This window comes from Streptomyces sp. NPDC015032, from assembly GCF_043080425.1.
Lineage (GTDB): Bacteria > Actinomycetota > Actinomycetes > Streptomycetales > Streptomycetaceae > Streptomyces.
In genome coordinates, this window is the sequence record NZ_JBIBVN010000027.1 from 37,163 (window position 1) to 94,616 (window position 57,454).

Below are 57,454 nucleotides of genomic sequence, written 5' to 3' on the forward strand. Positions count from 1 at the left end.
TGCGCCCGCGCCTGTCCCTTCACCTGCGGGGGCGAGCGGGGGCCCCCCCCCCCCCCGCCCGCCCCCCCCCCCCCCCCCCCCCCCGGCGGGGGGGGCCCCCCCCCCCGGGGGGGCCCCCCCCCCCCGCGGCTCTGTCGTGTCGCCGCCCGGTACCGGGTGCCGGGACGCGCGGTCGCAACCCGGCACCCGGTACGACGTCAGGAGGCCGGCCTCGGGGTCAGGGGGTCAGCGGCGGGCGGGGGCCCTCGTCGGGGCGGGAGCCCGGCTGTGTACCGTCCTGACGGATGACCTCACCCTGCACGACCTTTCCGTCCGGCCGGTGAATACGAGCCTGCTGGAAGGCGTCGGAAAGGCTGCCGGGACCCGCGGTACGCATCCGGCGCTCCAGCGACCGCTCCGCGTACCGGCCCAGCGCCGAACGGACCGGCGGTACGAGCAGCAGAAGCCCCGCCACGTCCGAGACCACCCCCGGGATGATCAGCAGCAGCCCGCCGAGCATCAGGAAGCCGTTGCCCTCGCTTCCCGAGGGTGCGGCCTGCGGGGCCGCCGCCCCGGGCTGCCCCGGCATCCGCTGGAGCGTCTCGGTGAGGTTGCGGAAGGCCCGGCGGCCGGCCCGTTTGATCACCGCGGCCCCGAGCACGATCCCCGCCACCAGGAGCAGCAGCACGGTGAACCCGCCCGCCGCGTTCGCCACGACGGTGAGCAGCCAGATCTCCAGCACCGCCCAGGCGGCGATGGCGAGAGGAACGAAGGTACGGGCGCGTGAACGCCTCGGGGCGGTCGGGGGCGGTGTGCCGGTCGTCATGGTCCCCAGTGTGCCCGTACGGGCGTCCAAGCGGCGTATGGGGGGTGATCACGGGCGACGGGCCGACGCCCGCCGCCCATGGCGGATCAGATCGCCTTGCGGCCGAGAGCCCGGTTCGTACGGGAGGTGACCCCCCAGGAGGTGACCCGCCAGAGCGCCTCGACCAGGATGTCGCGGCTCATCTTCGAGTCACCGATCTCGCGGTCCACGAAGGTGATCGGGACCTCGACGACGTGATATCCGGCGTCGATGGCGCGGCGGGCCAGGTCGACCTGGAAGCAGTAGCCCTGGGAGGCGACCCGGTCGAGACCGATCCCCTCCAGGGTCTCGGCGCGGAAGGCCCGGTAGCCGCCCGTGACGTCCCTGGTCCGCAGCCCGAGGAGGAGCCGGGAGTACGTGCTGCCGCCGCGGGAGATCATTTCCCGCGTCTTGGGCCAGTTGACCACCCGCCCGCCCGGCACCCAGCGGGAGCCGAGCACCAGGTCGGCGCCCTTGAGCGCGGTGAGCAGCCGGGGCAGTTCCTCGGGCTGGTGGGAGCCATCGGCGTCCATCTCCACGAGCACGCCGTAACCGTGTTCGGTCCCCCAGCGGAAGCCCGCGAGATAGGCGGCGCCCAGCCCTTCCTTGCCCTTGCGGTGCAGCACCTGGACCTGGTCGTCGGCGGAGGCGAGCTCGTCCGCGACCTTGCCGGTGCCGTCGGGGCTGTTGTCGTCGGCGACCAGGATGTCGGCTTCCGGCACAGCCGCGCGCACCCGGCTGACGATCGGCTTGATGTTCTCGGCCTCGTTGTAGGTCGGAATGATCACCAAGGTTCTGCCGAGCGGGCCGTACCGCCTCTGACCGCCGTCGTTCACTTACTGCCCCTTAAGTCCGTACGCAGATGCACACCATATCCAGCGGACGGGGGGCCGATGCCGACGCGGTCGGGCGGGAGCGGGCACCGCCACGGACAGAAGGAGGGAAGTACGGACAGACTCCCTGACGGGAATCGACGGGAACTACGAATGGGGGCCCGGCGCCCTTCGGGCCGACCTGGGACCCGCTGGCTGCGGGTCGACCTAGAGCCGTTGTCTACTGAACGTCCGGGCCCCACCCGGGTCGCACCTACCGTCCGGCTGAGACCTTCCCTCGCCCCGAGGCGCGGGCGCTGAACCTGGCTGTCAGTGGTGGTGCGCCGGTGCGGCACACCACCCCATGACCCAGCGGCGTTCGACGACTGCGTGGAGGTTTAACCGGTCGGACGTCCTGTGGTGGACTCGGCCGAACCTACCGGCCGGTGGGCACTTTCTGTCAATAGTCGCCTGACCTGCAATGTTTACGGAACTTGCCTGGTCAGCAGCGAAGATCCGCAGGTCGCGACCGAGCGACGGCCTCTTCGATCGGCGGTGCGAAATGTCCGGACGTCACTCGTTCGGCCGTACGTAGACATTTTGTCCGAAGACCACGGTTCGCAGGCAGACCGGGAGCTCGGTGCCCGGGGTGAGATCCGGCAGGCCGGGCGTTCCCGACCTCGGATCGGTCGACCAGCGGGCGACCCGGTCGTCCGGAGCCTGGACCACCAGGTCGGAGGTGCGCCAGACCGCGTAGTCGGCCGGGGCGCCGGGCACCAGGGTCCCCGCGTCGTCACGGCCGACGGCCCGCCAGCCACCCCTGGTGTGGGCGGTGAAACCGGCCCGCACGGAGATCCGGTGCTCGGGCGTGCGGTGGAAGGCGGCGGCCCGTACGGTCCCCCAGGGGTCCAGCGGGGTCACCGGGCTGTCCGAGCCGAAGGCCAGGGGCACCCCGGCCCGCAGGAGCGCCGCGTACGGGTTGAGGGCCCTGGCCCGCCCGGCACCGAGCCGCCGGGCGTACATGCCCTCCTCACCGCCCCAGGCCGCGTCGAAGGCGGGCTGGACGGAGGCGGTCAGGCCCAGTTCCGCGAAGGCGGCAACGGTCTCGGGGGTGAGCATCTCGGCATGCTCGACCCGATGCCGGGCGGCCCGGATCCGGGCCGGGCCGAGCGTCTCGCAGGCGGCCCGGACGCCCTCCACCACGGCGGAGACCGCCGCGTCGCCGATGGCGTGGAAGCCGGCCTGCAGCCCGGCCTCGGTGCAGGCGGTGACGTGAGCGGCGATCTGCGCCGCGTCCAGATGGGCAATGCCCGTGTGTCCGGGCGGACCGTCGGCGTACGGCTCGTGCAGACAGGCGGTGTGCGAGCCGAGCGAGCCGTCGACGAAGAGATCCCCGGCCGCGCCGACCGCGCCGAGTTCCCGGATGCGGCGGGCATCCTTCTCGTCGGCGACCTGCTCGGCCCAGTAGCCGAAGACCCGCGGTCCGCTCTCCGCCGCGGCCAACTTCAGCAGCGCGACGAAATCCTCCTCGTCGGAGATGTCCGGGCCGCCGCACTCATGGACGGTGCCGATGCCGAGCGACGCGGCGTGACGCAGGGCGGCGCGCTGGGCGTCGGCGCGCTGCCGCGGCGAGACGGCGCCGTGGGCCGCGGCGCGCACCGCATGGTGAGCGGCCCCGGTCAGCGGGGCGTCGGGGTGGTACCCCGTCAGTTCGGTCACGCCCGGGACCAGATCGAGCAGGGCGGTGGTGACGACCGCCGAGTGCACGTCGACACGGGGCAGGTAGGCCGGCCGGCCGGGCGCGGCCGCGTCGAGCTCGCCGCGCGTCGGGGGACGCCCCTCGGGCCAGCGCGTGGCGTCCCAACCGTGCCCGAGGACGATCCGGTCGGCAGGGTGCGCCACCGCGTACGCGCGCAGGAGTCCGAGCGCCTCACCGAGTGTCCGGGCACCGGAGAGGTCGAGGCCGGTGAGGGCCAGGCCGGTCGAGGTGGTGTGGACATGGGCATCGGTGAAGGCGGGGGTGACCAGCGCGCCTTCGAGGTCGATCACCTCGTCGACGCCGCTCGCGAAGGCATCGGCGGCCCCTTCCGAGCCCACCCAGGCGACATGGCCGCGCTCGACGACCATGGCGGTGGCGAAGGGATCGGCGGGGCTGTGGACGTCTCCACCGCGCAGCAGCACGGTGCGGTGTTCGCCCTGGGGGGCAGCGCTCTCGGTCATGGGACCAGTCTCGCGCCTGTCCGGGCCCGCGCGTTCCGCGGCCCCCTTCAGATCTGCGGGGGCCGGGCCTCGTACGGCGTGGAGAGCACCACGGTGGTCCGGGTGGAGACACCGGCCAGCGAACGGATCCGGGTGAGCAGGTGCTCCAGCTCCAGCGGGGTCGCGACCCGCGCCTTGAGGATGTAGTTCTCGTCACCCGCGACGCTGTGACAGGCCTCCAGCTCCGGGACGTCCGCGAGGCGCTCCGCGATGTCGTCCGGTGCGCTCGGGTCGAAGGGTTTCACCGAGATGAAGGCGGTGAGCGGCAGCCCGACGGCCTCGGGGTCGACGACCGCGGCATAGCCCCGGATCACCCCGCGCTGCTCCAGCCTGCGGACACGCTGATGAACGGCCGAGGTGGACAGGCCCGTGGCCTTGCCCAGGTCGGTGTAGCTCATCCGCCCGTCCTTGACGAGCAACTCCACGATCTGTCGGTCCAGCTCCTCCATACGGATCAACCTATTGCCCCTGAAGCCTCCGGGCACAGTGGCGAGGGCCCCGGAAGGGCACCTGCGGCAGACATGTGACGAATACCACAGGTCTACGGGCGGTTAGCCACCCCCCTGGCGGTTACGGCCGATGCGCGACGGGAAGTGCTTGCTGTGGTCGAGGCCGTGGCGCCTTGTCGGCCCACCCGAGGGGGGAATTTCCCATGCAGAGCCTGAAGCTCACCGGACACACCGAACCGGAACCCGCCGATCCGGTTGAGGACACCGTTTCCGACGCGTACGACATGTTCGAGATGTACCGGGTGATCTGCCCGGACTGCGCGCAGCCGATCGCGCTGCTGGCGGACGAGGACGTACTGCCGGAGCACGCGCTGTGCCCGACTCCGTGGAACCCGTTCGTACTGACGGTCTGCGCCGGCACGGGTCGCGCAGCGTCGCAGACGCGGCCCGCCGACGAGTCGCTCGACCTCCAGGAGCAGGAGACTGGCCTGCTGTTGACACTCCCTCAGGGGTTCGACTGGAGAATGCAGCCGTTCTCGCACGCCGGTGGCCCCGGCTCGCGCCCGCTGCGACGCGCCGCCTGAGAGGACCCCCGCACGGCCGGCCCGGAGGCATCCGGGCCCGTCGCACCATCGCGCCGCACCACGACGGCCCGGCCGACGTGGTGCCCGCACCCGAGCGAACTCCGCCGCGCGGAGACCGGGCGAACGGGCTCGCGAAGGCGAACGGGCTCGCGAATCGGCCGGGCAGTGACCCCGGCCCGCCTCGCACCGTTGGCCGGGCATGACCCTGCTGCATTCCACGGCCGGTTCCGGCCGTCGCCGCCTCACCGCTCCGACCGCCGAAGAATCGGTTCCGCAGCCCGGTTCGCATCCGGCGCCGCGGCCGACGTCTCCCCGGTCGGTGCCGCACTCCACCGATCCGCCCATCTACCGGTCCCTGCTGCGTCGTTGGGAGGGCGCCGGACGGACCCTGCCGGGCCGCCATGACCAGGAATGGAACCGGATCATGGCGACGCCCGTGTGGTCGGAACGGCCGCTGCGGATCAGCGCGTCTCAGGACCCGCGAGGTGGCGCGCGATGACCATCCGCTGGATCTGATTGGTGCCTTCGACGATCTGCAGCACCTTGGCCTCGCGCATCAGCCGCTCGACGGGGAAGTCGAGGGTGTAGCCGTATCCGCCGAGGACCTGGACGGCGTCGACGGTGACCCGCATGGCCGCGTCCGTGCAGAACAGCTTGGCCATGGCCGCCTGGCGCGAGAAGGGCTTGCGCTCGTCGCGCAGCCGGGCCGCCTCCAGGTAGAGCGCCCGGCCCGCCTCGATCTGGGTGGCCATGTCGGCGAGCATGAAGCGCAGGCCCTGGAAGTCGGCGATGGGGCGGCCGAACTGCTGCCGCCCGGTGGCATAGGCGACGGCTTCGCCCAGGGCGGCCTGGGCGACACCGATCGCGCAGGCGGCGATGCCCAGACGACCGGAGTCGAGTGCGGACAGGGCGATCGCGAAGCCCTGGCCCTCCTCGCCGATCCGGCGCGCGTCGGCGACCCGTACGCCGTCGAAGTTCAGCTGGGCGGTGGGCGATCCCTTCATGCCCATCTTCTTCTCGGGGGCGGCGGCGTTCAGCCCCTCGGCGCCGCCGGGGACCAGGAAGGCGGTGATGCCGCGGGCTCCCTCGGCCCCGGTGCGGGCCAGGACCGTGTAGAAGTCGGCGATGCCACCGTGGGTGATCCACGCCTTGGTGCCGGTGATGACCCAGTCGTCGCCGTCCCGTACGGCCTTCGTACGGAGCGAGGCGGCATCCGAGCCCGAGGCGGGCTCGGAAAGGCAGTAGGCGCCCAGCAGGCCCCCGCCCAGCATCGCCGGGAGGTGTTCGGCCTGCTGCTCCTTGGTGCCGAATCCGGCGAGCGCATGGCAGGCGAGGGAGTGGACGCTGACACCGAGACCGACGGTGAGCCGGGCGGCCGCCAGTTCTTCGAGGACCTGGAGGTAGACCTCGTACGGCTGGTCGCCGCCGCCGTGGGCGGAGTCGTAGGGCAGTCCGAGCAGTCCGGACTCGGAGAGCAGTGTGAAGACTTCACGCGGGAAACGGCCCGCGTCCTCCTCCTCGGCCGCCCGCGGCTCAATCTCTCGCTGGGCAATGTCGCGAACGAGTGCGACGAGCTGCCTGGACTCCTCGGTGGGCAGACGGCGTTCCACCAATTGCGGGGCACGGTCGGACATGACGGCGCTCTCCTCCCTGTCGGGCGTTGCGACGGTCGCGCGTGCGGGGTGTGGACGGCGCCGCCGGGGGGACTTCCAGGCAGAGCCCGGAAGAGCACTACTGCCCAGCCGGTGCCGGCCCCTCGGATCACGAGAGCCGCTGGCCAGCGGCTGTGGCGGCTTGAGTATGCCCGATCGGACGATATCCGTCACGGGGTGCCGAGGCGACTCGGCGGTGAGCGGACGATCAACCGGCATTGGTCCGAACCATTGACCCAACTGGTCTAGTCCATCTACGGTTTCATCCGAACCGGCCTTTCCGCGTTCATGCCAAGTGCACGGAATGGCCGGCAGCACGCCCCCACTCGCGAGTTCCCTCCCCCCACGAGGAGACAAGATGTTTGGACCGCATCGTCCCCGCACCCGTTTCCGGGCGCTCGCCGCAGCCGCCTGTACCACCGCCCTCGGAGCCGCCCTACTGGGCGTCGCGGGCACCTCATCGGCCGGCGCGGCCCCCACCACCACGCGGGCCGCGGCCCCGGCAGCCGACGGAGCCGCCCCCACAGCGGCCGGCGACAAGGTGGTCGGGTACTTCACCAACTGGGGTGTCTACCAGCGCAATTACCACGTCGGGAACATCGAGACCTCGGGTTCCGCCGACAAGCTCACGCACATCAACTACGCCTTCGGCAACGTCACCGGCGGCAAGTGCGCGATCGGCGACTCGTACGCCGACTACGAGAAGGCCTACACGGCCGACCAGTCGGTCGACGGGGTGGCGGACACCTGGGACCAGGACCTGCGCGGCAACTTCAACCAGTTGCGCAAGCTGAAGAAACTGCACCCGAACCTCAAGGTCATCTGGTCGTTCGGCGGCTGGACCTGGTCCGGCGGCTTCGGCGAGGCGGCGAAGAACCCGGCCGCGTTCGCCGAGTCCTGCTACAGCCTGGTGGAGGACCCCCGCTGGGCCGATGTCTTCGACGGCATCGACATCGACTGGGAGTACCCCAACGCCTGCGGCCTGACCTGCGACACCAGCGGACGTGACGCCTACGGCAACCTGCTGGCGGCGCTGCGCTCCAAGTTCGGCGCGGACAACCTGGTCACCTCGGCGATCTCGGCCGACGGCTCCGACGGCGGCAAGCTCGATGCCGTCGACTACGGCGGCGCGGCGAAGTACGTCGACTGGTACAACCCGATGACGTACGACTTCTTCGGTGCCTGGGACGCGAAGGGCCCGACCGCCCCGCACTCCCCGCTCACCTCCTACGAGGGCATCCCGAAGGAGGGCTTCAACAGCGAGGCCGCCATCGCCAAGCTGAAGGCTCAGGGCGTCCCCGCCTCGAAGCTGCTGCTCGGCATCGGCTTCTACGGCCGCGGCTGGACCGGCGTCACGCAGGACGCGCCCGGCGGCACCGCCACCGGCGCGGCCCCCGGCACCTACGAGGCGGGCATCGAGGACTACAAGGTCCTCAAGAACAGCTGCCCCGCCACCGGCACCGTCGCCGGCACGGCGTACGCGCACTGCGGCACCAACTGGTGGAGCTACGACACCCCGGCCACCATCGCCACCAAGATGGACTACAAGAACCAGCAGGGGCTGGGCGGCACCTTCTTCTGGGAGCTCAGCGGCGACACCACCGACGGCGAACTGATCAAGGCGATCAGCTAGTCGAGGCCGGTCACACCTGTCACGGCAGCAGTCGCGGTCATGGCATCTCGCCCGGTCGGCAGCGGGTGTCCCCCGAGGACCCGACCACCGTGCCCGCACGACGGGCCCCGGGGGCAGTGACGTTCGTCACCGCCCCCGGGGCCCCGCTCCGCGTCAGCGGATGCCGACGGCGGACCCGTTCTTCCGATCGCAGCAGCATGGATTCCGACCGACTACAAAGACAGGAACGGACTGGGTTTTACGTGCCAAGACATACGCAGTGCGTCCCGGGTTCACGTGGTGGCGACGAAGAGCTGGCTGCGGCTCTTCTTGATCTCGCGCTCGTACCGATTGGCGTCGGTGTTCTCGTACTGGTCGACGAGGGCGGTGCGCGAAAAAATCCCGTCGCTCGCGCTGGTGATCGCGAGCTACGAGTATCGATACGCTGCGTGACCTGCAACGACAACTCTACGACCCCACAGGCGGCGACGGCGGGTCAGGCCGGGTGAAGTGCGGTGCGAAGGGTGTCGGTGGCCAGAGTGATGGCGGTCTGGGCACCTTGGGTGGGGCGCAGGGCGTTGAGCATCACGAAGTCGTGGATGACGCCCTGGATGCGGACGGCGGTCACGGCGACGCCTGCGGTGCGGAGGTTGGCGGCGTATGCCTCACCCTCGTCGCGCAGGACGTCGGCCTCTCCGGTGATGACCAGGGCCGGGGGCAGGCCGGTGAGCTGGTCAGTGGTGGCCCGCAGCGGGGAGGCCGTGATCTGCGCGCGGTCCTCCTCGCTGGTGGTGTACTGGTCCCAGAACCACTGCATGCCGTCGCGACGCAGGAAGTAGCCGGTGGCGAAATGGTGGTAGGAGTCGGTATCGAAGCTCGCGTCGGTGACCGGGTAGAACAGGACCTGCTGGAGCAGGGCCACGTCGCCGCGCTCCTTGGCCATCAGAGTCAGCGCCGCGCTCATGTTGCCGCCGACGGAGTCGCCGACCACGGCCAGCCGCGCGCCGTCCAAGTTCTTGTCGGCCCCCTGGGTGACGATCCACTGGGCAACGGCGTAGTTCTGCTCGATGGCCACCGGATAGCGGACCTCGGGCGACAGGTCGTACTCGGGGAAGACCACCGCGGCGTGCGCGCCGACGACCAGCTCGCGGACCAGGCGATCGTGGGTGTGGGAGTTGCCGAAGACCCATCCGGCGCCGTGGATGTAGAGGATCACCGGCAGCGTGCCGGTGGATCCGGCCGGCCGCACGACCCTCGCCCGCACGCTGCCGGTGGGACCACCCGTGACGGTGATCCACTCCTCGTCGATCGCCGGCAGTTCGACCTCACCCGACTGGACCTCGTCCACGGCCTTGCGTCCCTCGACCGGATCCAGGTCGAACAGGTACGGCGGGTTCGCCGTCGCCTCGGCGAACGCCAGGGCCTCGGGTTCGAGGACGGGCTGGACCGGAGTCGTCGCATCAGGCATCTGCAGCTCCTTGTGTGGCGGGAATACTTCCCTGATCACCACGCTATGGACTGCTGCCACTGGTCACTTGCCCGTCGGTGCACCGTCGGTGTTCCCACAGTGTGCTCCGGATCGCCCCTGGAGCTGCCATTCGCGGGGCGTCATACCGTAGGCCGCGCGAAAGACCCGGCTGAAATGACTGGGACTCACAAAACCCCAGCGCTGGGCGACTGCCGCCACCCCCACCTCCCTGGCCATGGGCCGGAGGAGTTCCCGGCGGCACCGTTCAAGTCGCTGCGTCCGGATCCAGCCGCCCACGGTCGTGCCTTCGAGTTGGAACAGCTTGTGCAGGTAGCGGACCGACATGAAGTGCGCTTCGGCGATCCTGGACGGTGACAGGTCGGGATCGTCGAGGTTGCGCATGACGTGGTCCTTCACACGCTCGAGAGAGGCGGCGGCAACATGCGGGCCCTCGGAAGCAGAGCGTCCGCGGCGCTCGTCGATGAGCATCACCATCAGATCGAGCGCGGTTGCAGCGACCCGGCGGCCGACACCGTCGTCCAAACCCTCGGCTTCGCGCGCCATGCGCGCAAGAAAGGTCGCCACGAGTGCGGCGCTGCCCTCCTCGCTGGTGAAGGTGGTGGCAGTCAATGCCTGCAGATCCTCGTCCCGCACGTGAAGATCTTCGCGAGGGAAATGGAAGGAGGTGAAAGCAAAATCTCCTTCGACTTTAATCCTGAACAGGCGGGATGAGTCACTGATGGAGAATTCTCCCGGCCCTATCACGGATTCCCGCCCGTCCTGCTCCTTTGTCGCGGTGCCCTGCTGCTGGAGGCTGACGATCAGTGACTTCCGGTCGTCGCGGGAGATGTGGCGCTTGTTGCGCGTCACTACCTGTGATCCCGCCTGAACGCGGGAGATGTGCAGGGTGCCGAGCTGGCTGCTGACGATCTTTCCGGGCGACGGCTCCTTCTCCAGCAGATTCACATCCATCGGCATAAAGGTGCCGGAAACCGCTTCATGCCAGCGCTCCGCCCGGTCGGCAGCGGACAGCGGCGCGGTGGAGAGAACAATGGGCAAGGACTTCCTCCTTGGACGTCGTGGGCGCTCGGGAGAAGATCCGTACGCGAATCCTCTGCCTGCACTGCCGGAGTGAACCCCGCTGGTCGGGGGCCGGACTGCAGATCGCATCTGCCTGTGCCCCAGCCTGACGGGCGACCGGGGCAGGCGCATCAGTCAGTCGACTGGTCGTAGCCCGCAGGCGTCCTGGCCGAGGCGCGTCGGCTGCCCGGTGCCCGGGAAGCGGCTGCCGGACGGCTGGACGCGGCGGCCGTACTGGCCCGGCGAGACGCCTTCGTCTAAGGACGAGGGCCGGGTGGCTTGGCCGGCCGGCATCGGCGCGGACCTGGTGCGTGGCCACGGCCGTCTGGACGGCCTCCGGCGAGTGCGGGTCTCGCAACCCGACGGCAGGAGCGTCCTGCCGGCCGCACGTCATGCGTCGTCGTCAGCACTGGAAGCAGCGCGGTGCTGCCCGACCTGCCGGGCAGCACCGAGGTGCGGGCCTGAAGCAGCCGCGAGGCGACCTCCTCGCCCGCCGCCCGGGCCATCGGCTACGTCGATCACCGTGCCCTGCTCACCCACCAGGGCAGGTGCCAGGCCCGGATCGCCAGAGCTGCGATCGCGGCCCGCGCCGAGGGACGCCCCACGCACGCCGTAAGGGCCTCGGCGGCGCGGCCGAAGTGTCGATACTCGGCCACCGCTGTGAAGCACCACACCAGCCGCAGGCAGAAGGCTCCGCGGGCGCTGACGAGTCGAGCACTCCTCCGGAGCGGCGCTTGCTCGACCACTCTCGCCGAGTGGTCCAGTTCGGCACGCGGCCGGGTTGATGCCGGCGGCGGCCACGATCTCCCGGAGTGTGGAGGAGCCATCGGGTGGCCCAGCCCGGCGAGTCCGGGCCTTGGCCCGTTACCTCTGTGACGGTCTCGACAGAAAGGTGTGCCATTCGTTGCCTCGAATAGGGCAATAGTATGCTTTATCTTCTGGCCAGCAGGGGCAGGGAGCACATCACATAGACGCTGACGGGACGAGGGATCCACACCATGAACGAGCTGACCGGTCGCTTCTGCGTGCGCTCTCCCCGACTGCTTTCGGCTGGGGCACACCATGGGCACTAGGCACAGCGCGACGAGCCGGCCGGAGCCCGTCACCGGGCTGACGGGCCGGGAATCGGAGGTCGGCCGGATCCTGGACGCGATCGAGCATGGTCAAAGCACCCCGCGAGCGCTGCTCATCATCGGCGAGGCGGGTAGCGGCAAGACATCGTTGCTGGAGGTCGCTGCCGAGCACGCGCGGGTGACCGGGGCGTATGTGCTGAGGTCTCAGGGCTGTGCCGGCGAGTCGGAGCAGTCGTTCGCAGCCCTGCACCAGTTGCTGCTTCCGCTCATGCCCGGCGCCGCCGATCTCCCCGGCCATCTGCGGGAGGTTCTGGAGACCTCGTTCGGCCTCGCCCCGATCACCAGGCCCGCCGATCCGATGCTGCTGCGTGTCGCCGTCCTCACCCTGCTGACCGGGGCTTCGCGCCACCGACCTGTCGTGCTGCTCGGCGATGACATCCAGCTCTTCGACCGCGACTCCCTCGACGTCCTGGGGTTCGTGCTGCGCCGTTTCGCGGCCGAGCCGGTGACGGTGCTCCTCACAGCCAGGGGGCTGACACCTCCGGACGCTGCTGTCGCGCACCTGCCAGTCCTGTCGTTGGGACCGCTGACGGTCCAGGCGGCGGCCCGCCTCCTGGACGCGCAACCCGAGTCTCCCACCGGCAGGGCCCGGAGTGATGTTCTGGACCAGGCTGACGGCAATCCTCTGGCCATCATCGAACTGTGCCGTTCCGTGCGGTCGGGCAGCCCGCTTGGTCTGAACGACGGCGCACTGCCCCGGACCCAGCGGATCCAGGAGATGTTCTCCGCCCGGTTGCGCGCGCTGCCGGTCACCACCCAACGGTTGGTGCTCTACGCAGCGGCTTCCTCGGACCAAGAGGACCTGGAAACCATTATGTCCGCAGCGGGAGCAGGCACGGACCTGTCGGTATGGGCGCCCGCGGAGGACGCTGGGCTGATCACGATTGCAGGCCGCCAGGTGGGTTTCCGGCACCCGCTCGTGCACGCGGCCGCCTACCAGGGCGCCTCGGCGCACCTGCGCCAGCGAGCACACATCGACCTCGCGGCCGTGCATCGGAACGATCCGGCACGCCAGGCCTGGCACTTGGCCGCGGCCTGCATCGGCCAGGATGAATCCGTGGCGGCGACCCTGGAGGACACCGCAGAACTCGTCGAACAGCGTGGCGGATTCTACGCGGCCGCACGGGCCCTGGAGCGATCCGCCGAGTGCAGTCCCGCTCCGGAGGACCGGGCCCGCCGATACGCCAAAGCGCTGAGAGCCGCCAACTGCGCGGGCGACACATTCTGGGTGCGCGAGCTCTACGCCAAGGTCACCGCACTGACCAAGGACCGCGACCTGCTCGCCGTTGCGGCGAACGGGGCCGGTCTGGCTCTTTCCATGTCCGGCCATCAGCGGGAAGCGTTCCAGCTCCTGATCGGCGCCCTGGAACCGGACCTGCCGCAGGACGCCAGGACAACGCTCGCGGTGACCGCCGTGATCGGTGCGGTCGCCTTCCAGTCAGGCCTGTCCGAGGTCAGGCGCCCGCTGGTTCCCCTCCTCGAAGCAATCGAGACCAGCGCCGTCAGTACGCCATACTCCGAGCTGGTTGCGGACGAGGCCGTCAGCGCGTTGCGGGCAGTCATCCTCTGCGAAGCGGATCCGATCAGGAACGCCCCTGCCCTGCTGAGCCGAACCCGGCGGCCGAGCCTGCTGGAGCCGCTGACCGGCATCGCGGAGCTGATCCGATTGCAGACGTTGGGCGCGGTTGCCTGGTGGGCCGACGAGTCCGACCTGTGCGTCAATACCTTCCGGCAGGCGTTCGCCATGCTCCGCTCGTACGGAGCCATCGGAACGGGCGCAATCGCCCTCTCGGCAATGGGCTCGGCCCTGATCGATGTCGGGCTGTGGGAAGAAGCCGACGAACTGCTGGACGAGGCAGCAACCCTGGCGGCCGTCCAGAAGTTGAAGCACATCGAAGTCGACGTCGAGGCCCTACGAGTGACGCTGCAAGCCCTGCGCGGCCGCTCCGCCGGTGCCGGGATCTTGACGGACCCCGCCTGGGCAGTTGTCAACCTGGAGGAGAACACAGCCACCCACGCACGGCTGCTGCGCGCGGCGGGCACCGCCGCCGCAACCGCCGGCGACTACGACGGGGCACTGCGCCACTTCCGGCAGCTGTTCCACCAGGACGGCACCCCTCTGCACTACTTCCTCTCCCACGGCTCCATCGCCGACCTCGCCGCCGTCGCCCAGCGGACCGGACGCCAGGAGGAGGTCGAGCCTGTCGTCGCGGCGGTACGCAAGGCGCTGGGACCGCATCCGACAACCCGTATGATGCTGCTACTGCACCACGCCACCGCGCTGGTCGGTGACCCGACGCAGGCAGAGCACCACTTCCGCCTGGCCCTGTTCAACCCGGCCGGTGAACAGTGGCCGCTCGCCCGTGCGCAGGCCCGGCTTCACTACGCCCAGTGGCTGCGCAGACGACGGCGCCCGCTGGACGCCCGCCCACTCCTGGCCTCGGCAATGGAGGCTTTCTCCCGGCTCGGTGCCGCGGCCCTGGCCGACGAGGCTCGGGCCGAACTCCGGGCGAGCGGCGTCGCCACGTCATCCGACCGGCCCGATCCGCTGTCGGAACTGACCGCCCAGCAGCAGCAGATCGTACGGCTGGCGGCGCAGGGCCTGGGCAACAAGGAGATCGGAGAGAAGCTCAAGCTGTCCCCCCGCACGATCGGCTCGCATCTCTACCAGGTGTATCCGAAACTCGGCGTCAGCAGCCGCCACCAGCTCCGCGACGTCATTGGCGTCCTGTGAACGAAGCGGAGCCAACTGGCGTGTACCGTCCCGATCGCTACGAGGAATTAGAGGTGAGGCGTGTGGAGTACAAGCCCGTCACCGGCGGAGGCGGTCCCGATCGCCCCGCCGTGGTCCTCGACCCCGTCGTCCAACGGTTGGTCGACGCCTCGGCTGACCCGCCGCACCTGCATCAGCTCGGTCCGGTCGACGGCCGGGAGGCACTCCTGGAGGCCCAGGGGCATCTGTTGGACGACTTCGCCGTGGACGCCGAGTTCTGGGCGGTGCCGGTCGGCCCCTCCGGACTGGTCGGCTTCTGGACCTTCCGCCCTGCAGCGCGGAGCGGTCCGCTCCCTGTGGTCCTTTACGTCCACGGGGGCAGGTGGATGCTCGGTGACGCGCAGACCCACACCCGGATGATCTGTGAACTCGTGACCGCCAGCGAAGCCGTGTTCGTGGTCCCCGAGTACACGCGCACTCCCGAGGCCCGGTACCCGGTAGCGCTCGAAGAGTTGTACGCCGTATTGACCTGGCTGACCGACAACGCCTCAGACCTCGCACTGGACAGTCGGAGGCTGGCGGTGGCCGGCGACTGCGCGGGCGCCACCATGGCCACAGCGCTCACCATGATGGCCAAACAACGCGGCGGCCCGCGCATGCGCGCACAACTGCTCTACTACCCGATGACCGCCCCACACTGCGACACTGTCTCGCGGAAACACTTCGGGTCCGGCTACCTCCTGACCACGAAGGCCCTGGACTGGTACTGGCAGCAGTACACGGACGACGATCGAGAACTCGCCGAAGCCACCGCCTCCCCGCTACGGGCAACCACCGCCGAGCTCGCGGGCCTGCCCCCCGCACTGATCGTCACAGCCGAGGCCGACGTCGTACGGGACGAGGGGGAACAGTACGCGCGTCAACTACAGCAAGCAGGCGTGGCCGTGACCGCCATCCGCTACCTCGGAACAATCCACGACTTCGCGTCTCTGAACGCTCTACGCGACAGCCCGCCCACCCAAACCGCCATCCGCCAAGGCGGTGCCTTCCTCAAAGACGCTCTCGCTACTGGGCATTGAGAGCGTGGAGGTGAACCGTGCTCTCACTGGATCAACGGCCAAGGAGCAGTCCAAGGCCGAGTACGTCGTAGCCCCAGCGGAAGAGCTGTCTGCCAGGACGTTATTGCATCTGGCGGGCTCGTTGGCCTTCGACCGCGATGATCACGGAACGTCTTGTCCCGGACGGATGATGGGAGTTGTTCCAGCGGGTGGTGCCGGTGGCACCAACACGTCGCAAGGCGGCGGGCGACGACGCTACGAGACCGGGAGGTGCTGGCCGCCATCTTGTTCGTGGCTACCTCCGGGCGCACCTGGCGGCAGGCCCCGGAGAGGTCAGGTCCATCATGGTCCACGGTGTTCCGGCGCTTCACCGAGTGAAGCCAGGCCCGGGTATGGGGCAAGCTACACCGCCTGGTGACGAGCTGCCGTCATCGCGGACGCGGCTTCCGCGTCGGCCCGCGTGTCCGTCAGCCATCCGGCGTCGAGGAGGACTCGGATCATGACCCGCATGGCCCCGATGTGCCCGGCCCGGGCCCGCTGCCCTGTCTGCACGTCAGTAGTTGCGGAACCCCGTCGGCGCAGTCGGCAACGCGGAGAACACCCGGGTCAGGAACTGCGCCCAGGACGTCCTCCGCGATCTGCTCGACCGTCTGGTCCGCGAGCGGGCCCAGGGGCTTCGTGCGCGCCCGCCTGCTGGATCCTGTCCAGTGTCGTGCGCACGCGAAGCCAGAACCGCCGGCTGAGCACTCCGGCAAGGTCCGGAGCCGAGTGATGTCCGGCAGCGGCGGAGATCAGCCCTTTTCAGCAGAGGGGCGAGCGGCACGAACCGGTCGTCGAGGTCCGATCCCCGTGGAACACCCGCATCCCGCGCCGCTTCACAGATGTCAAAGCCTGCCCGAGAATCGTGGTCTCGCCGCTGCCTGCGGGGCCTTCGACACGGACGATCCCGCCTTCGCGGCGGGCCGGCAAGTCGAGCCGCTCCTCGATGTGCTCCAGTTCCGTCTCCCTGGCGCGGACCGGTACCCTCACCCCGCCGAGGTCCTCGGGGAGGGCCGTGTTGTCAATCGGTTCACTCCCATTCCGCCGCCCGGGACCGCACCGATGAGACTCGGTTCCGGGCGCGGTAACGGCGGGTCGTCATGAACCATGGGGCCGACCCGACCTCCCCGAGGGTGTCCCTGGCCTCGGGGAGGCTGGCAATGGAGGGGACGCCGCCCTCCCTTATTTGCCGGTGGGCCTCAGTCGAAGCGCAGGTCGGCGAGTTGCCGTTCCAGCGCGGCGACGTCGTCCTCGGGCTCGGCACGAGCCGGGCGGGCGGTCATCAGCACGGCCAGTTCGCCGCCCGCCCGCCGGATGCGCGCGGGAAGGCCGTCGGTGTACTCGTCTCCTCTCGATCCCCAGTCCTCGGACGCCGCGTACACCGCCGTGGGGACGACGGCGGCGCGCAGATAGGAAAAGAGCGGGCGCAGGGCGTGCTCCAGGACCAGGGAGTGGCGGGCGGTCCCACCCGTCGCCGCGACCAGGACCGGTTTCCCCGTGAGGGCGTCCGGGTCGATCAGGTCGAAGAAGGACTTGAACAACCCACTGTAGGAAGCCGTGAACACGGGGGTCACGACGATCAGGCCGTCGGCCTCCGTCACCGCATCGATCACCGCGGCCAGTCGGGACGGTGGAAAGCCGGTTACCAGGTGGCCGGCGATGTCGCGGGCCAGTTCGCGCAACTCGACGATCTCGGTGGGCACGGTGTGCCCCTGGGCCGCGAGATCGCCGCGGGCAGACTCGATGAGCCGGTCCGCGAGCAGGCGGGTGGAGGAAGGGGTGCTCAGCCCAGCGGAAACAGCGATCAGCTTCATGCGGCCGTGGCTCCCCGCGACTTCGCGGCAGCGGTGCCCCGAGCCGTGTGCGTCGGCGCGTTCGGCACATCGGCGGGGCGTCCGTTTGCGAACTCCTTGCGCAGCACGGGCACGACCTCCTCGCCGAGGATGTCGAGCTGTTCCAGGACGGTCTTCAGGGGCAGGCCCGCGTGATCCATCAGGAAGAGCTGGCGCTGGTAGTCGCCGACGCTCTCCCGGAAGGTCAGGGTCCGCTCGATGACCTGCTGGGGAGAGCCCACGGTCAGCGGGGTCTGCTCGGTGAACTCCTCGAGCGACGGGCCGTGGCCGTACACGGGAGCATTGTCGAAGTAGGGGCGGAACTCCCGTACGGCGTCCTGGGAGTTCTTTCGCATGAAGACCTGTCCACCGAGACCCACAATGGCGTCTTCCGGACGGCCGTGACCGTGGTGAGCGTACCGGCGTCGGTACAGCTGCACCATGCGCCTTGTGTGGTCCGTCGGCCAGAAGATGTTGTTGTGGAAGAAACCGTCGCCATAGAACGCGGCCTGCTCCGCGATCTCCGGGGACCTGATGGATCCGTGCCAGACGAATGGTGGGACGCCGTCCAGCGGCCGGGGTGTCGAGGTGAAGGCCTGGAGCGGCGTACGGAACGTGCCCTCCCAGTCCACGATGTCCTCGCGCCACAGTCGGCGCAGCAGCGCGTAGTTCTCCTTGGCGAGGTTGATGCCCTGGCGGATGTCCTGGCCGAACCACGGGTAGACGGGACCGGTATTGCCCCGGCCCAGCATGAGGTCGACCCGGCCGTCGGCCAGGTGCTGGAGCATCGCGTAGTCCTCGGCGATCTTCACCGGGTCGTTGGTGGTGATCAGCGTCGTGGCGGTGGACAGGATCAGCTTCTCGGTGCGGGCCGCGATGTAGCCGAGCATGGTGGTCGGGGACGACGGGACGAACGGCGGGTTGTGGTGCTCGCCGGTCGCGAAGACGTCCAGGCCGACTTCCTCGGCCTTGAGCGCGATGGCAATCATCGCCTTGATGCGCTCGTGTTCGGTCGGAGTGCGACCGTCGGTGGGGTCGGGGGTCACGTCCCCGACGGTGAAGATGCCGAACTGCATGGGCTCTCTGCTCTCCTGAATCTGCCTGGATCCCGCGGATGCAGGCCGTGGAAGCGGCGGGTACGGCGTCACTTCGACAGGAAGGCGAGGAGGGCCGTGTTGACCTCCTCCGCGTGGGTCCACAGGAGGCCGTGCGGGGCGCCTTCGATCTCCACGTAGTCGGCGGACGGGAGCATCTGGTGGAACGGGCGCGCCGTTCCCTCGGCCGGGAGGATCCGGTCGGCCGTTCCGTGCAGGATGAGCGCCGGAACGTCGATGGCGGGGATGTCGGCGCGGAAGTCCGTGTACCAGGTGGAGGGCGCGGCCGCGGCCGCGAAGGAGCCGCCGCCGGCCGCCACGTTCCAGCTGTTGCTCACCGCTTCGGCGCTGATCCTGGTGCCGAGGTTCTCGTCGAGGTTGTAGAAGTCGTTGAAGAAGGCCGTGTAGTAGGCGTACCGGTCGGCCTTGACGGCGGCGACGACTCCGTCGAAGAACTCCTTGGGGGCGACGCCGTCGGGGTTGTCGTCGTTCTTGAGCAGGAAGGGCTCCAGCGAGGCCAGGAAGGCGACCTTGGCAACCCGGTCGGAGCCGTACGCGGACACGTAGCGGGCGACCTCACCGGTGCCCATGGAGAATCCGACCAGGACGGCGTTGCGCAGGTCGAGGGTCTCCATCACAGTGTTCAGGTCGGCGGCGAAGGTGTCGTAGTTGTACCCGGCCGTCGGCTGGGAGGACTGCCCGAATCCGCGGCGGTCGTAGGTGATCACACGGTAACCGGCGTCGAGCAGCGCAGCGCTCTGCCGCTCCCAGGAGTGTCCATCGAGCGGGAAGCCGTGGATGAGGACGACCGGCTGGCCGGCTCCGTGGTCCTCGTAGTACAGGTCGATGGCGGTGGAGTTCTCCTGGCCCACGGTGATGTACGGCATGGGGTGCTTCCTCAATTCGGGTCGGTGGTCCGCGCATCGGTGCGGCGCGGAATGCCGTCACGCTATGACCGGCGCGGCGCCGTCTGTTGTCGCGTGACGCACCGCGCCTTGCCCATGGGCGCAGAGTTCCGCCCGGAATCAGCCGATGTCGGACGGCTCGACGTCGGCTTCCGCCGGCACGAGCCGGGTCAACTGGACCCTGGAGCTGACCGAGAGCTTGCGGAAGACCGACGCGAGATGGTGTTCACCGTGTGTGGGAGGACGAACAGAGCCGCGGCGGCTGACCGGTTGGTGTGCCACGCGGCAACCAGCCGGGCGACCTTGCGTTCCGAGGCGGCGAGCGCGTCCCAGTCCTGGGTGGGACGCGGCCGGGCCGCAGTGCGCCGGTTGGAGCGGATCAGGGCCCGGCCGAGGACCGCCCGGACCCGGTCGGCCCCGAAGCCGGCTCCTGCCTGCGCGTATGTCTCGTAGGCTCTGGTCAGCGCAGGTATCGCGGCGCCGTCGCCAGTGATCAGCGGCGCGCGCCCGAGTATGTATGCGGCGTCGTCGACCATGCTGCGATGGGGCACGGCCGGAGCCACCACCTTCAGTCCGGCGGCGGCCAGTTCGGGGATGACGCGGGCGTAGCTGGAGGCGTCAGCGAAGGCGACGTGCACCAGCACGACGTCGGGGCCGACAGGTCAGGACATGAGTGAGCTCCTCGATGCGCGGGCTGTGGTGCGGAAGGTCAGGCGTCGGCGTGCTTCAGAGGCCGAAATGTGCGCGGCGCGCCTCGGGCACGTCCGGGCAGGCCCGGCAAGAAACCCGACGGCCTGGCCGCCGACAATGCCTACAGCAACGGATGGTGCCGCGACTGCCTGCGCGGACGCGGCATCCCGCACACCATCCCGGAGTAGACCGACAGCCAGGCCGTCCGCCTGCGAAAGGGCTCGCGTGGCGGGCGACCACCGGGCTTCGCCGAGGAGCGGTACAAGAAACGCAACACCGTCGAACGGGCCATCAACAAACTCAAGCACGCCAGAGCGGTTGCCACTCGCTATGACAAGCGCGCTCGGCACTGTTACCGCAGCAGCCCCCGTCATCTGGTTCCGTACGTGATCGCCCGGACATTCCTGGCGGGTCAGTACACCTAGCGGGACTTCTCGGGGCGGTTCACTACCTGCGGTTCCATGGGTGCTCCTGTGCGATCACGGTGTCATGGGGATCGGTTGGCATGTTCAGAGCGTGCGGCGCACGCCGGCCTGGCGTTCCAGGTTGCGGAGCTGGACCCCGAGGTCACCCTCGACGGCGGCGTGGGCCGGGCCACTGCGGCCGATGGGCAGCACCTCCTCGCTGCGCATGTCCTCCAGCATCAGGGCGAACGCCGCGTACGCCGCGACGAGCGCCGCCACGAGGCCGAGGGCCCCGGACGTACGCGTGAGCCATTCGGCGCCGGTCAGCCCCGAGAGACCGGTGGCCGCCCAGCGGGGCAGGGAAACCACGAGGACGAGCCACAGTGCGCGCTTCGGCCGCGTCACTGCGGCCATCAGTGCCCCGAAGCAGAGGAGTGCCAGATTGAAGACGCCCAGCACGCGCAGGCCGTCGGCTGCACCACTGAACATGATGAGCGAGTAGGCCAGCCAGCTGCTGGCGAACACGGCCATGAGCGTCGCCGCGATCACGTCCCGGGCCCCGAAGGCCAGGATGCTCACCAGGAATTGCAGGGCAAACGCCGGCAGCACGCACAGGGCGACGGCACGACGGGCCTCGGTCTCGAAGACCCCGAGCTGAAGGCATCCCGTCATCACGGAGGCGATCGCCACCGTGAAGAAGCCCAGCGGCATGGGTGAGGCGATGGGGCGCAGGTTGATCCGGGTCATCGACCGGAGGTCCGGTTCGAAGTGGCGTCCCGGCGGTGTGTCTGTGTCCGGCAGGCCGCCCGGCGCGTCGTCGGCGCCGGCAGCGGAGGTGGAAGCGGAAGCGGTATTCATGGGTGGTTCTCTCGTTCAGTGCTCGAAGCAGGGGTCGTAGATCGGCAGAGGCGCTTCGGGAGCGGAGCCACGTGCGACGCGCCACTGGCGGTGCTGCTCGGACTCGGCGACGGCCTCGGCCACGAGCGACGCCTGACGGGCACCGCTCTGGTAGCCGCCGAAGTGGACCACCGGGCTCCACTCCGGACTGACCGGCGGGAGGGTCTCGTCGAGTCCCTCGTACTCCGCGCTCGCGTAGACGATGCGGCCGCCGACGACGGTGAGCACAGACTCGATGTCGGGGATGGCCGCCTCAGGCACGGTGAGGTAGTCGTCGGACAGGATCGCCAGGTCGCCGTAGCAGCCTTCCCGCAGAACTCCCTTGACGTCCTGCTCACCGGTGAGTCGCGCCCCTCCGCGGGTGTAGAGGCCGAGGGCGGTCTCCCTGCTGATCAGGTTCTCGGCCGGGTAGAGCACGGTGCCGCCGACGGTGCGCCCGGTCACCAGCCAGTGGAGCGCGACCCATGGGTTGTAGGAGGAGACGCGGGTGGCATCGGTTCCGGCGGCCACGGTCAGGCCCCGGTCGAGCATCGCCCGGACCGGCGGGGTGTGGGCGGCGGCCTCGGCGCCGTAGCGGTCCCGGAAGGCGGTGCCCTGGAAGGACATCCGGTTCTGTACGGATACGGCGCCGCCGAGGGCCACGATCCGGTCCAGGCTGTCGGCCGAGACGGTCTCCGCGTGATCGAAGAGCCAGCGGTTGCCGCCCGGGAAGAGCCCTTCGGCCGCGAGCTTCTCGAAGACGGCCAGGTCGCGGCGGATCGTCTCGTCGTAGGTCGCGTGGAGCCGGAAGCCCCAGCCGTTCTCGAGTAGGAGCCGTACGGCGCTCTCGAATTCAGTCTCGTAGCCTGCGGCGAGTTCGGGCCGGGGTTCGGAGAAGTTCTCGAAGTCGGCGGCGGCCCACGTCAGGTTCTCACCCGCGCCGTTCAGCCGGAGCCACTCGTCCCCGTCCTCGGGCTTCACCATCTCGGTCCAGCGCTTCAGGTCGGCGAGCTCCTGGCCGGCCGTCTGCGGGAACAGGTGGTAGGCGATCCGGAGGGTCAGCTCCCCCGACCTGGCCAGGTCGACGACCGTGGCGTAGTTGTCGGGGAAGTTCTGGAACCCTCCGGCGGCGTCGACCGCGGAGGTGAGTCCGAAGCGATTGAGCTCGCGCAGGAAGTGCCGGGTCGATGTCCGTTTGTCGGCCTCGTCGAGGGCCGGCGCCTTGGCCAGGGTCGAGTACAGGATGAGGGCACCCGGCGCTGCGAGGAGCACCCCGTTGGGTTCGCCGTCCCGGCCCCGTACGATCTGCCCGCCGCGCGGGTCGGGGGTGTCCCGGGTGAATCCGGCGGCCTTGACGGCGGCACGGTTCATCAGCGCCGACTGGTAGAGGTGCAGGACGAACACCGGGGTGTCGGGGGCAGCGGCGTTCAGTTCCGCGACGGTCGGCATCCTGCGCTCGGCGAACTGTTCGGCGGTCCAGCCACCCACGACGCGGATCCACTGCCCCTTGGGGGTGCGGCCGGCCTGCTCGCGCAGCATCGCGAGGGCGTGTCGGAGGCTGCGCACGCCGTCCCAGCGCAGCTCCAGGACGTAGTTCAGGCCGCCCCGGATGACGTGCAGGTGCGAGTCGTTGAGACCGGGGATCACCCGGCGGCCGAGAGCGTCGACAACCTTCGTTCCCGGCCCGACGAGGTGGGCGAGGTCGTGGTCGTCACCGAGGGCCGCGACCCGGCCGTCGCGGATCGCGACGGCCCGGGCCTCGGGACGGTCGGGGTCACCGGTGAACACCTTCGCGTTACGGACAAGAAGGTCTGCCTGCGGCTGTTCCTGCCGCGGGCCGGGCACGAGGCCCGCAACAGGCATGCTCATCGACGGCCCCATCACACCAGGGCCTTGCGCAGGGTGTCGATCGCGACACCGATGGCGAGTTCCGCGGCCTGTGTCTCGCGCAATGCGTTCAGCATGACGAAGTCGTGAATGACCCCCTGTACACGCAGGGCGGTGACGGGGACTCCGGCGGCACGGAGCTTCGCCGCGTACGCCTCGCCCTCGTCGCGCAGAACATCGGCTTCGGCGGTGATGACCAGGGCGGGCGGCAGGCCGGTCAGCTGCTCGGTGGTGGCGCGCAGCGGCGAGGCGGTGATCTGGGCGCGCTCGGCCTCATCGGTCGTGTACTGGTCCCAGAACCACTGCATGCCGTCGCGGCGCAGGAAGTAGCCCTCGGCGAACTGCTGGTACGAGTCGGTGTCGAAGCTCGCGTCGGTGACCGGGTAGAAGAGGACCTGGTGAGCGAGGCGGACATCGCCGCGCTGCTTGGCCATGAGGGTGAGGGCAGCGGTCATGTTGCCGCCGACCGAGTCGCCGGCGACGGCGATCCGGGTGCCGTCGAGCTCCTTGTGGTGTCCCTCACGGGCGATCCACTGGGCGACGCTGTAGTTCTGCTCGATGGCGACGGGGTAGCGGGCCTCGGGCGAGAGGTCGTACTCGGGGAAGACGACGGCCGCCCCGGTGCCGACGGCGAGTTCGCGGACGAGCCGGTCGTGGGTGTGCGCGTTGCCGAAGACCCAGCCCGCGCCGTGGATGTAGAGGATGACGGGAAGGGGGCCGGTGGCACCGCGCGGGCGGACGACCCGGGCACGGACGTCGCCGGCCGGACCACCGTGAACGGTGATCCATTCCTCGTCGACGGCGGGCAGCAGGACGCCTTCGCCGCTCTGGACGTCGTCCACGGCCTTGCGGCCGTCCGCCACGGGAATCTGGAAAAGGAACGGCGGCTGGGCGGTGGCCTCGGCGAACGCCTGGGCGGCGGATTCGAGGGTCGGCCTGTTCTGCATGAGAGGTTCTCCTTCGGAGGGTGTGTGAATGGGGCGCGTTCAGCGGGTGCGCGCGTCGCCGAGAAGGTCACGCCACGCATGAGGCAGTGGTGCTTCCTGTAAAGATGCGCGTGTCGGTGACTACGCGGTTCAGCCGCTGGCAGGCCTGCATGCGGGTGTCGTGGCGAAGGCCGGTCGGCAACTGCTTGCGCGTGCCGAACGCCTTGGTTCCGGCGCCCTTCTGGGGCGGCAGCGGCTGGCCGCCACGGCGCAGGGGTGTGGTGGTGGATGCGGTGATCGCGGTCTTCTTCAGCTCTCCTGGTGGGATGGGTGGGAGGGCCCGGCCGCCCGCGGGGGGCGCAGGGTGGCCGGGCCCGGCCTGCGCGGCTCGCGCTCAGCGCCCGCCGGGGGCGGCGGCCCTCGGCGCCGCCGGGGCCGGCCGATGCAGTACGAGCCGGGTGAGCAGCCCGCTGCCGAGACCCGCCACGAGAGCGAGACCCGCCCACCACAGCGGATACGGCGTGAGGCCGAGGGCCGCGTCGAGCGACCAAGCGCCTGGTCCGGTGGCGGCGAGAGCGGCGGCGGTACCGATGAGGACGAGCGGGTATTCGTACCCGTCGTTCTGTACCCAGAGGCCGTTGTGCCATTTCACGGTGAGAGCGACCGTCATGACTCCCATGGCCCCGGTCGCCGCGAGCGGGGTCAGGAAGCCGGCGGCGAGCAGCAGACCCGATCCGATCTGGCCACCGCCCGCCGCCAGAGCTGTGAGGGCTCCGCCGCGGAAGCCGTCGGCACGGAACTCCTCCGTACCGCCCTCAAGTCCCCTGCCGCCCAGGTGTGAGCTGATCTTCTGCACCCCATGGCCGGCGACGAGCAGGCCCACCAGCAGACGCAGGATCAGAATGCCGGTGTCCAAGGCGGTCAGCCGGCCGCGTGTGCGCCGATGACGCTCTGCGCGTACACGACACCCAGGCCATACGCGCCCGCGTGGGCCTTGACAATCTCCATGACCGCGCCGTACGTCTCCTGACGCGCCCAGTCACGCTGCAGCTCCAGCAGGACCTGCACCCAGGTCACCGGAACCGCGCCGGCGGCAATCATCCGCTGCAGCGCGTGCTCGTGGGCAGCGGGGCTGACGCCGCCGGAGGCGTCGGAGACCACGTACACCTCGTAACCCTGCTCCAGCGCGGACAGCGCGGGCAGCACCAGGCAGACCTCGGTCCACAGGCCTGCCAAGATGATCTTGTTGCGCCCGGTCGCCTTGACCGCCGCCACGAGGGCCTCGTCCTCCCAGGCGTTCATGGTCGTGCGGTCGATGACCTCGTGCTCGGGAAACACCTCGGCCAGCTGCGGCAGCAGGGGGCCGGAGAACGACTCGGCGGCGACCGTGGTCAGGACGGCCGGCACATCGAACGCCTGAGCCGCCTTGGCGAGACCCACGGTGCTGTTGATGATCGCGGCGCGGTCGCCGCTCCCGGTGCCGAAGAACATCTGCGGCTGGTGGTCCACGAAAAGCATGACAGCGTTATCGGGCGTGAGCAGGTCCGCACTGGGGGCAGGGTGCACCTTGTTGATATCGAACATAAGAAGTCCTTTCGGAACGGTCGGAATCGCGCCCGCCGCGTTCCCGCGGCTCGACAGAACCCAAAGCTATGACCGGTCCGACCGACCAACTTTTCCCTCTGCGCCCAGGAGTTGGCACGACAGTGCACTACCCGCTCAGGACCGGGACCACCGTCCGCTCCTCGATCACGCCACGTGCGCCATCGCCCCGCTGCCACCACCTGCCTCGACCCAATCGACATCGAGGTAGATCTCCTCCACCGCATGGAAACCCAACGTCTGCAAGCACCTCGTCTGTACTGACCCGTGAGGTCAGGGACTCGATGTGCGTGATGTCCGGCTCGGCTACGGCAATGCAGCCATCGGACAAGACCGCGAGATCTCGCGACGGGCATCTTCACCGGCGCTGCACCGTGACCACCACGACCAAGACCGCCAGCAGCACACCGGCGACCAGGGAAGGTGCCGGGAAGAAGGCGGCCAGCAGGACGCCGCCCGCCACGACGGGATACGGAATCCATTCGGCCGCGGTTCTTTGATGGGGCCGGAGGTGTACGGCCCACACGGTGATCAGGAAGACGGCCGCGGGAACAGTGACTGCCGCGCCCGCAGTCAACGGCGAGACGTCCGTGCGACGCGTGACGTGGTCGGCGTACGCGGCCAGGCCGGCTCCCTCGGCGGTCGCCGAAGCGAAGATCAGGTAGTGGCCGTAGGCCCAGGTGAATCTTCTGCGGTGGGCCTGGTGTGTCGTGGCAAGCAGGGTGTGCGCGGATCTGGCGAAGTACAGCCACCACATGGCGTAGGCCATGAACAGGCCACCGGCCGCGACCGCGTACAGCGAGCCGGTGCCGTGGTTCCGGTCGAACGCGCCCTGGACGGCGACGGTGGCCGCCGCGACGAACTCTCCGAGGACGATGAGGGTGAAGCTTTCGTAGCGCTCGGCAATGTGGCGCGGATGCCATGGGGTCATCCCTGCGGACTGCGCCCACACGGGGACGGACACCTCGGCGACGATCAACACCACAATGCCCGGCAGCCGCGCCGATACCGGGAGACCGAGCAACCCGACCCAACCGACCTGACATACTGTCACTCCGACGGCGAAGCGCAGAGTGGTCGCCCGTCGAGGGGGGTCGGACCACGCGGCGCGCAGCCACAGGGCGGCCAGCGCAGTGCGCAGCACGACGTATCCGATGGTGATGACCCGCAGGTCACCCTCCTCGAACGCGCGCGGAACGCCTGCCGCGAGCACCAGCGACCCCGTGATCTGGACCAACACCGTCAACCGGTACAGGACATCGTCCGGGTCGTAGGCGGAAGCAAACCAGGTGAAGTTCATCCACGCCCACCAGATGGTGAAGAAGACCAGCGCGAAGCGCAGGACACCGGTGGCGTACTCCCCATCGGTCAGCGCCTCGTGCAGGCTCCCGGACGCCTGCGCCACCGCGATCACGAAACACAGGTCGAAGAGAAGCTCCAGGGAGGTAGCGGCCCTGTGCGGCTCACCGGGGTCGCGGCCCAGCATGGTGCGCCATCGCCTGGGCACCGGGGTCGCGTGGGCGATCTGGCGGCGGCTCAGCGGAGGGCTCCGAGCGCGGCCTCGACCGTCCGGTGGAAGGTGGGATAGGTGTAGATCATGTGCTGGAGCCGGTCGACGGGTATCTCGGCGTGGACGGCCACGTTCAGTCCGTAGAGCACCTCGCCTCCCGCCGGCCCCGCCGACGTCGCGCCGATCAACACGCCCCGGTCCGCGTCCTCGACAAGCTTGATGAGCCCCTCGTTGCCCGGCCCGTGGACCCAGCCTCGCGTGGAGAGGGCGATGGGCAGCACACTGGTGCGTACGCGCAGCCCCCGTTCACGCGCCTGCCGCTCCGTCAACCCGACGGCCCCGATCTCCGGATCGGTGAAGGTGACACGGGGCAGCGCCCGGTAGTCGGCGCCGGGACCGGGCTGTCCGATGATGTCCCGGACGGCGATCTGCGCCTGGTACATCGACACATGGGTGAAGGCGCCTCGGCCGGTGATGTCGCCGACCGCCCACAGCCCCTCCCCCGCCCGCATCTGCTCGTCCGTGTTCACGGCTCCCGCCGTTGGATCCAGCCCCACCGTGTCGACCGCCAGCGCGGCCAGGTCGGCGTGGCGTCCAGTGGCGACCAGAAGCCGTTCGGCACGAAGCGACTCCCCGTCACCCTCAAGGCGGACGGTGAACTCGGTGCCGTCATGACTGACCTGCCGTGCCCGAGCACCCGTGAGCACGGTGACTCCGTCCGCCCGCAGAACCTCCGCGGCCAGCTCCCCGGCTTCCGGTTCCTCCTGCGACAGCAGTCGGTCCTGTCCCTCGATCACCGTGACCGCGCACTTGAAGCGGGCGAAGACCTGGGCAAGTTCCACACCGATGGCACCTCCGCCGAGCACGACCAGCGACTCCGGCAGTTCCTTGGCCGCCATGACGTCCCGGTTGGTCCAGTACGGCGTTCCCCCGAGGCCCGGCACCGGAGCAATCCGGGGCCGCGTGCCGGTGGCCAGCACGACACCGCGCCGGGCTTCGAACGTGCGGTCGCCGACCACCACGCGGCGCGGCCCGGAGAGACGGCCCGTCCCCCGGACGAGCCGACCGCCTTTGGCCACGAGACGGTCGGCGGCGGCCTGGTCGTTCCAGTCGTCAGTGGCCTCGTTGCGGATACGCCTGGCGACCCTGCCCCAATCCGGTGTCACGACCGTTTCACCGGCGAGGGCGGGCACCCGGCCCGCCTCGGCGAGCAGATTCCCGGCCCGGATCATCATCTTGCTGGGCACGCACCCCCAGTACGGACACTCGCCCCCGACGAGTTCCGCCTCAAGTCCCACCACGTCCAGACCGGCTTCGGCCAGCGTGCCCGCGACGTACTCACCGCCCGGCCCCAGCCCGATGACCACCACATCCGCCTGCTCATTCGCGCTCATGCCTGCCTCTCCTCGTTCCTCGGGCTCCACGGACGTGGGCTGTCCCGCCGAGGCTAGGTCGGCTGCCCGAAGGCCCGTGCCCGTCGGCGCACGGTTGCTTGCCTGGGAGCGAACGCCCGGCACGGGGCACCGCGCACTGTGCGCTGGCAGGCACCACCACATGCGCTCCGGGTCAAGCGCTCCGCGTCGGAGCACCTAGCGTCACTCGGGTACACACAGCAAGGCACCACAGGAGGCGAACCATGACCACCAGTACCAAGCCCGTGAGCAGCAGCCAGCCGTGGCTGCACCAGAGGGGTGAGGTGATCCAGGAGTTCGGCACCGTCAAGCAGTTCCCGATCGGCCTGTCCTACGAGGCGCGGATGTACTCCTGCCAGCGCCTGAACAAGGTTCTGGCGGACACTCAGATCCTCTACGGCCTCTACAAGAAGCATCACTGGCTGATGCGCGGCGCGACTTTCTACCAACTGCACCTGGTCCTGGACAAGCACGCGGGGGAACAGCTCGAAATCGTCGACACCATCGCCGAACGCGTCCAGTCCCTGGGCGGCGTCGCGGTGGGCGACCCCAGGCACGTCGCGGAGATCACATCGATACCGCGCCCTCCGGACGGAGTGGAGGAAGTACCGGCGATGCTGTCACGGCTGCTGGAAGCCCACGAGACCATCCTCGTCGAGGCCCACGACGCCGCCGCCCGGACCGGTGAGCTGGGTGACGACGGCACCAACGATCTCCTGGTCTCACAGGTGATCAGGACCGGGGAACTGCAGACCTGGTTCCTGGCCGAGCATCTGGTCGACACCCCGCTCGTCCGCGCCTGAAGGATCGCGCCGGTCCGCGTCCGAAGGTGCCGGAGCGCGTTCCTGAAGGAGCCTGAGCCGGCCCGGACGACGACGCCGTCCGCATGCGACGCAATAAGGCTCGGAGAGCGTCGTCTCTGAGCCTTTTCCAACCTCACGCTGACGCGTGACGAAGGACGAGGACGGCCTGGACGATCCTGGTGATGCGGTTCGTGCTGCAGCGGATCTTCCGCAGGAGGCGCCGGCCTCTCACCGTGACCATGGCCTGCTCGCCGAGGCAGCGGATCTTGGCGTGCGTGCTGTTGTACGGACGCTGCTACCGCTTGAGGCGACGGCCGCGGAAGGGCACCCGGATGGAACCGTCAGCACCCTGATACGCCTTGTCGGCCCAGCACTTGAGGCCCGCCTCGGCGATCCCCCACGCCGCACAGCGAGCCGTTCGGTCAGGCACCGCAGGGTGCGACTGGACAGGTCGATCGACAAAAGTGTGCCACCGTGACCTTGACGAGCGGCGTGTCCATTCACGAAGTGTCTCGCCGGCTCGGGCATCGCTCGATCAAGGTCACGGTGGACAAGTACGGCCACCTCACCCAGGACGGCCGGGAAAGCTGCCGTCAGGCGGCCGAGGCGGCCGTGGCACCGCACATGCTCACAGCAGGCCGAACGACCTCAGAACCCGGCGCTGAGCCGGTGTCGGACGAGCGGGCCAGTAGAGATAGCAGACCCCGCCCGTACCACTCCTGACCTTGCCATTCGCGTCGTAGCGCTTGGTGCGCAGCCAGATGTTCTCCCACTCCGCGCGCTTGTATACCCGGCGCACGGCCTCGTCGCTCGGCGAGGCCGGGTCGTTCGCGATCACGTCGCCGTCCTCGGTGAATCCGATCACGGTCATCAGATGGCCCGAGGTCCCGTATCCGGCGCCGGTCAGCTCCTCCTTGAGGAAGGACTGCGACGTCAGGGCCGGGATGCCGGCCCGGATCAGCGTCTCCAGGTCCGTCAGCGAGCCGAGCCGGGTCACGACCGCGCTCATGCCGTCGTACGTCGCGGCGTACGCGGCGTTGAACGGCCAGTTGCCGCAGCCCTCGTACTGGTAGTCGTACGTGAACCGGGCGGCGTGGCAGACCTGGGGGTCGGTCAGGCCCGGCTCGACCCAGGCGAGCTCCTCGGCGGTGGGCCTGTGCCCCCAGTACTCGATGATCATCTGCGAGGAGGTGGGGCTGCACCAGGCCTCGCCGCCGTTGTCGTACTCCGGGTACTGCCCCACGTGGATGTTCTGCGAGTACCGCGGCACCGGCAGTTCCCGGGCGAGGCCGGGGACGCTGGCGGGCACGGTGAAGCGGTCCGGGATGTCGGACGCCATCGCGCCGAGCCGCCACACGGTGGGCGTGAGGCGGGTGCCCGGGGTGCGGTGGAGGGTGAGCCGCAGCCGGTACGAGACCAGCCGCAGCCCGCTCGCCGCGTCGTCCACCGAGAAGGTGTCGGTCCAGACGGAGCTCCTGCCGTCGCTCTGGTCGTCGACGGAGGTCCGGCGGATGTCGCCGTCACCGGCGGCCCAGCGGCCCATCACGTACCAGGGGGTCGGGGTGGCGTCCGAGTAGCGGCCCTGGAGCTCGATCTGGATCCAGGTGCCCGCCGGGGTGTCCGCGTTCCAGGAGGCGATCACCTCGGTCGCCGGGACGGTGGACCGGTGGACCGGCGAGGTCCAGGTCGCGTACTCCCAGGTGGCGGTCCGGCCGGTGTGCGGATCGGTGTAGTCGGTACGCCCCTCGGCGTGGCCGATCACCAGACCGGGCCGGCGGCCCGCGACGGCGCGGGTCCCGGCGCCGCAACCGCTGCGCCAGTCGGAGTAGGTGTGCCAGGAGTGGTTGTCCACGGAAGAAGCGGCTGCCGAGGGGGTACGGGGCGGGGCCGGGGAAGGGGCGGCGGCGGTCGCGAAGCCGGCGGACGACACCGTGCCGGCGGTGGCCGCTGCCGCGAGCGCGGCGGTCAGCACGGTTCTGCGCGAGGTCGGTCTGTTCATGGGCTGGGGCCTCTCGTTTCGATCACGCCGGGCTCGCGCGGTCCGGCACTGCGCCTCGCCGCGTTGTCGTCGGTCGGAAGGGGGCTGCAGGTGCACGACAGTGCGCCAACTATCGCGGTTCGTGACCGGATTCGGCCAGCGATCGGACGCGCACCGACAAACCAATATTGGTCTGGTCCACTGGCGTGACCTGCGATTGCTTCGGACCTGCTCGTAGGCTGGTACGCATGAACGACCTCTCGCCCCTCGCCGCGCGACTGCGCGCCCTGGCACCGTCCTGCGGACCGGTACGCCTGATCGCCGTCGACGGACACGCCGGATCGGGGAAGAGCACCTTCGCGTCCCGCCTCGCCGCCGCGCTCGACGGCGCCCCCGTCCTGCATCTGGACGACCTGGCCACCCACGAGTCCTTCTTCACCTGGCCGGACCGGCTGCGGGAGCAGGTGATCGATCCCCTCTCGCGCGGGGAGTGCGCGCACTACGCACCGTATGACTGGACCGCACGGACGTTCGCGGCGCCGCGCGCTCTGGAGCCCGCACCGGTGGTCCTGATCGAGGGGGTCGGAGCGGGCCGCCGGGCACTGCGGCCGTGTCTGGCGCGGCTGTTGTGGATGGATCTCGCGGCGGCGGAGTCCTGGGAACGGGGCCGCCGCCGGGACGGTCCGGCTCTTTCGGCCTTCTGGGACGGGTGGACGGCAGCCGAGACGGAGCACTTCTCGGCCGATCCCTCGCGCTCCCACGCGGACACTCTGGTACGGCAGTTGCCAGTGGGCTACGAGTTGCTGGAGGGACCTCACGCAGCAGCAGGAACGAACCATTCCGTCACGGACCGTGAGTACATCGCATCGCCGTCCTGAGTGGTGAGAAAACGCCCCGGAAGTACCTCAACTCCGCTTGACCCGAGGGCGGCACAGGTCTTACGTTCTCAATGTGCGGCTTTTCGGAGCCCTCACGGACACGAAGCCCCCGGTTGTTCCCCCGTGATCGGGGGCTTCGTTCTGCCTCCGCACCCTCTCTCCCACGCCGGTTCGGCAGATTCCGATCACCCTCGGTCACGGTCTCCCTTCTGCCTGCTGCGCTCTTAGCCGCACACTCCTTGCGCAGGTACGATGCCTCTCGGTGCGGTCAATTCCCGTCCGTGGCACAGTGTTTCAGTGCGCCTCGGCGGGCAGGTCGTGCGGCGGGACATCCTGGGGGCACGGTTTGTGGGGGACCAGATGGACATCGGCACGCAGGGCGCACAGGCCCCGGCCGACCTCGCCTGGCTGCGCGGCGTGGACGCCTACACCATGGGCGCCTACCCACAGGCCGAAGAGGAGTTCGGGGCAGCGGTACGGATCGATCCCGGCATGGCGGACGGCTGGCTCGGCCTCCATGCGCTGAGGGTCGACACCACGACGGCGCTGCTGCGCATGTACCGCCATCGCGAACGCTTCGGCGAGCAGCGCGCCCGTCATCGGCGCACGCTCAACTCCTGGTACTGGCTGGGCTGGTGGGTGCAGCCGGTGCTGGAGAGCCCGCGCGATCTGCTGCTCGCGCACGCCTCGCACTGGCTGGACGGGCGCCATGTCCCCGAGCTGGACCGCGCGCTGGCCGGCCTGCCTCCGGTGGACGCGGACCCGCAGGTGCGCTTCCTGCACGCCTGCCGCTCCTATCTCGTCAAGGACTGGGAGCAGCTCGTACGCAACACCGAGCAGCTCGTCGACGATCCGATGCTCGGTATCGAGGCGGGGCTGTTCGGCGGGATGGCGCGGGTGCGGCTGGAGATGTACGGGCAGGCCGAGCCGCTGCTCTCCACCGCGCTGATGCGCTGCCGCAGCGAGCAGCCGCAGCGCAAGGAGCTGCGCTACTGGCTGGCCCGCGCGCACGAGGGAACCGGCCGCAGCGCGGCCGCCCTGCCGCTCTACCGGGCGGTGCACCGGATCGACCCGGCCTTCATGGACACTTCGGCGCGGCTCACCGCGATCGCGGACTACGACGGCCTCGACGGCACCGACGAGGCCGCCGGTCTCACCACCGTCTCCCTGGCCGGACCGGCCACGGACGCCGTGGCGGAGGCTCAGCCGGACGGGGACGCACTGCTCGGCACCGACCTGGTGGACGGCCGAGAGCTCCGGCCGGGCGGCGGGACCCTGGGCCTTGCGGGCGTCGGGGTGCCGCCACCGTCCGACGGAGCGCGCCGGAAGACGGCGGTGCCCGGCCAGCCGCCGTCCCCCTTCCCGGCCGGGCCCAGCGATCCGGTGCTGCTCGCCGAGGCGCTGGCGGAGCTGGAGCGGATGGTCGGCCTGGAGCCCGTCAAGCGGCAGGTCAACGCGTTGTCCGCGCAGCTGAACATGGCGCGGTTGCGGGTCGGCCAGGGGCTGCCCGTACAGCCGCCGAAACGCCATTTCGTCTTCTCGGGGCCTTCCGGCACCGGCAAGACCACGGTGGCCCGCATTCTGGGCCGGGTCTTCTACGCCCTCGGTCTGCTCGGCGGCGACCATCTCGTCGAGGCCCAACGGGCTGACCTGGTGGGCGAGTTCCTCGGGCAGACCGCCGTGAAGGCCAATGAGCTGATCGATTCGGCACTCGGCGGGGTGCTGTTCGTCGACGAGGCGTACAGCCTCTCCAACACCGGCTACAGCAAGGGCGACGCGTACGGCGACGAGGCGCTCCAGGTCCTCCTCAAGCGGGCGGAGGACAACCGGGACCATCTCGTTGTCATCCTCGCGGGCTATCCGGAAGGCATGGACCGGCTGCTGGCCACCAATCCGGGGCTCTCCTCACGTTTCACCAGCCGGGTGGACTTCCCGAGCTACCGGCCGCTGGAGCTCACCTCGATCGGTGAGGTGCTGGCCGCGGAGAACGGCGATGCCTGGGACGAGGAGTCCCTGGAGGAGCTGCGCTCCATCAGTGGTCATGTCGTCGACGAGGGCTGGATCGACGAACTGGGCAACGGGCGGTTCCTGCGCACCCTGTACGAGAAGAGCTGTGCCTACCGTGATCTGCGGCTCTCCGGTTACGCGGCCCTGCCGAGCCGGGACGATCTGGCCACCTTGCGGCTGCCGGACCTGATGCAGGCGTACGGCGAGGTGCTCTCCGGCCGGGGGCCGGTGGACCGGGGCCCCCAGGAGCCGCCGGTGTTGTGAGGGCGGTCCGCCGGGGGCCCGGCAGCCGTTGCCCTCGACCGCCGGGCGGGCCGAAAACCGTGCCCGGCCCACCCGGCGGCCGGGCACTCAGTGGACCGACGCGGTGAGTTCGCCGGTGCCGGTCGTCGTGTCCGCCGTCCGGCGCGGTACCAGGACCCGGTGTGCCGGGTCGCGCACCTCGCCGACCAGCATCTCCAGCACGTCCTCCATGGCGACCAGGCCGAGAATCCGGCCCGACGCGTCGGCGACCTGCGCCAGATGCGTGGCAGCGCGGCGCATCACGGTCAGGGCGTCGTCCAGGGGCAGCTCCGCCCGTACGGTCGCCATCGGGCGCCAGACGTGCTGAGGGACGGCCCGCTCGCCGTCCTCCAGGTCGAGGACGTCCTTGACATGCAGATAGCCCATGAACGGACCGCCACCCTCCGCGCACACGGGAAACCGCGAGTAGCCGGTCCGTACGGTCAGCTCCTCGATCCGGCGCGGGGTGACGGAGGGGGCCACCGTCACCAGGGAGGCCCTGCTGAGCAGCACATCGGTGACGGGCCTGCTGCCCAGCTCCAGTGCGTCCTCCAGCCGTTCCTGCGCCTCCGGCTCCAGCAGTCCCGCCTGGCCGGAGTCCTCGACGAGCCGGTTGAGCTGCTCGCTGGTGAAGACGGCCTCCACCTCGTCCTTCGGTTCGACGCCGAAGAGCCGGAGCACCAGCCGGGCGCAGGCGCCCAGTGCGGAGGTGACCGGACGGCAGACGCGGGCGAAGCCCACGAGGCCCGGGCTGAACCAGAGCGCGGTCTTCTCCGGCGCCGCCATCGCGAGGTTCTTCGGGACCATCTCGCCGATGACGAGATGGAGGAAGACCACGAAGACGAGCGCCAGGACATAGCCGAGCGGATGGATGAGGCCCTCGGGCAGGTGGACCGCGTGGAAGACCGGCTCCAGCAGACGGGCGACGGTCGGTTCGGCGACGGCGCCGAGGGTCAGCGAGCAGACGGTGATGCCGAACTGGGCGGCTGCCATCATCTGCGGCAGGTTCTCCAGTCCGTGGAGCACCTGGCGGGCCCGGCCCGACCCGGCGGCCGCGAGGGGTTCGACCTGGCTGCGCCGTACGGAGACGAGGGCGAACTCGGCACCGACGAAGAAGCCGTTCGCCAGCACGAGGAGTCCGGCGAAGAGCAGCTGGACCAGGCTCATCGCACGGCCTCCAGGGCGCCCTGGGTCAGCGGGGCCGCGGTGACGGGATCGGCCGTCTCCGCGGTGCGTACGAAACGGACCTTCTCGGCGCGGTAGTGGCCGACCTGGCGGACGGAGATCCGCCAGCCGGGCAGCTCGGCCCGGTCGCCGGGGGCGGGGATGCGTCCCAGCAGATCGGCGACGAGTCCGGCGACGGTCTCGTACGGGCCGTCGGGGACGTCGAGTCCTATCCGGCGCAGGGTCAGGACCCGGCAGCTGCCTTCGGCGTCCCAGGCCGGGCGGCCGTCCTCCGGAGCGGCGGGAGCCAGCTCGGGCCGGTCGGCGCCTTCGGCGTCGTGCTCGTCCCTGACCTCGCCGACGAGTTCCTCGATGATGTCCTCGAGGGTGACGACTCCGGCGGTACCGCCGTACTCGTCGACCACGACGGCGATCGGCTGCTCGTTGCGCAGCCGCTGGAGCAGCTGTTCGACGGGCAGGGTCTCCGGCACCAGCAGCGGCGGTACGGCGATCCGGCCGGCCGGAGTGCGCAACCGGTCCTGGGCGGGCACGGCGAGCGCGTCCTTGAGGTAGATCATGCCGACGACCTCGTCGATGCGCTCCCGGTAGACCGGGAAGCGGGAGAGTCCGGTGGCGCGGGTGAGGTTGAGGACGTCCTCGGCGGTCGCCGAGGACTGCAGGGCGCTGACCTTCACCCGTGGGGTCATGACGTGCTGGGCGGTGAGTCCGGCGAGCGAGAGGGTCCGTACGAAGAGGTCCGCGGTGTCCTGTTCGAGGGTGCCGGCCTTGGCCGAGTGCCGGGCCAGGGAGACCAGCTCCCCCGGGGTGCGGGCGGAGGCCAGCTCGTCGGTGGGTTCGACGCCCAGCAGCCGTACCAGCCGGTTGGCGACGGTGTTCAGCAGGCTGATCACCGGCCGGAGAGCTGCGGAGAAACGGTACTGGGGACCGGCCACGAACCGGGCGACCTGGAGCGGCCGGGAGACCGCCCAGTTCTTCGGCACGAGTTCGCCGATGACCATCTGGACGGCGGAGGCCACCAGCATTCCGATCACCACGCTGATGCCGGGTACGGCACCGCCGGGCAGACCGGTCGCGGTGAGCGGGCCGTCCAGCAGCTGGGCCAGCGCCGGTTCGGCGAGCATGCCGACGACCAGTGAGGTGATGGTGATGCCCAGCTGCGTGCCGGAGAGCTGGAAGGAGAGTTCACGCAGGGCTTCGACGACGGTGTGGGCCCGCCGGTCGCCCTCGGCGGCGGCACGCTCGGCGTCCGGCCGCTCCACCGTGACGAGCCCGAATTCGGCTGCCACGAAGAATCCGTTGGCGAGGATGAGAAGGAACGCTGCACAGAGAAGCAGCAGGGGGGTGGTCATGCCGCCGCCTCCGGAGAAGGGGCGGCGCAGGTACTACCGGACGATCCGTCCATTGATGGAAGGAGTCACTCCTTGGGTCGCAGGAAAGCCCCGCCGGCCTCGTGGACCTTCTCGTGCGGGGCGGGGCGCACAGGGCGCCGCCGCCCTCCAGAGTAATCAAGAAGAGGCCGTACGGGGCAGGGGGCTCAGCCGATGTCCGTACCGGTTCCGTGGTTCTCGGCGAGGGCGCGGAGCGCGCCGGCGTCGCGGATGGCCTGTTGCTTGGCGATTCCCGGCTGGATACCGAGGGCGGGCATGCTGGTCCCGTCGCTCAGGTCCAGAAAGACCCAGGGGTCGCCGACCCGCAGGTTGACGCGGAGAATCTCCGCCCAGGACAGTTGGCGCGTCCGGGTGAGATTGACCACGGTCACGCCGTCCTCGTTCGCGACGATCTTGGGACGGCTGAGCAGCGCGAGCACGCCGAAGAACAGCAGCGCGGTGAAGATGAAGCTGGACCGCTCCCCCGCGCTCAGCTGCTCCAGGGTCAGGGCGATGACGGTGATGACGACGAACATCGCCGCCCCCACGGTCAGCAGGACCACCCGGGTTCGGGTCGGCCGGAACGTGACCGGGAGTGTGGGGAGTTCGGACCGTGGCGCGGGGGCGGACATGGTGTTCTTCAGTCTTCCGGGTGGTCGCCGGGCCGTCAGAGACGGCAGGCGTGGATGGCGGTGGTGAGGATGGCGCGGGCGCCGAGATCGTACAGGTCGTCCATGATCCGCTGCGCCTCCCGGGCGGCGACCATGGAACGGACGGCCACCCAGCCCTCGTGGTGCAGCGGGGAGATGGTCGGCGACTCCAGGCCGGGGGTGAGGGCGACCGCGCGCTCCAGGTGCTCGACGCGGCAGTCGTAGTCCATCATCACGTAGGAGCGGGCGACCAGGACGCCCTGGAGGCGGCGGAGGAACTGCTGGACCTTGGGGTCGTCGTCCGGTGCGCCGGTGCGGCGGATGACGACGGCTTCCGACTTCATGATCGGCTCGCCGATGACGTCGAGTCCGGCGTTGCGCAGGCTGGTTCCGGTCTCCACGACATCGGCGATGACCTGGGCGACCCCGAGCTCGATGGCGGTCTCGACCGCGCCGTCGAGGTGGACGACGGAGGCGTTGACGCCGAGATCGGCGAGGTGCTTGGCGACGATGCCCTCGTAGGAGGTGGCGATCGTCTTGCCGTCGAAGTCCTGCGGGCCCTGGGCCGTGCCGGGCTTGGTGGCGTAGCGGAAGGTGGAGCGGGCGAAGCCGAGCTGGAGGATCTCCTCGGCATCGGCGCCGGAGTCCAGCAGCAGGTCGCGGCCGGTGATGCCGATGTCGAGGCGGCCGGAGCTGACGTAGATCGCGATGTCGCGCGGCCGCAGGTAGAAGAACTCGACCTCGTTCTCGGGGTCGACGAGGACGAGTTCCTTGGACTCCTTGCGCTGCTGATAGCCGGCCTCATGGAGCATCGCCATCGCAGGCCCGGAGAGTGAACCCTTGTTGGGAACGGCGATGCGCAGCATGAGGTCAGGTTTCCTTTGCGAGGAGGGGGTCTGGTGCGGTCTGCGGATGTGCGTGGTGCGCGGGGTCGTGCTCAGAGGTGGGCGTAGACGTCGTCGAGGGAGATCCCGCGGGCGACCATCATCACCTGGACGTGGTACAGCAGCTGGGAGATCTCCTCGGCGGCGGCGTCCTTGCTCTCGTGCTCGGCGGCCATCCAGACTTCGGCGGCCTCCTCGACGACCTTCTTGCCGATGGCATGGACCCCCTTGTCCACCAGTTCGGCGGTGCGTGAGGTGGAGGGATCGCCGTCGGCGGCCTTGAGCTGCAGCTCGGCGAAGAGCTCTTCGAAGGTTTTGTTCGCCATGATGGTCCCTAGCGTACGGGGTCCGGGCCCTTTGATCAGCGCCAGGGCTCGCTGACGGTGCGCAGCGTGGCGGCGGTGGCGACGGCCGCGGTGACCGCTTCGTGGCCCTTGTCCTCGTTGGAGCCTTCCAGTCCGGCCCGGTCGAGCGCCTGCTCCTCGGTGTCGCAGGTGAGTACGCCGAAGCCGACCGGGACGCCGGTGTCGACGGCGACCTGGGTGAGACCGTTGGTGACACCGTGGGACACGTACTCGAAGTGCGGGGTGCCGCCGCGGATGATCACGCCGAGGGCGACGATCGCGTCGTAGCCGCGGCCGGCGAGGACCTTGGCGACCACCGGGAGCTCGAAGCTGCCGGGCACCCGGAGCAGGGTCGGCTCGTCGATGCCGAGCTCGTGCAGGGCGCGCAGCGCGCCGTCGACGAGTCCGTCCATGACCTTCTCGTGCCACTGGGCGGCGACGACCGCCACACGCAGGTCGCCGCAGTTGCGTACGGACAGTTCGGGTGCGCCCTTGCCACTCATGTTTCTCCTACCGCTCGTTTCCGTGATCGTTCACTGGTTGCCGCAGGTCGACGCCGTGGCGGCATCGAGCCAGGGCAGGTCGTGCCCCATGCGGTCGCGCTTGGTGCGCAGGTAGCGCAGATTGTGTTCGCCGGCCTGGACGGGCATCGGTTCGCGGCCGGTGACGGCCAGACCGTGCCGCAGGACCGCGGTGGTCTTGTCGGGGTTGTTGGTCATCAGCCTGAGGCTCCGGACGCCGAGGTCCTTGAGGATCTGGGCGCCCGCCGCGTAGTCCCGGGCGTCGGCGGGCAGGCCGAGTTCCAGGTTGGCGTCGAGGGTGTCGCTGCCGCGTTCCTGGAGCTCGTAGGCGCGCAGCTTGGACAGCAGGCCGATGCCCCGGCCCTCGTGGCCGCGCAGGTAGACGACGACGCCGCGGCCCTCCTCGGTGATCCGGCGCATGGAGGCGTGCAGCTGGGGCCCGCAGTCGCAGCGCTGGGACTGGAAGATGTCGCCGGTCAGGCACTCGGAGTGGATCCGCACCAGGGTGTCGTCGCCGTTCCCGATGTCGCCGTGGACGAGTGCGACGTGCTCGACGCCGTCGGCCGTGGAGCGATAGCCGTACGCGGTGAACGCGCCGAAGCTCGTCGGCAGCCGTACCTCGGCCTCGCGGCGGACGGTCGGCTCCGCGGTGCGGCGGTAGGCGATCAGGTCCTCGATGGAGATGATCGTGAGGCCGTGCTTGCGGGCGAACGGGACGAGCTGGGGCAGCCGCAGCATCGCGCCGTCCTCGCCGGCGATCTCGACGATCGCCCCGGCGGGCCGCAGTCCGGCGAGCCGGGCGAGGTCCACGGCGGCCTCGGTGTGGCCGTTGCGGACCAGCACGCCGCCGGAGCGGGCACGGAGCGGGAAGATGTGGCCGGGCCGTACGAAGTCGCCGGGGCCCGCCTCGCCGCCGGCCAGCAGCCGGAGCGTGGCGGCCCGGTCGGCGGCGGAGATGCCGGTGCTCACGCCGTGCGCGGCGGAGGCGTCGGCGGAGACGGTGAACGCCGTACGCATGGACTCGGTGTTGTGGGAGACCATCTGCGGCAGTTCGAGCCGCTCCAGCTCGTCGTTCTCCATGGGCGCGCAGATCAGGCCGCGGCACTCGCTCATCATGAACGCGACGATCTCGGGGGTGGCCTTCTCGGCCGCGAGGACGAGGTCGCCCTCGTTCTCCCGGTCCTCGTCGTCGACGACCACGACGGGCCGTCCGGCGGCGATGTCGCGGATCGCCTGCTCCACGGGGTCGAGCGTGAGGTCCTCGACGGCGCTCCCGTGTTCCCGGTGCAACCAGGTGGGCTGGGCAGTCATGCCGTGGCTCCTTCCAGAGCGGGTGTCCGCGAACGCAGCCACCAGTCGCGCATGCCCCACAGGACGAGGGCGCCGTACACGACGTAGATGAGACCGGAGAAGGCGAGACCGCTGTGGAAGTTCAGCGGTACACCGACCAGGTCGACCAGGAGCCAGGCGAACCAGAACTCGACCATGCCGCGGGCCTGGGCGAACATCGCCGCGAGCGTGCCGGCGAAGATGTACGCGTCCGCCCACGGGCTCCAGGAGAGCGAAGGGAACGCGGTGAACAGGCCGCCGACCGTGAGGGTGCCGAGCGCGGCACCGCCCAGCAGGCAGCCGCGCTCTGGCCAGGTGGCGAACCGTACGGCGATCGAGCCGTCCTGGGCCTGCTGCCTGCCCCGGGTCCACTGCTGCCAGCCCCAGACGGCCACGGCGATGACCACGAGCTGCTTGCCGACGCTGCCGGCCTGGTGCACGGAGACATTGGCGGCGACCAGGACGACGCCGGACAGGAGCTGGGCGGGCCAGGTCCAGATCGAGCGGAGCCAGCCCAGGGTCAGCGCGATCAGGCCGACGGTGTTGCCGATCATGTCGGACCAGATGATGTGCTGTCCGAAGACGGTGAACGCCTCCGAGTTCAGCCAGTTCAGCGCGGTCACTTCGTCGGCTCCCCGGGTGCCCGCGCGGTGTCGCCGAGCAGCCGCTCGACGTACTTCGCGATGACGTCCACCTCGAGGTTGACCGGGTCGCCGGGCTTCTTGATGCCGAGCGTGGTCAGGGCGAGGGTGGTGGGGATGAGGCTGATGGTGAAGTAGTCGGGTCCGGCGTCCACCACGGTCAGGCTGACGCCGTCGACGGTGATCGACCCCTTCTCCACCACATACCGGGTCAGGTCCGCGGGGAGGGAGACCTTCACAACCTCCCAGTTCTCGGAGATCTTGCGCTCGATGATGCGCCCGGTGCCGTCGACATGGCCCTGGACGATGTGGCCGCCCAGCCTGCCGCCGACCGCCATGGGCCGTTCCAGGTTGACCCGGGAGCCGGTCTCCAGGGCGCCGAGGCTGGACCGGTTCAGGGTCTCGGCCATCACATCGGCGGTGAACTCGCCGTCGCCGAGGTCGACGACGGTGAGGCAGACGCCGTTGACGGCGATGGAGTCGCCGTGCTTCGCGCCTTCGGTGACCACGGGACCGCGCAGGCGGAAGCGGGAGGCGTCGCCGAGTTCCTCGACGGCGGTGACTTCACCCAGTTCTTCGACAATTCCGGTGAACACTCAGTTTCCCTTCCGGGCAGGTCCGGGGACGGCGGTGATGCGCAGATCGGGGCCGATACGGACGGTCTCGGTCACATCGAGGCGCAACGCCTCGGCGATGGTGGAGATTCCGGCGTCGGCGAGGGCCGCGGGGCCGGCACCGAGGAGCACGGGGGCGAGATAGCCGACGACCTTGTCGACCGTTCCCGCGGCGACGAAGGCCCCGGCCAGGGTCGGGCCGCCTTCGAGGAGTACGGAGCGGATACCCCGCCCGTACAGGGCGGTGAGCAGGGCGGGGATGTCCAGGCCGGGGCCGGTGGCGGCGCGCGGCAGCCGCAGGACGGCCCCTTCGGGGAGGTGGCGGGCGCCGGCATCCTCGGCGACGGCGACCAGGGTGGGCGCGGTGCCGTCGAGGACCCGGGCGCCGGGATGTACGGCGGTGGCGTCGGTGTCGACGACCACCCGCAGGGGCTGTACGGCGCCGTCGATGCCCCGTACAGCGAGCTGCGGGTCGTCGATGCGGGCCGTACCGGAGCCGACCACGACGGCGTCGGCCTCGGCGCGCAGGCGGTGGACGTCGGCGCGGGACTCGGCAGAGGTGATCCAGCGGCTGGTGGCGTCGGCGGCCGCGATCCGGCCGTCGAGGGTCGCCGCGTACTTCCACAGGACGTACGGGCGGCCGAGACGCACCGCGGTGAGCCAGGCCGCGTTGCCCGCCTCGGCCTCGTCCGCGAGAAGCCCCTGCTCGGCCTTGATCCCGGCCGCGCGCAAAGTGTCCGCACCGCCGGTGGCCTGCGGGTTCGGGTCGCCGACCGCGTAGACGACCCGGGCGACACCGGCTTCGGCCAGTGCCTGGGCACAGGGGCCCGTGCGGCCGGTGTGGTTGCAGGGTTCGAGGGTGACGTAGGCGGTGCCGCCCCGGGCCCGGTCGCCCGCGGCGCGCAGGGCGTGGATCTCGGCGTGCGGCCCGCCGGCGCGCTGGTGGAAGCCTTCGCCTGCCCGATGGCCCGCGGCGTCGAGAATGACGCAGCCGACGACCGGGTTGGGGCTGGTGGAGCCGAGACCGCGGGCGGCGAGCGCGATCGCTCGGCGCATGGCGGTGATGTCGGCTGCGGTGTCCACCGGGTCCTCCTGCCTCTTCGGGCACGGACTCCGGGGCTGTCGACGACGACAGATGAAGCGGGAACGCAACAGGGGAACGCCGAATGCCGGAATGCCCGGATGGGATCGGTTGCCCGAAGACCATCCGCCGACGGCGGCGTACCCGTGAAACGGCCCGCCGCGCACTGCCTCCCATCCGGACTTTAACCGTCGGTCCAGGAATCTCACCTGGTCAACCGGCCGCTGGATGCGGACGGGTCGCGGACTATAACCGCCGGTTCGGAATTACACCGACCCCGGAGTGCGCTGCTACTGGTACACGATCAGTGTGCCACGCCACGCGGTGGGCCATGCGGGTGAGTATCTGTGGACTGGCTCACAGGAAGCCTCCGCCGGACAGGCATGGCGAAGGAAGTTGATCCTTAAAGGTCCAGACCTATTGACCCGCTGGTCTAGTCCTTTTAATCTCTGCGTCACCTCCGAGGAGCGGTCCCGTGGTGTGCGCACACCCGGGGCACCAACACACCCCACCCCCTTTGCCAGTTGTGTTCTGCCGAACCTCCGCGAGAGGAACCGAACGTGCTGTCCCCCACTCGTACGAGAACCCCCTGTTCGCAGCCGGCGCGGCCGTCGCCGCGCTGCTGATGGGCTCGCTCGCAGCCACCCCGTCGGCCGCCGCCGCCCAGGAGTCCTGCCGCCCCGACGGGCTCTACGAAACGCCCGGCACCGCCGTCCCCTACTGCTCCGCCTACGACACCGAGGGCCGCGAGAAGATGGGCGCCGACCACCAGCGGCGGGTCATCGGGTACTTCACCAACTGGCGGACCGGCAAGGACGGCAAGCCCGCTTATCTCGTCCCCGACATCCCCTGGGACAAAGTCACCCATTTGAATTACGCGTTCGCGCATGTCGACGGCAGCAACAAGCTCTCGGTCGGCGCCGACGGACGGCAACGCCTCGACCGGCATGACCTGGCCGGGCGTGCCGGGCGCCGAACTCGCCCAGGCGAGCGTCTACTCAGTGCTCACACAGGGAGAACTCCCGCTCGTAGAGCTGCTCGTTGTGTTCGTCGACGAAGAACTTGCGTTCCTGCATGAGCTGTTCGCGGTAGTCCCTGGCCTGCTCCAGGGTCATGGTCGAGGTGTCGGCCCAAGGCTGCTGCGGCGGCACATCGGAGGTCGAGACGATCGTCTGCTCCGGGTCGACCAGGAAGAACGCGAGGATCTTTCGATATCCCGGCCGGGTGGGGTCCGCGAGACGGAACGAGCCGACGCTGTGTTGCAGGATGTTCGGGAACGCCAGGCAGCGGCCCGCCGGGGTCGATGCCGATCCCAGTACCTGATTCAGCGGGTCTTCGTTCCCCAGGCCGTAGACCTCATCCACACCGTTGTCGTCGTTCTGTTCGTAGTCCGGCTCGCTGATCGACGCCCGGAAATTCAGCCGGCTCTCGGTGATGTTCTCGCTGTCCCAGTAGTAGATGCCGGTCGAGACGATCCGCTCGTTCAGCATCCCCTCGACATGCCAGGAACCACCGGCGTACTCGGGCTTGTCCGGGGTGAGATGAATGGTGGCGAGCTTGACTATGACCTGGAGACGACGGCCGCGCAGGTCGACGCGGGCGGAGCCGCCGGGCAGCGCGGGCGGGACGAAGTCCGGGGCGTCCGGGACGACCGGGCGACGCTCGTCATACCAGTCGTCCTCGGCTTCCTCCCATGCCTCGTACGCCTCGGTGTCATCCTCGTCGTCGGGTTCGACCGGCTTGCCCGGGGCCTCGTCGTACCAGCTGAAAGGATCGGCCTCGATCCGCAGGGGCCGTGGATGGCGCAGATCGGTGAGCACGTTCTCCAGCAGCGGGCGCAGGCGCGTGAACAGGACCGGCAGGACGGCGGCGAGTTCGCGATGGGCCACGGGGTGGACATTGTTGACGTACGAACAGAAGACGGCATCGCCGTCGTCGCCGACCTCGACGTCTGTGGGCAGCCACTGGAACTTCTCCGAGAATTCGTACTGCGACCACCTGTCCTTCGCGCACTGCCAGGCCCGCTCGGGTGCTCCGCTCGCCTCGCGTACGAGGCAGAACAGTGAGGGGTGGACCAGATCCAGCACCTGGCCGTCGGAGCCCGGATGCCAGTCCTTCTCCGCCTCGGGGATCTCTTCCAGAACCCGGACCGCCTCGCGCAGTCGGGACCTGAGCTCTTCGTCGACCAGTGTGTCCGACTGCCACACCCCGTCGACGGCGGACACCTCGATGCCGGTCCGCGCGTCCCGCAGCCCGGCGTAATGCGCCAGTTCGGCAAGCACATAACGGACCTGCGCCTCGGTCAGGCCCTGGGCAATGGCTTCCTGCGTCCACCTGGCGACGATTTCGGCGTCGTTCATCTTGTCGAACCACCCGGGCTTCGCCCGGATGTGGGCGCTGCACTCGATCATCTGAAGTTCCCGCAGCGTCCGGGGCTCGGTTGACGTATTCGTGCGGGCCCCGGAAAAGGGCAGCGGGAACGCGGACAGGTTGCTCAACTCACTCGATCCTTCTGGTTGTTGTGTGGCGGCCGGAAGGATACGACAGCGGACTGACAGTGCCGCCGGAACCGATCAGCGCATCATGCCGGGCTGAACAACTCGTCCTGGGCCGCGTCCCGGGCGGCGAGGAGCGCGCCGCGCAGCACCGCCGCGCCGCCCAGCCGCCCGGCCCTCACCTCGGTGCGCAGCGGTGACATCAGGGTCAGCCGCTCCTCGACCCGTGCCGCGAGCGCGGCTCCGCCCGCATGTCCGACCTCGCCCGCGAGCAGCACACAGCCCGGGTCGAGGACCGAGGCGACCGCGGCGGCACCGAGGGCGAGACGTTCGGCCAGGTCGTCCAGGAATGCCTCGCTGTCCCCCTCCCCCGCCAGCGCGGCCCGTACGGCGAACGCGGCGCCCGGCTCCTTGTCCCCCTCGGCCGCGCCCTGGGGCACGCCGATCCCGTGGGCGGCGGCCAGTTCGCAGACCGGCACGGAGCCGACCAGTGAGTGGAAGCCGCCGTCGCAGTTGAGCGCCGAGGGCGTACCGGCCGTGCCGGGCACCGGCAGGAAGCCGATCTCGCCCGCGCCGCCCGAGGCCCCGCGGCGGAGCTTCCCGTCCAGCATGACGGCGGCGCCGACGCCGTGGCCGAGCCAGAAGAGGACGAAGGTGTCGCGGTCGCGGGCCGCGCCGATGCGGTGCTCGGCGACGGCGGCGAGGTTGGTCTCGTTCTCGACCAGCACGGTGGCGGGCAGCCGCTGCTGGAGCACCCGGACCAGCCGCCGGTGCCAGGCGGGCAGCCCGGTGGTGTCGCGCAGCTCGCCGGTGACCGGGTCGATCAGCCCGGGCGCGCCGATACCGACGCTGTGCAGCGGGGCGGTGCCGGCCTCGTGCGCGGTGTGCTCCAGCAGTGCCGCGGCCTGCTCGGCGGCGGCCTCGGTGCCGGTGTCGCTGCCGATGGGCAGGGTGGCCTCGGCGAGCGTGGCGCCGAGGAGATCGGCGACGACCACGTCGACGCTGCCGGTACGTATGTCGAGCGCGGCGAGCTGGGCACGGTCGGCGGCGATCCCGTACAGCCGGGCATTGGGGCCGCGGCGCTCGGCGCCCGCCTCACCGACCACCCGGATCAGGCCGGCCCCCTGAAGTCGTTCGACGAGGTCGGCGACGGTGGGGCGGGAGAGACCGGTCAGGTTCTTCAACTGCGTGGCCGTCAGTGGGCCGTCCTGCTGGAGCAGTCGCAGGGCCAGCCGGTCGTTGATGGCCCGAGCGGTACTCGGTGATGCGGGCATGCCGGGATCCTTCCAGATCACTGCCGCGCGGGACGGAGGGACGAACCCAGTCGAACGCACTATTTATCAGGCAGGGTTCCTGATAGTTTACGGCCCGCAGCGTGGAGACGGACGCCGCGGGGACGCCGGCGGAAGAGGATTCCCAAGGGAGGGCACGGCGGTATGACAACGGATTCCACAGAGGCGGTCTTCGGCATGGAGCAGGTGAGACGGGCCAGGTTCGCCGTCGCCGCGGTCTTCACCGTGCACGGCGCGGTGACCGGCAGCTTCGCCACCCGGGTGCCCTGGATCCAGGACCACGCCGGAATCAGCGCGGGGCAGCTCGGGCTGGCCCTCGCCTTCCCCGCGATCGGTGCCTCGCTCGCGATGCCGCTGGCCGGAGCGATCAGTCATCGTTTCGGCGCCAGGACCGCCCTGCGCGGACTGCTGGCCCTGTGGACCCTGGCGCTGATCCTGCCGGCCCTGGCGCCCAATCTGCTGACACTGTGCGCGGCATTGTTCGTGTACGGGGCATCGGCCGGCATGTCGGACGTGGCGATGAACGCCCTCGGCGTGGAGGTGGAGAACCGCCTCGACAAGTCGATCATGTCCGGGCTGCACGGCATGTGGAGCGTGGGCGCCCTGATCGGTTCGGCGGCGGGCACGGTGGCCGCGCATCTGGGCACCGATGCCCGGCTGCACCACTCCGTCGCCGCTCTCGTCCTCACCGTGCTGGGCCTGCTCGCCTGCCGGGGCGTACTGGACCTGCGCAGCGAACCGGACGAGGAGCCGCCGCCGCGCTTCACACTGCCGCCGAAGTCGGCGCTGATCATCGGCGCGGTGGGCTTCTGCGCGGTGTTCGCGGAGGGGGCCAGCCTGGACTGGTCGGCGGTCTATCTGCGGGACATCATGGACACCTCCGCAGGGCTCGCCGCGGCATCCACGACGGCGTTCGCGCTGACCATGGCGGTGGCCCGGATCGTCGGCGACAAGGTCGTCGACCGCTTCGGGGCAGTCCGGACGGTACGGGTGGGCGGCGTCCTCGCGACGGTGGGCGGGCTGCTCGTGGTCGCGTCGCCGGGCGCAGTACCGGCCATGTGCGGCTTCGGGCTCCTCGGCCTCGGTGTCGCCGTGGTCGTGCCGCTCGCCTTCGCGGCGGCCGGGCGCAGCGGCCCGAACCCGAGTCAGGCGATCGCGGGCGTCGCCACCATCACGTACACCTCCGGGCTCATCGCCCCGTCCGCGATCGGCTCACTGGCCGAGGCGACATCGCTGGTCGTGTCGTTCGGCCTGGTGACAGTGCTGGCGTTCGGCCTGGTGCTGGGAGCCGGGGTGCTGCGGGCGGGCGACCGCAGGGCCGTGTCGTCGTCGGCCTCCGCCTCTGCCGACACGACGGTGGCCGAGCCGCGCCCCTGAGCCGCGGCTCGGCGAACGGGTCAGCCGGCGATCGAGTCGAGTTGTTCCGCGTCGGGCCGCAGTGCCCACAGGTCGCCGCCGTGCGGCGACTCCAGCCGCCCGACGGCCGCCCAGGCCTTCGCATCACCGGCGTCGGCGGCCGCGTGCACGACGTCGACGGCCGCGTACCGGTAGAACTCCAGCTCCGGGTGGGGCCAGGGGGCCGCCCCGGTCGCGGCGGGCAGCAGACAGTCGACCGCTTTGAACAGGCTCTGCCCCTGGGGCCCCTCGTATGCCCAGAGGTCCACGCCGACCAGCCTGCCGATGGCGGCGAGCCGGGTGTGGGCGACCAGGCCGAAGGTCGAGTGCTGACGGTCCACGGCCGGACCTACGGCAGTCGGCCCCGCACCTGCCTCACCCTTCAGGGGAGGTCCCGGCGTCTACGACTGTGCTTTCTACCCTGTCCCCGGCGCCTGACTCGGTACTGTCGATCCCTTCCTGCGCCGTGTCCGTTCGCCGCCCCAGCGCTCTGACCGCGGGCGACGTCACCGCAGTGGTGATGAGGGCCATCAAGACCAATACGGTGAACAGATCTTCGCCTATCACCCCGAGCTCCAAGCCGATGTTCAGCACTATGAGTTCGGTCAGGCCCCGGCAGTTCATCAGCGCACCCAGGGACAGTGCCTCTCGCCACGATCGACCGATCAGCCGCGCTGCTACGGTGCCGCCGCCCCACTTCCCGACCACCGCCACGGCAAGCACGGCGCACAGCCACAACCACTGCACCGGGTCGGCGGCAAGCATTCCGATGTCGGTACGCAGTCCCGTTGACACGAAGAAGAGCGGAAGCAACAGGGGTATCGCTACCGATCGCAACCGCACTGCAGCCCGCTCGGCCACGACGGAAGACCGCGGTAGGGCTACGCCGAACAGGAAGGCGCCAAACAGGGCGTGCACCCCGATGGTGTCGGTGACCAGCGCGGACAAACACATGCCGCCGAACAGCAGCACCAGGGCAGTGACATCCTGTTCTCCGGTATCTCGCAGGACCCGCTTCGATCGGCTCAGGCGGGCGAGCAGCGGACGCACGGCCCGCATCATCACCGCGAAATAGACCACCACCATCAACACTGTGGTGAGCGCCCCAAGCGGCGAGCCCCCTTTGGCCAACGCCACCACCACCGCGAGCAGGCACCAAGCTGTGATGTCATCTGCTGCTGCGCATGCCATGGCCAGGCTGCCGAGCGGAGAGTGGTAGATGCCGTGATCGGTAAGGATCCTGGCAAGTACCGGGAACGCGGTGATGCTCATGGCCACGGCAACAAAGAGCACGAACGCGGTTCGGTCAGCCCCGTGCGGCGCCAGCGAGGCGTACATACCCAGCGCGAGCGGCACACCGAGCAGGAGCGGCAACAGGACGCTGGTCTGGCTTATGACGGCTGCGGCGCGACCATTGCCTCGCACGTGTCCGAGATCGAGCTCCAGGCCGATCAGAACCATGAAGGTGAGCAGTCCCAGCTGGCCCAGTACCTCGATGTGATCCGTGACCCACTCCGGGAAGAGGTACTTCTGCCCTTGCGGCCACAGCTGACCGAGCAGCGAAGGACCGAGCAGGATGCCCGCCGCGATCTCACCCACCACGGGCGGTTGGCCCAGTCGGCGCAGCACCATGGCACCGACGCGACAGGCGAGGATCACGAGGGGCAGAGACAGGAGCAGCCGTGAAATCTGTTCCGATACAGACACAGTCGCTCCTTGAAAAGGGATCTGAACCTTCGGTTCAACAGCAAGAGGACGGAGAATCGCGACGCAGACGTCCGGAAATGCTCAGCGGGAAGCAGTGAGCATTTCCGGACACCGCTTTCTCGGGAAGGGCGTCGCTGCCGTTCACGCCGTCATCTTGTCGGCCCCGTTCGAGGTGTCGATGGGCCACCAAGTGATGTTCTCCCACGACGCGCAGTCGGTGGTGTCCACGGTCCCCTTGCACACTGTGACGGAGCCGGTGGTAGTGGCCCGGTACGCCTGCCGCACGTCGATGTCGACGGTGCCGGAACCGCATATCTCGGCCTGCTTGAGGACCTTGCCGGGGCCCAGGTCGAACAAGAATCGTGTCCACAGCGAGTAGCAGCCTTCGCCTGTACTGGAGAGCTTCCCACTGATCACAAGGTCGACATTGAGCCCAGTGCTGCTGGGCTCGGTCCACCGCTCACCCGAGGCAGCAGCCGTCTGATGCCCGACCGACCACGCGACAGCCTCGGCATCGAGAGCGGTGGCCGAGGGTGCGCCGGTGACCAGAGCGCCGACGGCGGCCGCGACGACGGCCCACGCAGTCTTGCGCATCAGCTGTTCCTCCTTGTTTCTTTCGCAAACAGCCAGGGGTTACGGGACAGTCCTTGGACCGACCGGCAAATGGGGGCTGGGATTCCGTGCGGTGATGCGTCACTGGGCCGGAACCGTCCCTGCCCTCGTGGCAGGCGCAGTCCTGAGCATCTCCTCGGAGGGCCCTTCGTCCATGGTGAAGATGGGCCCCATTCCCGCGATGCCGGAGATGAGGGCGACAAAGCCCTTGCGGGGGGACTGGAAGACGTCGGAACCGGCTATGGCTGCGGCGCGTTCGTAGTAGTCCTCGCGGTCGCGCTGCTGGTCGTAGAAGAACAGGACGTAGTCGAGGATGCCCTCGGCGAAGTCGCGGCAGCCGGCTGCGTACCTGCCGAACACCCGGTCCTCCTGATGCGGGTCGCCCAGGAAGATGTCGATGGACTGCGCCAGGGGAACCGCGCAGAGCATGCCGAGGCAGACGCCGCTGGACAGGAGCGGGTCGATGAAGCATGAGGCATCGCCGACCGAGACCCAGCCCGGGCCACGGAATTCCGCGGCCATGTAGGACCAATCCCGCGTGGTACGGAAGTCCCCCGTGAGCGTGGCCGGTTCGACCAACTGCTTCATGTACTTGGTCTGCGCGAGCTTGGCCTCGAAGAAGCGTGCGAGATCGCCACGCTCGAGACGGATGTCCTCTGTGGGGGCGACATAGCCAACGCTCAACAGGGAGTCCTCCAACGGAATTCCCCAGAACCAGCCGTTGTCGTCGCCGACCTTCTCCACGAGGATGTTGCTGCGCTGATCGCCTTCGAGCCTTCGGCAACCCCGGTAGTAGTTCCAGACAGCCAGATTGCGCAACTCCCCGTGCCACTCGACATCGCTGAAGTGGCGGGCCACCACGCGCGTCTGCCCCGAAGCGTCCACGACGATGCGGGCGTGCGCCTCGTGCCGCTCACCGTCTTTGACGTACCGCACCCCGGTCACCCGGCCGTCGGTGACGATCGGCTCACGCACGGCGGCCCGGTACTCGACGGCGGCACCGAGTTCCACGGCCCGGTCCAGAAGCATCTGGTCGAAGCGGTCGCGCTGTACGTGGTACGAGTATTCGTAAGGGCCCCCCTCGCGGAAGGCGAGGTTCCACAGACCGCGCTCGCGCCCCCACACCAGGCTGATCCCATACTTCCGCTCGAAGCCCATGGCTTCCAGGCGGTCTCTCAGGCCCAGTTGCTCGATCACGCTGATCATGCCGGTAATCATCGACTCGCCGATGTGATAGCGCGGGAAGCTCTCGCGTTCCAGGACCAGTACGCGGTGTCCCTTCTGGGCCAGCAGCGCCGCCGTGGTGGATCCTGCGGGGCCACCGCCGACCACCACCACGTCGTAGTCGGGAGCGGGGTTCGTACTGTTCATGAATCGCCTCTCATCTTTCGGATGTTGGCTGTCCAGGCGCTGCTTGGAACCCGGGAATACGGATGCTCCCGGGCGGGAGGGTGCGGTCCGGCGCGAGATCCGGGGCCGTGTCGGATGCGTCCTCGTGGCGAAGCGCGGAACGTGCGGCGAGGTAGCCGCACATGCCGTGCACGCCGGGTCCTGCGACGGCCACTTCGGCGCGGCTCACGGGGCCGCCTGGAGCGGAGCCGGGCTGAGCTGCTGGGAGGCCAGCCGACGGTACAGGGTGTCTGTCGCCATGAGTTGGGCATGGGTGCCGCTCGCCCGCACGCGGCCGCCGTCGAGCACGACGATGTGGTCGGCTGCCATGACGGTGGAGATGCGGTGGGCGATGGCGACGACCGCACAGTCCTCGGCGATGGCGGTGATGGTGTCGAGGAGGCGGGCCTCGGCGTCGCTGTCCAGATGCGCGGTGGCCTCGTCGAGCAGGACGACCCGGGGCTCCTGGAGCAGGGTCCGGGCGATGGCCAGGCGTTGCTGCTGCCCTCCGGACAGGCCGGCGCCCTGCTCTCCGAGCCGGGTGTCGAGGCCGTCGGGCAGCGCGATCACCACATCGGCCAGAGCGGCGAACTCGACGGCGCGGGCGACGGCGGCGGTGTCCGCCGTGGGATGTGCGTAGGTGAGGTTGTCGCGGACAGTGCCTCGCAGCAGTGCGTTGTGCTGCTCGACGTATCCGACGAGGGACCGTATCTGGTCCAGCGGCATGGCCCCGATGTCGGCGCCGCCCAGCCGAACGGTGCCCTGCTGGGGGCGGTAGAAGCGCTCGATGAGTTGGAATGCGCTGGTCTTGCCTGCGCCGGAGGGTCCCACGATCGCCGTCAGCCCACGCTCGGGGACCTCGAACGACACGTTGTCGAGGGCTGGTTCGCCTTTCGCGTCCCCGTAGCCGAAGGTGACGTTCTCGAACGTCAGAGCGGGTCCGGACCGGGTGACGGCGGGCTGCGGTGCCTGGGGCTCCTCCTGTTCTATCGCGGCGAGTTCGTCGACCCGGTCCATGGCGGCACGCCCCTGCTGGAACTGGCCTATGGACAGGAAGAGCAGAGCCAAGGGCGCCACGAGGTAGAACAGATACATGACGAAGGCTGTCAGATCGGCGATCGGCAGAGCGCCGGTGGCGACCCGGGCCACACCCCAGCCCACGACCGCGGCGAGCGATATCTGGGTGCCTACATTGATGGCGGGTGTCAGCATGGCCGACAGCGCGCTCACCCGGATTCCGGAGCGCCGGGCCGCGTCCGCGGCTGCTGAGACGTCCTCGGCCTCCCGTTGCTCGGCACGCGACGCCTTGACGGTGCTCATGGCGCCCATGACCCGCTGGACCCGGGAGCCGAAAGCGCTGGTGTCCGTCCGGTTTCCTACGGCAGCCCGTCTGACCTGACGAGCCAGGAGCAGCGACACGGCGCTGGCGGAGCCGAGGCAGCCGACGGTGAGTAACAGCAGTGGCCAGTCGAGCCACGCCATCAGAGCCAGGCCGCCAGCGACGGTGAACACCGATGTGGCGATCTGTGCGACGGACTGGGTGAGCGCGATGCGGGCCACGGACGTATCGGTGACCACACGCGTGAAGACGTCACCGTGCTCGAGCCGACTGAAATGCGCCATGTCCGAGCGGAGGATGCGGGACATGAGAACACCGCGCATTCCGAAGACGATGTTCTCACCGGCCCGTCCGATCAGATAGGCGTGCGACGCCGAGAGGCCGGCATCTGCGCAGAAGAGGGCGGCGATGGACACGAGAGGCCATACCAGCGACGTGTGCTCCGAGACGGCCTTGATGAGTTCCCCGATGAGCACAGGCTGCGCGAGCGACGCCGCGGACCCCAGCAGGCCGAGGACAATTCCGCCGACCAGCAGGCCGAGGTGCTGTCTGACGATTTCACGCACAGCCATGACGGACGTCCCCTAACGGCGCTTCCGGAAGGCGTAGAAGAGAATGATCAGGATGACTGCGATCGCAATACTGAAAATGGTTCCCTGGGTCGTCACACTTCACCTCGCTTCGATGGATTTCGCACGGGTTGGTAAATGGCGGATCCCACGGGCGTGTACGGCGAGATGAACAGGGTTTTGGGTTCCTCTGCGGCATCGTATCCCGCAGCCCGCACCAGCGTGAACTGAAATCCGTTCACATCGCTTGCTCCGCCAGCGATTATGTGGTTCTCCATGTAAGAGAGGAGTGCTCGGTAAGCGGGAACACTCATCACGAACTCGAATCCCTTGTCGACATACCGAAGTATCTCGCTGCAGACGTCGAAGACGGCCTTTTCCTGGCGCCGTGACGGAAACCAGACGATCTGCCTGAACCTCCGGCCCGCGATCGCTTCGATTTCCTTCCAGGGGGAGGTGGCACCGTCCTGGCCCAGCGTGCGGTACAGCAGGTGATAGTCGTACATGGCCGGTGTCGGCGCGAAGAACCGCCAGTTCGGCAACAGCGACAAGGTGTCCTTGCGCTGGAGCCGGTTGAAGGCCGTGTTGGGGTGCTGGTTGGCAATCGTGCACACCAGCATGACCGCTCCGGCGATGCGGGTGGCGCTGCCCGGCCCTGTCAAAAGTCTCTTGGCGAGCGTGGGGCCCCTCATCGCGCCCGTCCCTCCAGTGCGTCCGAGCTTCGGCGGATCGGAGCGAGTCCGTCATGGCTGGGCTCGCCGGTGATCGTGGCGTCGAGGAAGTCGATGACACGGGAGGCCACCTGGAGCCCGTGCCGGGCCCTGACGATCAGTCCCTCATGGTCCGCTTCCTCCACCACTGTCAACTCGGCCCGCCGCCCCGGGCAGCCGTGCGCCTGAGCGAGTTCGCGGTGCATCAACAGCTGCTCAGGATCGCGGTCGGTGGTCTGCTGGGCCGAGATCACCAGCGCGTGCGCGTCGATACGCCGCAAGTCGCCCCTGAAGGCACGGAACTCCTGCTCCACCGCCGTCCATTCGCGCCGTGCCGCAACCCACGTGCCCGGGGTGCAGTACTGGGCGAAGGTTCGCGCCTGGTAGCTCTCCGGCAGGCATTCGAGCCAGTCGGGGCGGCTCATCAGCGCGCCGGCGCCGATGCGCAGGGACCAGATGATCACCGTCAGCGATTCCCGCAGCAGCCGCGCGGACTCGCCCTGCTGCTCGGACCGGTTGAGCTCTGCGGGATGCGAGGAGTCGAGATACACCACTCCATGCAGGCGCGCGTCCAACTGCTCCGCTGCCCGACGGCACAGCTCGCCACCGAGAGAGTGCCCGACGAGAACCACCTTGCGATCACGGGCCACGACGGAATCGACCAGATCGACCAGGTCGTCGACGGACTCGCTCAGCCGATAGGGCGCGGTTCTCCCGCGGACACTGCCCGCGTATCCCGCTCGTGCGTAGGTGACAACGGCGTAGCCGGACCGGCGGGCGATGGTCTCGCTGATCCACGAGAAGTGCTCGGACGTCGTTCCCAGGCCGTGGCAGAAGACGAGAACGGGTTTGTCGCCTTCGCCCTTGGACATCACCTCGTACTGCAGCTCATTGCCATGACGGGTCGTCATCCTGCGCGAGGTGGGCCAGCCCTCGGCCGCGCGCAGCCGGCGCTGCACGGCGACGACTCCGGCTGCCGCAGCGGTCGCGCCGGCGGTCGCGAGGGCGACGGCCAGGGCCCGGTCGTCGCGGTCCGACACAGCGGGGTGGGTCCTCGGCACAGCCGTGTAGGCGACGGCCGGGTGCATCGCGATGAAAGAGGTGACGAAACGCCCCAGCCCCATGGCGAAACCGTTGGTGGTGTGGAAAGCGGCCGCGCAGGCGATGACCGGACGGGCAAGGGCTCCCTTGCCGAGGTAGGCGACCGGGAAGAGGCATTCCAGGGCCAGCACGCCGTGTGCGACGAATCGGGCCGCGCGGGGGTACTTCTGCGTCAATCGAAAAGAGGGCTCATGGCCGTAGGTCCTGGTCCGCATCACTCCGCCCAGGGCGCTGGCGTCACGCCACTGGGGCCCCATGAGCTTGACCCAGCCGGACACGAGGTAGGACAAATTCGACTGCAGGGCGACGTACCACAATGCGGCGTCCTGGGTCTGGGGGTGGCCCGAGAGCCGGGCCAGGCCCGTAGCGGTCTGCACCAGGACGGATACCTGATCCGAGCCGTCCGTTCCATAACGATGGCGCGGGTAGAGCAGAGCCGTACTCGTACCGAGGAAGAGACTGCCCGCGCCCCGCCACCGACTGCTGCCGGGCAGCAGCATGCCCGTGCTCACCGCTACCCGGGCCGCGTGCAACGCCACGGTCGTGCGCTCGCCACTGACGGCGCCCAGCAGCCGGCGCGTCAGCGGGGTGGAAGCGGCCTGGATGTCCTTGATGATGTTCCAGTCGTTCAGGCCGCCCCTCCGCAGCTGGTGCCGCTGGGTGAGGTACTCGAGCGACGAGGTCAGAGTGGTCGCGGCTGCCAGTCGTTCGCCCGCCGCGAGGGCCCCGGCTCGGGACACGGGCCGCGGCTTGAGGACAGCCGCGGTGATTCTTCGGGACAGGTGCATGGGGCTTCCGATTCCTTCCGCAAGAGGTTCTGGTGGACGGGATCCGAGTTCCGTCTCATGAGCTCGCAGCGCTGAGGGCCGGGCGGGCGCGACCGGAATCCGTCCCGTCCCGGCTGCGTATCAGCTCACGACGGCGCCCTCGCAGGAGTCCGCTTCCATCGGCGAGCAGTGCGACAATGTGGGTCTGCTGCCGGGCCGAACTTGGGTTTCGGCCCGGCAGCAGATGCTCAGCCCGTCAGGCGCGAGGCCGTGCCGGGTCCACTAGTCGGCGCCCGCGTCGTACGCGGCGACCAGAGCCGAGCTGACAGCGACCCCGCCGGCGAAGGCGGCGGCAGCAGCCACGATGGTCATCACCGGGTCGAGGTCGTTCATGACCTGGCCCGGCTGCTCCTCGATGGGAAGCACCAGCGTCGAGTTGACGAAAGACTCCACATTGCTCACAGCGAATTCACTCCCTCCTGTATCGAATTGAAGAAAGGCGTCGGTGCCGTTCGGCCTCAGCCGACAGCCTTCCCGAGCGCGTAGGCACCGACCACGGTGGCGGCGCCCGCCACGGCGGCGCCCGCCAGGACCGCGACGGTCATCACCGGGTCGAGGTCGTTCATGACCTGGCCCGGCTGCTCCTCGATGGGAAGCACCAGCGTCGAGTTGACGAAAGACTCCACATTGCTCA

Annotated in this window: 48 protein-coding genes, 4 pseudogenes and 1 riboswitch; of the genes and pseudogenes, 11 read left to right on the forward strand and 41 right to left on the reverse strand. The window is 69.6% G+C overall.

All coding sequences use genetic code 11. The features are described 5' to 3' along the window. Positions 1 to 217 precede the first annotated feature (217 nt). The 4 genes from fxsA to ACF08M_RS29590 form a co-directional block, all read right to left on the reverse strand. On the reverse strand, positions 218 to 805 hold the full coding sequence (gene fxsA / locus ACF08M_RS29575; RefSeq protein ID WP_392188315.1) for an FxsA family membrane protein: 588 nt from the start codon (positions 803 to 805) through the stop codon (positions 218 to 220). Between the two features lie 86 nt (positions 806 to 891). After that, positions 892 to 1,659: a polyprenol monophosphomannose synthase gene (locus ACF08M_RS29580; protein WP_392188316.1), complete on the reverse strand. Its 768-nt coding sequence runs from the start codon at positions 1,657 to 1,659 to the stop codon at positions 892 to 894. Between the two features lie 549 nt (positions 1,660 to 2,208). Continuing rightward, a complete protein-coding gene (locus ACF08M_RS29585) occupies positions 2,209 to 3,855 on the reverse strand; it encodes an amidohydrolase (protein WP_392188317.1) in 1,647 nt (548 codons plus the stop codon). A 47-nt stretch (positions 3,856 to 3,902) separates the two neighbouring features. After that, complete coding sequence (locus tag ACF08M_RS29590) at positions 3,903 to 4,343, reverse strand: Lrp/AsnC family transcriptional regulator (protein WP_392188318.1); 441 nt, start codon at positions 4,341 to 4,343, stop codon at positions 3,903 to 3,905. Between the two features lie 203 nt (positions 4,344 to 4,546). Between ACF08M_RS29590 and ACF08M_RS29595 the strand changes: the two genes are divergently transcribed. Beyond that, the gene (locus ACF08M_RS29595; protein ID WP_392188319.1) at positions 4,547 to 4,927 is read left to right on the forward strand and encodes a hypothetical protein; all 381 of its coding nucleotides are present in this window, start codon (positions 4,547 to 4,549) and stop codon (positions 4,925 to 4,927) included. A gap of 461 nt (positions 4,928 to 5,388) precedes the next feature. Here ACF08M_RS29595 and ACF08M_RS29600 read toward each other — a convergent pair whose 3' ends face one another. Continuing rightward, entirely contained in the window at positions 5,389 to 6,561 is a 1,173-nt protein-coding gene (locus tag ACF08M_RS29600; RefSeq protein WP_392188320.1) for an acyl-CoA dehydrogenase family protein, read from the reverse strand. Between the two features lie 376 nt (positions 6,562 to 6,937). Here ACF08M_RS29600 and ACF08M_RS29605 point away from each other — a divergent pair, with 376 nt between their 5' ends. Continuing rightward, positions 6,938 to 8,212, forward strand: coding sequence for a glycoside hydrolase family 18 protein (locus ACF08M_RS29605; RefSeq protein WP_392188321.1), 1,275 nt, complete (start codon positions 6,938 to 6,940; stop codon positions 8,210 to 8,212). Between the two features lie 279 nt (positions 8,213 to 8,491). Next, positions 8,492 to 8,644, forward strand: coding sequence for a hypothetical protein (locus ACF08M_RS29610; protein WP_392188322.1), 153 nt, complete (start codon positions 8,492 to 8,494; stop codon positions 8,642 to 8,644). Between the two features lie 43 nt (positions 8,645 to 8,687). On the opposite strand, the gene ACF08M_RS29615 is transcribed toward ACF08M_RS29610, so the two are convergent. Then, positions 8,688 to 9,659, reverse strand: a complete 972-nt coding sequence (locus ACF08M_RS29615) for an alpha/beta hydrolase (RefSeq protein WP_392188323.1) — start codon at positions 9,657 to 9,659, stop codon at positions 8,688 to 8,690. A gap of 63 nt (positions 9,660 to 9,722) precedes the next feature. Continuing rightward, entirely contained in the window at positions 9,723 to 10,718 is a 996-nt protein-coding gene (locus ACF08M_RS29620) for a helix-turn-helix domain-containing protein (protein ID WP_392188324.1), read from the reverse strand. A 1,083-nt stretch (positions 10,719 to 11,801) separates the two neighbouring features. Here ACF08M_RS29620 and ACF08M_RS29625 point away from each other — a divergent pair. The 3 genes and pseudogenes from ACF08M_RS29625 to ACF08M_RS29635 form a co-directional block, all read left to right on the forward strand. Next, positions 11,802 to 14,606 (forward strand): helix-turn-helix transcriptional regulator, encoded by a 2,805-nt coding sequence (locus ACF08M_RS29625; RefSeq protein WP_392188325.1) that lies wholly within the window; start codon positions 11,802 to 11,804, stop codon positions 14,604 to 14,606. 53 nt (positions 14,607 to 14,659) lie between these two features. Next, positions 14,660 to 15,664: an alpha/beta hydrolase gene (locus ACF08M_RS29630; protein ID WP_392188326.1), complete on the forward strand. Its 1,005-nt coding sequence runs from the start codon at positions 14,660 to 14,662 to the stop codon at positions 15,662 to 15,664. Positions 15,665 to 15,840: 176 nt separating this feature from the next. Next, positions 15,841 to 16,018, forward strand: a pseudogene (locus tag ACF08M_RS29635) (transposase); the annotation flags it as partial. A gap of 27 nt (positions 16,019 to 16,045) precedes the next feature. Here ACF08M_RS29635 and ACF08M_RS29640 read toward each other — a convergent pair. The 12 genes from ACF08M_RS29640 to ACF08M_RS29695 form a co-directional block, all read right to left on the reverse strand. Continuing rightward, positions 16,046 to 16,195 (reverse strand): hypothetical protein, encoded by a 150-nt coding sequence (locus ACF08M_RS29640; protein ID WP_392188327.1) that lies wholly within the window; start codon positions 16,193 to 16,195, stop codon positions 16,046 to 16,048. Positions 16,196 to 16,881: 686 nt separating this feature from the next. Further along, complete coding sequence (locus ACF08M_RS29645) at positions 16,882 to 17,496, reverse strand: FMN reductase (protein ID WP_392188328.1); 615 nt, start codon at positions 17,494 to 17,496, stop codon at positions 16,882 to 16,884. Further along, positions 17,493 to 18,590: an LLM class flavin-dependent oxidoreductase gene (locus ACF08M_RS29650; RefSeq protein ID WP_392188329.1), complete on the reverse strand. Its 1,098-nt coding sequence runs from the start codon at positions 18,588 to 18,590 to the stop codon at positions 17,493 to 17,495. The genes ACF08M_RS29645 and ACF08M_RS29650 overlap by 4 nt, the downstream gene beginning before the upstream one ends. A 68-nt stretch (positions 18,591 to 18,658) precedes the next feature. Continuing rightward, positions 18,659 to 19,495 (reverse strand): alpha/beta fold hydrolase, encoded by an 837-nt coding sequence (locus ACF08M_RS29655; RefSeq protein ID WP_392188330.1) that lies wholly within the window; start codon positions 19,493 to 19,495, stop codon positions 18,659 to 18,661. A gap of 188 nt (positions 19,496 to 19,683) precedes the next feature. Then, positions 19,684 to 20,151: a hypothetical protein gene (locus tag ACF08M_RS29660; RefSeq protein WP_392188331.1), complete on the reverse strand. Its 468-nt coding sequence runs from the start codon at positions 20,149 to 20,151 to the stop codon at positions 19,684 to 19,686. Positions 20,152 to 20,712: 561 nt separating this feature from the next. After that, positions 20,713 to 21,465, reverse strand: a complete 753-nt coding sequence (locus tag ACF08M_RS29665) for a GPR1/FUN34/YaaH family transporter (RefSeq protein ID WP_392188332.1) — start codon at positions 21,463 to 21,465, stop codon at positions 20,713 to 20,715. A 15-nt stretch (positions 21,466 to 21,480) separates the two neighbouring features. Continuing rightward, positions 21,481 to 23,346: an amidohydrolase gene (locus ACF08M_RS29670; RefSeq protein WP_392188363.1), complete on the reverse strand. Its 1,866-nt coding sequence runs from the start codon at positions 23,344 to 23,346 to the stop codon at positions 21,481 to 21,483. A 17-nt stretch (positions 23,347 to 23,363) separates the two neighbouring features. After that, positions 23,364 to 24,317, reverse strand: a complete 954-nt coding sequence (locus ACF08M_RS29675; RefSeq protein ID WP_392188333.1) for an alpha/beta hydrolase — start codon at positions 24,315 to 24,317, stop codon at positions 23,364 to 23,366. 373 nt (positions 24,318 to 24,690) lie between these two features. Next, positions 24,691 to 25,212, reverse strand: a complete 522-nt coding sequence (locus tag ACF08M_RS29680) for a DoxX family protein (protein ID WP_392188334.1) — start codon at positions 25,210 to 25,212, stop codon at positions 24,691 to 24,693. Positions 25,213 to 25,217: 5 nt separating this feature from the next. Beyond that, positions 25,218 to 25,880, reverse strand: a complete 663-nt coding sequence (locus ACF08M_RS29685) for a hydrolase (protein ID WP_392188335.1) — start codon at positions 25,878 to 25,880, stop codon at positions 25,218 to 25,220. A 376-nt stretch (positions 25,881 to 26,256) separates the two neighbouring features. Continuing rightward, entirely contained in the window at positions 26,257 to 27,384 is a 1,128-nt protein-coding gene (locus tag ACF08M_RS29690) for a low temperature requirement protein A (RefSeq protein ID WP_392188336.1), read from the reverse strand. Positions 27,385 to 27,434: 50 nt separating this feature from the next. Next, positions 27,435 to 28,802, reverse strand: coding sequence for a dihydrolipoyl dehydrogenase family protein (locus tag ACF08M_RS29695; protein WP_392188337.1), 1,368 nt, complete (start codon positions 28,800 to 28,802; stop codon positions 27,435 to 27,437). Positions 28,803 to 29,044: 242 nt separating this feature from the next. Between ACF08M_RS29695 and ACF08M_RS29700 the strand changes: the two genes are divergently transcribed. Next, the gene (locus ACF08M_RS29700) at positions 29,045 to 29,623 is read left to right on the forward strand and encodes a Dps family protein (RefSeq protein WP_392188338.1); all 579 of its coding nucleotides are present in this window, start codon (positions 29,045 to 29,047) and stop codon (positions 29,621 to 29,623) included. 133 nt (positions 29,624 to 29,756) lie between these two features. Here the strand turns inward: ACF08M_RS29700 and ACF08M_RS29705 are convergent. Both ACF08M_RS29705 and ACF08M_RS29710 read right to left on the reverse strand, forming a co-directional pair. Then, positions 29,757 to 30,017: pseudogene (locus ACF08M_RS29705) on the reverse strand (transposase family protein); the annotation flags it as partial. Positions 30,018 to 30,251: 234 nt separating this feature from the next. Continuing rightward, complete coding sequence (locus ACF08M_RS29710; RefSeq protein WP_392188339.1) at positions 30,252 to 31,622, reverse strand: peptidase C39 family protein; 1,371 nt, start codon at positions 31,620 to 31,622, stop codon at positions 30,252 to 30,254. A gap of 227 nt (positions 31,623 to 31,849) precedes the next feature. On the opposite strand from ACF08M_RS29710, the gene ACF08M_RS29715 reads away from it, so the two are divergent. After that, a complete protein-coding gene (locus ACF08M_RS29715) occupies positions 31,850 to 32,479 on the forward strand; it encodes a uridine kinase (protein WP_392188340.1) in 630 nt (209 codons plus the stop codon). Between the two features lie 360 nt (positions 32,480 to 32,839). Beyond that, on the forward strand, positions 32,840 to 34,750 hold the full coding sequence (locus ACF08M_RS29720; RefSeq protein ID WP_392188364.1) for an AAA family ATPase: 1,911 nt from the start codon (positions 32,840 to 32,842) through the stop codon (positions 34,748 to 34,750). Positions 34,751 to 34,837: 87 nt separating this feature from the next. On the opposite strand, the gene ACF08M_RS29725 is transcribed toward ACF08M_RS29720, so the two are convergent. The 10 genes from ACF08M_RS29725 to ribD all read right to left on the reverse strand — a co-directional run bounded on the left by ACF08M_RS29725 (position 34,838) and on the right by ribD (position 43,386). After that, positions 34,838 to 35,935, reverse strand: a complete 1,098-nt coding sequence (locus tag ACF08M_RS29725; protein WP_392188341.1) for a hemolysin family protein — start codon at positions 35,933 to 35,935, stop codon at positions 34,838 to 34,840. Continuing rightward, positions 35,932 to 37,302, reverse strand: coding sequence for a hemolysin family protein (locus ACF08M_RS29730; protein WP_392188342.1), 1,371 nt, complete (start codon positions 37,300 to 37,302; stop codon positions 35,932 to 35,934). The genes ACF08M_RS29725 and ACF08M_RS29730 overlap by 4 nt, the downstream gene beginning before the upstream one ends. A gap of 185 nt (positions 37,303 to 37,487) precedes the next feature. Then, positions 37,488 to 37,952, reverse strand: coding sequence for a PH domain-containing protein (locus ACF08M_RS29735; RefSeq protein WP_392188343.1), 465 nt, complete (start codon positions 37,950 to 37,952; stop codon positions 37,488 to 37,490). Between the two features lie 35 nt (positions 37,953 to 37,987). Next, positions 37,988 to 38,836, reverse strand: coding sequence for an ATP phosphoribosyltransferase (gene hisG, locus ACF08M_RS29740; protein ID WP_392188344.1), 849 nt, complete (start codon positions 38,834 to 38,836; stop codon positions 37,988 to 37,990). Between the two features lie 71 nt (positions 38,837 to 38,907). Next, a complete protein-coding gene (locus ACF08M_RS29745; protein WP_073739434.1) occupies positions 38,908 to 39,180 on the reverse strand; it encodes a phosphoribosyl-ATP diphosphatase in 273 nt (90 codons plus the stop codon). Positions 39,181 to 39,215: 35 nt separating this feature from the next. Beyond that, complete coding sequence (gene ribH, locus ACF08M_RS29750) at positions 39,216 to 39,701, reverse strand: 6,7-dimethyl-8-ribityllumazine synthase (RefSeq protein WP_114243451.1); 486 nt, start codon at positions 39,699 to 39,701, stop codon at positions 39,216 to 39,218. Positions 39,702 to 39,731: 30 nt separating this feature from the next. Beyond that, entirely contained in the window at positions 39,732 to 41,030 is a 1,299-nt protein-coding gene (locus ACF08M_RS29755) for a bifunctional 3,4-dihydroxy-2-butanone-4-phosphate synthase/GTP cyclohydrolase II (RefSeq protein WP_392188345.1), read from the reverse strand. Continuing rightward, positions 41,027 to 41,671 carry a nicotinamide riboside transporter PnuC gene (locus ACF08M_RS29760; protein WP_392188346.1) on the reverse strand — a complete coding sequence of 215 codons (645 nt, stop codon included), beginning with the start codon at positions 41,669 to 41,671 and terminating at the stop codon, positions 41,027 to 41,029. Before ACF08M_RS29760 ends, ACF08M_RS29755 begins: the two co-directional genes overlap by 4 nt. Then, on the reverse strand, positions 41,668 to 42,285 hold the full coding sequence (locus ACF08M_RS29765) for a riboflavin synthase (RefSeq protein ID WP_392188347.1): 618 nt from the start codon (positions 42,283 to 42,285) through the stop codon (positions 41,668 to 41,670). Before ACF08M_RS29765 ends, ACF08M_RS29760 begins: the two co-directional genes overlap by 4 nt. After that, a complete protein-coding gene (gene ribD, locus ACF08M_RS29770; RefSeq protein ID WP_392188348.1) occupies positions 42,286 to 43,386 on the reverse strand; it encodes a bifunctional diaminohydroxyphosphoribosylaminopyrimidine deaminase/5-amino-6-(5-phosphoribosylamino)uracil reductase RibD in 1,101 nt (366 codons plus the stop codon). 157 nt (positions 43,387 to 43,543) lie between these two features. After that, positions 43,544 to 43,674, reverse strand: a riboswitch (FMN riboswitch). 270 nt (positions 43,675 to 43,944) lie between these two features. Between ribD and ACF08M_RS29775 the strand changes: the two are divergent. Next, a pseudogene (locus ACF08M_RS29775) lies at positions 43,945 to 44,364 on the forward strand (chitinase); the annotation flags it as partial. A gap of 18 nt (positions 44,365 to 44,382) precedes the next feature. Here ACF08M_RS29775 and ACF08M_RS29780 read toward each other — a convergent pair. Continuing rightward, the gene (locus ACF08M_RS29780; protein ID WP_392188349.1) at positions 44,383 to 45,882 is read right to left on the reverse strand and encodes a DUF4246 domain-containing protein; all 1,500 of its coding nucleotides are present in this window, start codon (positions 45,880 to 45,882) and stop codon (positions 44,383 to 44,385) included. A gap of 83 nt (positions 45,883 to 45,965) precedes the next feature. Beyond that, a complete protein-coding gene (locus tag ACF08M_RS29785) occupies positions 45,966 to 47,153 on the reverse strand; it encodes an ROK family protein (protein ID WP_392188350.1) in 1,188 nt (395 codons plus the stop codon). A 162-nt stretch (positions 47,154 to 47,315) separates the two neighbouring features. On the opposite strand from ACF08M_RS29785, the gene ACF08M_RS29790 reads away from it, so the two are divergent. Next, positions 47,316 to 48,548, forward strand: a complete 1,233-nt coding sequence (locus ACF08M_RS29790; protein WP_392188351.1) for an MFS transporter — start codon at positions 47,316 to 47,318, stop codon at positions 48,546 to 48,548. A gap of 20 nt (positions 48,549 to 48,568) precedes the next feature. Here the strand turns inward: ACF08M_RS29790 and ACF08M_RS29795 are convergent. From ACF08M_RS29795 to ACF08M_RS29830, 8 genes and pseudogenes are all read right to left on the reverse strand, one after another. Then, a pseudogene (locus ACF08M_RS29795) lies at positions 48,569 to 48,895 on the reverse strand (alginate lyase family protein); the annotation flags it as partial. A 46-nt stretch (positions 48,896 to 48,941) separates the two neighbouring features. Then, complete coding sequence (locus tag ACF08M_RS29800) at positions 48,942 to 50,273, reverse strand: cation:proton antiporter (protein ID WP_392188352.1); 1,332 nt, start codon at positions 50,271 to 50,273, stop codon at positions 48,942 to 48,944. Positions 50,274 to 50,414: 141 nt separating this feature from the next. Further along, the gene (locus ACF08M_RS29805) at positions 50,415 to 50,867 is read right to left on the reverse strand and encodes a hypothetical protein (RefSeq protein ID WP_392188353.1); all 453 of its coding nucleotides are present in this window, start codon (positions 50,865 to 50,867) and stop codon (positions 50,415 to 50,417) included. Between the two features lie 99 nt (positions 50,868 to 50,966). Beyond that, positions 50,967 to 52,256, reverse strand: a complete 1,290-nt coding sequence (locus tag ACF08M_RS29810; RefSeq protein ID WP_392188354.1) for an NAD(P)/FAD-dependent oxidoreductase — start codon at positions 52,254 to 52,256, stop codon at positions 50,967 to 50,969. A gap of 204 nt (positions 52,257 to 52,460) precedes the next feature. Further along, positions 52,461 to 54,185, reverse strand: coding sequence for an ABC transporter ATP-binding protein (locus ACF08M_RS29815; RefSeq protein WP_392188355.1), 1,725 nt, complete (start codon positions 54,183 to 54,185; stop codon positions 52,461 to 52,463). A 92-nt stretch (positions 54,186 to 54,277) separates the two neighbouring features. Beyond that, entirely contained in the window at positions 54,278 to 54,874 is a 597-nt protein-coding gene (locus ACF08M_RS29820) for a hypothetical protein (protein ID WP_392188356.1), read from the reverse strand. Then, positions 54,871 to 56,781, reverse strand: coding sequence for an alpha/beta fold hydrolase (locus tag ACF08M_RS29825; RefSeq protein WP_392188357.1), 1,911 nt, complete (start codon positions 56,779 to 56,781; stop codon positions 54,871 to 54,873). Before ACF08M_RS29825 ends, ACF08M_RS29820 begins: the two co-directional genes overlap by 4 nt. Positions 56,782 to 57,042: 261 nt before the next feature. After that, the gene (locus ACF08M_RS29830) at positions 57,043 to 57,222 is read right to left on the reverse strand and encodes a hypothetical protein (RefSeq protein ID WP_392188358.1); all 180 of its coding nucleotides are present in this window, start codon (positions 57,220 to 57,222) and stop codon (positions 57,043 to 57,045) included. Positions 57,223 to 57,454 lie beyond the last annotated feature (232 nt).

Excerpts from the sequence above, each read along its gene's own strand:
- ACF08M_RS29820 (WP_392188356.1), bottom strand. The coding sequence starts at position 54,874 with ATGAGGGGCCCCACGCTCGCCAAGAGACTTTTGACAGGGCCGGGCAGC.
- ACF08M_RS29615 (WP_392188323.1), bottom strand. The coding sequence starts at position 9,659 with ATGCCTGATGCGACGACTCCGGTCCAGCCCGTCCTCGAACCCGAGGCC.
- ACF08M_RS29690 (WP_392188336.1), bottom strand. The coding sequence starts at position 27,384 with ATGCTGGGCCGCGACCCCGGTGAGCCGCACAGGGCCGCTACCTCCCTG.
- ACF08M_RS29735 (WP_392188343.1), bottom strand. The coding sequence starts at position 37,952 with ATGTCCGCCCCCGCGCCACGGTCCGAACTCCCCACACTCCCGGTCACG.
- ACF08M_RS29675 (WP_392188333.1), bottom strand. The coding sequence starts at position 24,317 with ATGCAGAACAGGCCGACCCTCGAATCCGCCGCCCAGGCGTTCGCCGAG.
- ACF08M_RS29650 (WP_392188329.1), bottom strand. The coding sequence starts at position 18,590 with ATGCAGTTCGGCATCTTCACCGTCGGGGACGTGACCCCCGACCCCACC.
- ACF08M_RS29700 (WP_392188338.1), top strand. The coding sequence starts at position 29,045 with ATGACCACCAGTACCAAGCCCGTGAGCAGCAGCCAGCCGTGGCTGCAC.
- ACF08M_RS29585 (WP_392188317.1), bottom strand. The coding sequence starts at position 3,855 with ATGACCGAGAGCGCTGCCCCCCAGGGCGAACACCGCACCGTGCTGCTG.
- ACF08M_RS29665 (WP_392188332.1), bottom strand. The coding sequence starts at position 21,465 with ATGAATACCGCTTCCGCTTCCACCTCCGCTGCCGGCGCCGACGACGCG.
- hisG (WP_392188344.1), bottom strand. The coding sequence starts at position 38,836 with ATGCTGCGCATCGCCGTTCCCAACAAGGGTTCACTCTCCGGGCCTGCG.
- ACF08M_RS29745 (WP_073739434.1), bottom strand. The coding sequence starts at position 39,180 with ATGGCGAACAAAACCTTCGAAGAGCTCTTCGCCGAGCTGCAGCTCAAG.
- ACF08M_RS29715 (WP_392188340.1), top strand. The coding sequence starts at position 31,850 with ATGAACGACCTCTCGCCCCTCGCCGCGCGACTGCGCGCCCTGGCACCG.
- ACF08M_RS29590 (WP_392188318.1), bottom strand. The coding sequence starts at position 4,343 with ATGGAGGAGCTGGACCGACAGATCGTGGAGTTGCTCGTCAAGGACGGG.
- ACF08M_RS29785 (WP_392188350.1), bottom strand. The coding sequence starts at position 47,153 with ATGCCCGCATCACCGAGTACCGCTCGGGCCATCAACGACCGGCTGGCC.
- ACF08M_RS29790 (WP_392188351.1), top strand. The coding sequence starts at position 47,316 with ATGACAACGGATTCCACAGAGGCGGTCTTCGGCATGGAGCAGGTGAGA.
- ACF08M_RS29655 (WP_392188330.1), bottom strand. The coding sequence starts at position 19,495 with ATGCCGTACATCACCGTGGGCCAGGAGAACTCCACCGCCATCGACCTG.
- ACF08M_RS29730 (WP_392188342.1), bottom strand. The coding sequence starts at position 37,302 with ATGACCACCCCCCTGCTGCTTCTCTGTGCAGCGTTCCTTCTCATCCTC.
- ACF08M_RS29595 (WP_392188319.1), top strand. The coding sequence starts at position 4,547 with ATGCAGAGCCTGAAGCTCACCGGACACACCGAACCGGAACCCGCCGAT.
- ACF08M_RS29645 (WP_392188328.1), bottom strand. The coding sequence starts at position 17,496 with ATGAAGCTGATCGCTGTTTCCGCTGGGCTGAGCACCCCTTCCTCCACC.
- fxsA (WP_392188315.1), bottom strand. The coding sequence starts at position 805 with ATGACGACCGGCACACCGCCCCCGACCGCCCCGAGGCGTTCACGCGCC.
- ACF08M_RS29685 (WP_392188335.1), bottom strand. The coding sequence starts at position 25,880 with ATGTTCGATATCAACAAGGTGCACCCTGCCCCCAGTGCGGACCTGCTC.
- ACF08M_RS29825 (WP_392188357.1), bottom strand. The coding sequence starts at position 56,781 with ATGCACCTGTCCCGAAGAATCACCGCGGCTGTCCTCAAGCCGCGGCCC.
- ACF08M_RS29670 (WP_392188363.1), bottom strand. The coding sequence starts at position 23,346 with ATGCCTGTTGCGGGCCTCGTGCCCGGCCCGCGGCAGGAACAGCCGCAG.
- ACF08M_RS29720 (WP_392188364.1), top strand. The coding sequence starts at position 32,840 with ATGGACATCGGCACGCAGGGCGCACAGGCCCCGGCCGACCTCGCCTGG.
- ACF08M_RS29815 (WP_392188355.1), bottom strand. The coding sequence starts at position 54,185 with ATGGCTGTGCGTGAAATCGTCAGACAGCACCTCGGCCTGCTGGTCGGC.
- ACF08M_RS29710 (WP_392188339.1), bottom strand. The coding sequence starts at position 31,622 with ATGAACAGACCGACCTCGCGCAGAACCGTGCTGACCGCCGCGCTCGCG.
- ACF08M_RS29605 (WP_392188321.1), top strand. The coding sequence starts at position 6,938 with ATGTTTGGACCGCATCGTCCCCGCACCCGTTTCCGGGCGCTCGCCGCA.
- ACF08M_RS29725 (WP_392188341.1), bottom strand. The coding sequence starts at position 35,935 with ATGAGCCTGGTCCAGCTGCTCTTCGCCGGACTCCTCGTGCTGGCGAAC.
- ribH (WP_114243451.1), bottom strand. The coding sequence starts at position 39,701 with ATGAGTGGCAAGGGCGCACCCGAACTGTCCGTACGCAACTGCGGCGAC.
- ACF08M_RS29755 (WP_392188345.1), bottom strand. The coding sequence starts at position 41,030 with ATGACTGCCCAGCCCACCTGGTTGCACCGGGAACACGGGAGCGCCGTC.
- ACF08M_RS29810 (WP_392188354.1), bottom strand. The coding sequence starts at position 52,256 with ATGAACAGTACGAACCCCGCTCCCGACTACGACGTGGTGGTGGTCGGC.
- ACF08M_RS29625 (WP_392188325.1), top strand. The coding sequence starts at position 11,802 with ATGGGCACTAGGCACAGCGCGACGAGCCGGCCGGAGCCCGTCACCGGG.
- ACF08M_RS29805 (WP_392188353.1), bottom strand. The coding sequence starts at position 50,867 with ATGCGCAAGACTGCGTGGGCCGTCGTCGCGGCCGCCGTCGGCGCTCTG.
- ACF08M_RS29600 (WP_392188320.1), bottom strand. The coding sequence starts at position 6,561 with ATGTCCGACCGTGCCCCGCAATTGGTGGAACGCCGTCTGCCCACCGAG.
- ACF08M_RS29695 (WP_392188337.1), bottom strand. The coding sequence starts at position 28,802 with ATGAGCGCGAATGAGCAGGCGGATGTGGTGGTCATCGGGCTGGGGCCG.